Raw genomic sequence first — 42,855 nt, forward strand, 5'->3', positions numbered from 1 at the left:
CGTGGTCGTCCTCGGCGAAGCCGTCCTCGATGCTGCGGATCGGGTAGTCGGCGATCAGCTTCTCGTAGTAGCGGGCGAGTGCGTCGCGGTCGAGATCGGTGCCGGCGACGGTGTAGTGGCCGTCGCCGTGGAAGAAGCCGTTCGCGGCGGGATCCATCGCGATCGCGATGTCACCGGTGCCGGGCTGGTATCCGGCGTCGGTGATCGCTGCGACGAGGAGGTCCAGGGCGTCTTCGGGCCGGTCGATGGGGGGCGCGAAGCCGCCCTCGTCGCCGAGCCCGGAGGTGCCGTAGGCGGTGCGGACGCGGGCGGCGAGGGCGTGATAGATCTCGGCGCCGACCTGCACTGCCTCCTCCTCGGTGCCGGCGGAGACGGGGGCGATCATGAACTCTTGGAAGTCGAGGCCGTTCGCGGCGTGCGCGCCGCCGTTGATGACGTTGAAGTGCGGGACGGGCAGGGAGGCGGTCGCCCCGGTGTGATCGGCGATCCACCGGTGCAGGGGCAGGCCGGTGCGCGCGGCGAAGGCGCGGGCGGCCGCGATGGAGACGGCGACGACGGAGTTCGCTCCGAGGCGGGCGAGGTTCGCGGTTCCATCCAGCGCTCGCAGCGCTTCGTCGATCTCGCGAAGCGAAGTCCAGGAGTGATCGAGCAGGAGGGCGCGGATCTCGCCGTCGACGGCCGCGACAGCGGAGCGGACTCCGCGTCCGCCGAACGCGGGGCCGCCGTCGCGCAGCTCGACCGCTTCGAACGCGCCCGTCGAGGCGCCCGCGGGGGCGGAGGCGTCCAGGACGGTGTCGTCGTCCAGACGCAGGGTGACAGCGACGGTCGGGAAGCCGCGGGAGTCGAGGATCTGCCGTGCGGCGACGTCGGTGATGACCAGCGGGTGTCCGGCGGGGTGGGTGACGTACTCGCCCGTCCCGTGGATGCTGGTGCGGGTGTGGCTGATGTAGGCGTTCATCAGGTTCCTCCTTCGTGGGCGAGCGTGATCGCCGCCCGGTCGGCTCTTGCGGGGTCGAGGTAGCGTCCGCTCCTCGAGATCGGTGTCCCGGACGGCCCGGTGTCGTACAGGTACGGCTGACCCGTCGGGATGTTCAGATCGCGGACCGCGGCATCGCCGAGGTCCTCGAGAAGGGCGCGCAGCGCGCGCAGGGAGTTGCCGTGCCCGACGATGAGCACCGTCTCGCCCTCCTGGAGGGCGGGCAGGATGCGCTCCTCGAGGAGCGGCTGCAGTCGGTGGACGACGTCGCGCAACGACTCCATCTCCGTCATCGCCTCGGCCGGCTGCCCACGGAACGCCGCGGACCTGTGCAGCTGCACGAAGGCGGCGGCGGACAGAGCAGGCGGGCGGACGTCCATCGACCGGCGCCACTCCAGGAAGGCGTCGGCCCCGTACCGGGCTTCGACGGCGCTTGTGGACAGGCCGGTGAGCGCTCCGTAGTTGCGCTCGTTCAGCCGCCACTGGGCCGCGACGATCCGCGGCCGCCCTGGAAGGGAGCCGGCGATGATCCGGGCCGATTCGGTGGAGCGCTGCAGGGTCGACGTGAGGATCAGATCGGGGTCGATCGATGCGTCCCTCAGTAGCGTCGCGGCCTGTCGCGCTTCGTCACGTCCGAGGTCGGTGAGGGGGACGTCGAGGACGCCGCAGAAGAGACCGTCGGCGTTGCCGGTGCTCTCACCGTGGCGCACGAGGACGAGCGGGGGATGCGCGGGCATGGGTCACCTACCTGGTCTCTGATCGAGAAGGTAGGAACCATCAGCCTCGGCGGCAGTTCGAGCTCACGCTCGGGCGGGATCCATCACCACTGCCGTCAGCCTACGCCCGCACCTCGGTCAGGACCAGGGCAGCGGCTCCGAATCATCGACCAGGGCGAGGGGGATCATGAGGGCCGGCCGGTGCTGACGGTGAGCGAGACGGGCGCCGACGGCACCGGAGAAGACCTCCTGCACGGTGCGACGCAGAGACGGCTCCTTCGTGCCGACAATGATCATGACCGCATCGACACGGTCCGCGAGCGTCGCCAGAGCGTGTGCAACGTCACCGGCCATCTGATGCGTCTGCCACGGGACACGGTCACCGACGATCCGGTCAAGCCGCTCGAGGATCGCAGGATCTGGAGCCAGCGGAGTGTCGCGGATGCACTGCGGGCGACACCGGTGCCTTCCTCCCGGGTCTGGTCCCCGCCAGCTGCCCGCGCGTACGCGCGCGGACGCTGCGGCGTACCCGGATCGGCTGCTACTGACGAAGCGCGCCTCGGGAACGAACGGTGGGATCACGCTCGACCCGACGATCGGGGTGTCGTCGAGGATGGCACGCGGTCGAACCGATCACCACGGAGACCACCGCGCGCGAGACGGTGAGAAGCAGCTCAGTCGCAAGGGGGTCTCGGATCGTCGTTGTCGCGGTTCACTCACTGCATGGATGGTCTGCCCTTCGTTGTTCTCGTCGTCATCTTTCTCGCCGCCGCCGCAGTGGTGTGGATCGCCGGCATCCAGTTATCGAAGGCCACGGATGTTCTGGACGCGCGTCTGCACCTGGGGAGTGCGCTGGGCGGTCTGATCGTTCTCGCCGTCGCGACGAACCTGCCGGAGATCGCGATCACCGTGTCCGCCGCGCTCTCCGGGAACCTGGACGTCGCGGTCGGCAACATCCTCGGCGGCATCGCACTACAGACCGTGGTCCTCGTCGTCCTCGACCTGTTCGGCAAGCGCGGAAGAGGTGCGAAGCCGCTCACCTACCGTGCCGCGTCCCTCACACTCGTGCTCGAGGGGCTCGTGGTCGTCGCGGTGCTCGCCGTCGTCATCGCCGGCAGCCAGCTGCCCTCCGGACTGGAAGTGCTGCGCCTGACCCCGGACGTCGTCCTCATCGCCGGCCTCTGGGTCGTCGGGCTGCTGCTCGTGCAACGCTCCGGCAAGCACCTCCCCTGGCACGAGGACGGGCGGGCCCCCGACGCGACAGCATCCCCCTCGAAGAAGAAGACGCACCCGATGAGCACACGCAAGGCGACCATCGTGTTCACGATCTCCGCCGCGGCGACCCTCCTCGCCGGTGTCGTGCTCGAGCGCGCCGGTGATGCAGCATCCTCGCAGCTCGGTCTCTCAGGGGTGCTGTTCGGAGCCACCGTGCTCGCTCTCGCCACCTCCCTCCCCGAGATCTCGACCGGGCTGCAAGCCATCAAGCAGGGCGACGACGACCTCGCCATCAGCGACATCTTCGGCGGCAACGCCTTCCTCCCCGTCCTGTTCCTCGTCGCCACCGTCCTCTCCGGCACCGCAGTCCTCCCGCAGGCGAACTCGTCCGACATCTACCTCACTTCTCTCGCCGCCCTGCTCACCCTCGTCTACATCGTCGGACTGATCTTCCGACCCACCCGCCGCATCGCCGGCATGGGAATCGACTCGTTGATCGTGCTCGCGCTCTACACCGTCGGCATCGCCGGGCTCTTCGCCATCACCGCGACATGACGTCCGCGCCGCCGTGGGCAGATCGACCAGATCGCTGTAGCTCGAGCAGACACGGCCGCGGGCGTGATCGGCGTAGCGACGAGCCGTGCACCGGTCAGCGCAACTCGTGTGCGATCTCCAGGAACGCCGCCGCGGACGACCCGATGCGATCGGACCAGATGGCGCGGAGGGGTCGCACGAGTGCTGGTCCGCGGAGGGGCACTCGTATCAGTGAGCGCGCGGCGAGATCTGTTTCGACGGTGAGGATGCTCATGACTGCGGGCGCGATGCCGGCGCGGGCGTTCGCTCGGATGATCGCCGTCGTCTCCAGGATCGCGGCGGGAGTCGTGAGTGCGAGCCCGGCGTCGTGGAGCCATGCTTCGAGGGTCGTCCGGGTGCCGGAGCCTTCCTCTCGCGTCAGCAGTGCGGTCCCGGCCAACTCCTCGGCGCCGATACTCGCCGCGCGTGCCCAGGGGTGGTCCGGTGCCACGACGACAGCGAGTTCGTCCTCCGCGACCACGTCAGAGGAGAGCGTGGCCGTGGACGCCGGTGTCTCGACGAATCCGAGCTGCGCGGCACCGGATCGCACGAGCTCTGTGACCGTGGCTGAATTGCCGGCGATCAGCTGCACACTCACCTCGGGTGTGCGCTGTCGGAATTCGAGGAGCCAGCGTGGGAGCAGCAGTTCGGCGATGGTCTGCGACGCCGCGAGAACCAGTGAGCCGGTCGGCTGTCGCAGTGCCGCCGCGCCCGCCTCGAGGCGGCGGGACGCCTCGAGGACCGGGCCGGCCAGCTCGAGCACGAGCCGGCCCGCGTCGGTCATCAGGGACCCGATCGGAGAGCGGCGCACGAGCGGCTGCCCGATGGCGCGCTCCGCTACCCGCAGACGCGCCGAGACGGCCTGCTGGGTGACGCCGAGGGCTTCGGCAGCGCGGGAGAGCGAGCCCGCCTCGGCGATGCGTTCGAGCACCTCCAGCGTGTCGAGATCCAGGATCCGGTCCGTCAATCGCCGCGTCGCCACAAGCACTCATTGTGCCCCGCCAACACGATCGCTGTATCGGCTGGTGACGGCGATGCTCAGGCTGGAGTCATGACAACTTTCTCCCCCGCCCGCGCATCTTCCTCGATCGGGCATCCTCCGCGGTCGAGGCGCTTGTTCCGGGAGCTGGAGCATCCGGGACTGATCGTGTCGAACCTGACGCCGAACTGGTTCGCGTCGATCATGGGCACCGGCATCGTCGCGGTCGCCGCCGCGTCCCTGCCACTCCAGTTCCCCGGACTCCGTACCGGGGCCACCGTCGTCTGGGCGATCGCCGCGATGCTGCTCGTCGCGCTGACGGTCGCGACCGGGCTGCACTGGGTCCGCTACCGCGCTACAGCGATGAGGCACCACCTGAATCCGGTCCTCTCGCACTTCTACGGCGCGCCTCCCATGGCGTTCCTCACCGTCGGCGCGGGAACCCTCCTCCTCGGCAAGGACTGGATCGGCCTGCCGGCCGCTGTCACCATCGACTGGGTGCTCTGGACCGCGGGGACTCTCGGCGGGCTGGTGACGGCGGTCCTGGTGCCCTACCTCGCGTTCACCCGGCATGAGAACAAGCCCGATTCGGCGTTCGGCGGCTGGCTGATGCCGATCGTTCCGCCGATGGTGTCCGCTTCCACCGGCGCAGTGCTGCTGCCGTACGCGCCCGCCGGGCAAGCGCGGGAGACGCTCCTGTGGTCCTGCTACGGCTTCTTCGGCCTCAGCCTGGTCGCGTCGCTGGTGGTGATCACCCTGATCTGGAACCGGCTCGCGCAGCACAAGGTAGGAGCGGCGGGGATGGTGCCGACGCTGTGGATCGTCCTCGGTCCGGTCGGACAGTCGATCACCGCTGTGAATCTGCTCGCCTCGAACGCGCCCACCGTCGTGGACGCCGGCATGGCGCGTGCGCTGCTGGTCGTGGCTCTGGTGTACGGCTTCGCGATGCTCGGCTTCGCGCTGCTCTGGACCGTCATCGCCCTCGCGATCACCCTCCGCACCGCGAAGGAGCACCTGCCGTTCAGTCTGTCGTGGTGGTCGTTCACGTTCCCCGTCGGCACCTGCGTCACCGGACTGAACGGCCTCGCCCTGCACTCCGGTCTCACGGTCGTCGCCGGCCTCGCCGTGCTCTACTACGTCGGCCTGGTCGCCGCGTGGATCATCGTCGCCGCCCGCACGTTCCACGGTTCCGTGATCCGCGGCACCCTGCTCGCACCACCGCGGCCGGCCTGACCGGGATCGAGGAGCATCGTGGATGTCCGAACCCTGAACGCCCTCGCCGAGACCTGGCGGAGTACCGCGGACGCGACCGGACGCTTCGTTCCGGGCTTCGATCCCCGCTCCGGCGGCACCGCCAGTCGCGTCCTGGTGCTGATGCAGTCACCCGGCCCTCGGACGATCGCCGCGGGATCCGCTGCCGTCTGCAGCGAAGACAACCTCGGGCCCACCGCCGCCGCGTTCCGGGCGGCCCGCATCGAGTCCGGACTCTCCCGCGACCACTACGTCCGGTGGAACCTCATCCCGTGGGAGATCCCTGGCCGCGTCCGCCCCGCGGACATCGAGCAGGGCCGGCTCGCGCTCGGTGAGCTGCTGGAGCTGCTGCCCGCGCTCGAAGCCGTCGTCACCTACGGGACCGTGGCGCTCGACGGGGTCATGCGCTATCTGACCCTGCACGATGATCCCCGTGTCGTCCCCGTCCTCGCGGCACCGCACCCCTCACCGGCCAACGGGCGTCACCGCGCCGACCAGCACCTCCGCTCCGTGAACGCGCTCCGCCTCGCGAATCGTCTCGGATCCGGTCGGCGAGTCGCAGACTGACGGCACTGAAGGGAGACGTCCGCGTCTCGGTCGTCACCGGTCGCCGTGACCGATGAGGTGTTGATCTCAGACGGCCCCCGTCCTCGAACCGCTGACGGGAACGGCCTGGTCGTCCACGACGTCGACGGTGTACGCCGCGCCGTGCTCGAGCGTGTGGCCGACGGTGCACTGGCGGTCGACCGCCCGGTGGGTGCGCTCGGACAGTGAGGCGATCCGCTCGGGATCGAGCGCCGACAGGTCGGCGCGGATCACGGCGGCGATCGAGTCGTAGCGGTCCTCGCCCTCGGGCTTGGTCGCGGTGATGTCGGTGGTCGCTTCGAAGTCGGCTCCGAGCCGGCTGGCGAGGATGTGGTCCGAGGAGAGCATGCCGCAGGCGGCGAGGGCGAGGTGCAGCAGCTCGCCGGGCGAGAACACGCCGTCGGCGTCCGACCCGCCGATGCGGACCTCGGCTCCTCGCGCGTTGCGGCCGATGAAGCTTCTCGGGCCCTCGCGGGTGATGTGCAGCGGCGTGGTCTCGGTGCTCATGGTCTGCTCCTGTCCGGTGCCCGCGGCACCGCGGGCAGTGTCGGTGTCTCCTGCGGGTGGGCGGTGTCTCAGGTGTCGGTGCGGACGAGGGGTGAGTTCGTGCCGCGGACCCTGATGTCGACGCCGGTGATCTCCGACCGGGCGACGCCCGTGGACGCCGCCAGGTCGACGGCGCGCCGCCCGGCCGCCGTCCAGGTGGCGACGGTGATCGTGCTGCCGTCTGTGCGGGTGATCACGAGTTCGTACTCCGCGTCGGCGGGCGCATCACCACTGTAGGTGCAGCTCCACTCCAGCCGGGTGCCCCACGGCTTCCCCTCGACCTGGATGTCCGCAGCGAGAGCGGGATCGGCCGCGATCGGGTCCATCGGTTCGAGGGTCGCCTCGCTCGCCACGGGAGCGCCCGCGATGCCCGTGCCGAGAGCGACACCTCCGAAGACGGAGGCGGTGACGGCGGCCGCGACGGCGAGGGACGTCACCAGCCGGCGCCGACGTCGGCGCGTCCGGACACGGTGGGCGATGGCGGGCAGCGTCACCATCGACGGCGGCGCCTCCTCGCCGTCGTCCGATGCGCTGATGGCGAGAGCGTCCTCGACGGAGAGGCGGCCGACGATGCCGGGCAGTCCTGCCAGCTCTGCCACGGCCGCGCGGCAGGCCGCGCAGCCGCTGAGGTGCTGCTCGTACTCGAGTCGCTGATCTGCGGGGAGAGCGCCGAGGACGTAGGACGCGTCCCAGTCGCGGTACTCGTCCTCCGTCGCAGAGCTTCCGTGGTGGTCGTTCATCGGGTGACGCCCCTTTCCTGCAGAGCCAGTCGCAGTCCGCGCAGTCCGTAGTGCAATCGAGATTTCGCTGTTCCCTCGGGGATGGAGTGCCGGCGGGCGATCTCGGGGACGGTGTGTCCGAGGAAGTACGCGTCCACCACGATCTGACGATGCTCCACCGACAGCGATGCGAGAGCGTCGGCGACCAGGATGCTGTCCAGGACCGCGTCGGTGCGATCGGGGACGGCGCCGCCGCCGTCCTCGTCCTTCGCCGGCACCTCGCGTCGGCTCCGAGCGGATCGGGCGTCGTCGATGACGAGGTTGCGGGCGACGGTGAACAGCCACGCGCGAGCGGCGTCGGCGTCGCGTTCGAGGACCTGCGGGCGCTGCCAGGCCCGGACCATCGTCTCCTGCACGACGTCCTCCGTCAGCGCCGCGTTCCGAGTGAGGTTCTGCACGAAGCGCCGCAAGGCCGGGCCGTGACTCTCGTACAGCGCCGCCAGGAGCTCATCGACGGGGCGGGGCACAACGCTCACCGCCTCGAAGCGCCACGGTGCGCTCCCTCATCACGGTTGCTGCGATCACTGCCGGTCATCCCTTCCGTCCATGCCTGTCGAGAACCGGCGACCCGGCCCGACGATGCGCTTCGCTGCGCGGGGACGGGTCGCCGTCGCATCAGGACGCCGGGGTGGCGGTGCTCATGGCCGCGGCTTCCTTGTTCATCGTGCCGTCAGGGAGGAGGACGTACCAGGCGTCCTTCACACCCTGCCCGTTGACCTGGCCCGGCGCGGTGTCCTTCGCGAACCGGTAGACCGGCCATCCGTCGACGGTCAGCTGGGTCGTCCCGTCGGTGCGCGTGATCGAGCCGACGTCTCCGGTGATCCCGTCCGCGGCGGTCGTGCTGGACGCCGTCACGGCCGGCCAGGTCGTGGCGCACTCGTCGTAGCAGCTGCTGCTGCCCGAGTTCTGCGTGTCCTTCATGAACGTGTAGACGGTGTAGCCGGCCTCGTCCGTGATGATCTCGCCCAGCGGCGAGGACGCCGTCGTGAGAGCCGCCGTCTCAGCGGAGGCGGTCGCGGTGGCGGAGGCCATCGCGGTGGCGGAGGGGCTGTCGGCCGGCGCTTCCGACGAGGCGGCCGAGCCGGCGGCCGTCGAGCATCCGGCGAGAAGGACGGCGGCGAACGCCGCAGTCGTCACAGTGGTCGCGATTCGCTTGAGCATGATGCCTCCTGTAGTGCGGGGGCCGAGGTGGTCCCACCGAGGACACGACACAGCAGTCGCGGACGTTCAACGACGCGAGAAGATCGCTGGGAGAGCATCCGCGCAGCGGGCGGATTCAGTGAGAGCGACGATCCGTTGCGCGCTCCTTCGCGTGAAGGCCCGAGGCCGCGCGCTGCTCTCCACGGCGGCGTGCGAGCAGTGATCGACCATGTGCGCGACGGCTGCGGCCTGCCCGGCCGCCCGCGCGGCAGCGGTGGCGGCCCGCTCGCCCGCCTGCGTCGCGGCGCGGGCTGCGGCGTGCGCCGTGAAGGCCGCCGTGCGGCACTCGGTCATCGGAGCCTCGCCCCGCCCCCAGGCGAGGAGGACGTCGAGCGCGCGCCGGGGCCGGGGATCGTCCGGGTCCCACTCCTCGAATGCCGGGAGGGCGCGCTCCGCGCACTCCGCCGCCCACCGCGCGAGCGCCCGGTCGACCTCCGGCTCCGGATCCGCCCGGGCCGGCTCCTCCGATCCGCCCACGGGTCTTCCTCCGATTCCGGAGCTCAGCTGGCTCTTCCCAGATGAGGGTGTAGGTCGGCCGGGAGCGTCGGTCCGCAGATAGACGTCGAGGTCTCCCGACGACGGAGGTTCCTACGCCATCCGTCCGAAAGACCTCGACGTGACCGACGCTACCCCGCCGGCCGGCTTCGGCCGCCCTGACCTGACCGCCTTCGCGTCTCATCCCAGTCGACCCTGATCGAGTCTGCTGACCCCCTCGACGAGAACGCAGCGACATCACAGCCACCCAACCCCGACCGTCAGGGAAGCCGGGACACGTCACATGACCTGTGCTGCGGGCGTGTCGAGTGGGTCGTCCAGGGGCGACGCAGGAGCGTCGACGCGACGTGCTGAGAGGTGGTTCCAGTCGAGCGCTAGGACACCGGCTACAGGCATGGCGATAGGTCAGGAACGGCGTCGCTCCCTGCGCAGGAGGGAGCGCAGAGTCTCGGCATTCGCGTAGCCGACCCGTAGCGCGATCTCGGCGGAGGTGAAGTCCGTGGTTGCTGAGAGGTGCCGAGCTCGTTCGATGCGAAGCCGTTGGACGAAGCCGAGCGGAGTGAGGTTGAGCGCCGCACGGACTCGTCGTTCGAGGGTGCGCCGGCTGGTGCCGAGCGACTGCGCGACGAAGGCGACGTTGAACGGTTCGTCCAGGCGGGCGCGCACGAAGCGTTCGAACTCGACGACGATCGGGTCCTCGTGCCGGAGATGTTCGTAGGCGACGAAGGCCGCCTGAGACGGACGCTCGTCGATGATGAGGAGCTTGGCGACATGTTGGGCCAGGTCGGGGCTGATCGATCGCACGAGTGAGAGCGCGAGGTCGATGTGGGCGAACGCGGCGCCGGCGGTGACGAGGTTCCCGTCGACCACGACCATGGTGTCGAGATCGAGGGCGACGGTCGGATAGCGCTTCAGGAACTCCGGCCCCAGGAACCAGCTGGTCGTCGCCCTCCGATGATGCATCCGTCCGGTCTCGGCGACAGCGAACACGCCGGTGCACGCCGCGGCGATCCGGGTGGTCGCCTCGTCGAGGCGCCCGAGCGAGGCGATGACCGAACGAGCATCTCGGCTCTGGAGGACGTCGTTGGTAGCGGCGGCCGTAAGGGTTCCAAGCGCAGGGACGACGACCACGTCGAACTCTCCGGACTCCGACAGCGGGTGGTCCACCGACAGGGTCATCGATGCCGTCGTGGTCACTCGCCGTTTCGGTCCGAGGATGGCGAGTTCGATCGGGTCGATCCGCGGGTCGACATCGCCGCGGGCTCCGTCGGCCACCCGCACGATGTCGATGATCGACGCGATAGCCGAACCGAAGCAGCCGTCGATCGCGATCAGCCCGATACGCATGACGTAAACAATAGCAATACTGCCGTATACGCCACTCCCCACCGGCCCTCGCTCGTCATACGCTGAACTCGTCCCACGAAGAACCCCGACGTCAAGGAGAGTCCCTCATGTCCACACACGCATCACTTCCGTATGCCTTCGTCGCCAAGATCGTCGCGGCCGATGGACAGCACGACGCGGTCGCCGATCTGCTCGCCGGCGCTGTCGCACTCGCCAACGAAGAAGTAGGAACGATTGTCTGGTTCGCGGTCAGGACCCACGCCGACACCTTCTGGATCTTCGATGCATTCCCCGACGAAGCCGCTCGCGACGCCCACGCCAACGGCGCCATCGTCGCAGCCCTGATGGCCAACCAGCACCTCCTCGGCGCAGCACCCGAGATCCTGGCGGCCGACGTCCTCGCGTCCAAGCTCCCGTAGTCCGCCAACGCACGAGACGATCGCGCCCCGCCGAGCCGTCGCCAGGTCGCGACGCAACGCCACGCTGCGTTGCCGAGCGGTGCGAGGCCTATCGGCACACGGACAGGATGCCGGCCGCGAGCGCTCAGCCGGCGAGGGGTCCGTCGCAGAGGAGAGCGACGTCGGTGTCGGGCAGAGCCGTGAGGCCAGCGCATCGCGCGACCACCAGAACGGTTCGCCGGAGCCGCCTGTCGGAATCGAACGGACGACCTCATCACGTCGGCTTTGCGTCTATCGCTTGATGCGCCCACTGGGCGAACGAGCCGCTGACCTGCGCAAACGCCGAGCGTGGAGGACGCCGCCATCCGGTGGTGACCGACGACGACCGACCAGTACCGACCGTTTCACCGGAGCTTGCGGCGGCGTCGAAGCCGAGCAAGCTCCATTCTTTCAGCTCACCGCGCCCTCCTCCTCGCCGGCCCCGTCGTCGGCGAAGACGTTTCAGGGGTCTTCTCAGATGACGGTGTAGGTCGGCCGGGCGCGTCGGTCCGCAGATAGACGTCGAGGTCACCCGACGACGGAGGTTCCTACGCCATCCGTCCGAAAGACCTCGACGTGTCCGACGCTACCCCGCCGGCCGGCTTCGGCCGCCCTGACCTGACCGCCTTCGCTCGACTCGACGGCCTCGGTCTGCACACCGGCGCGGACCTGCTCACCGACAAGCAGAGCGACAGGCTACGCGCGCTGTTCGTTGATGACGCTCACGTCGAGGTCGAGGCGACCTGGGGTGTCTACCAGCGCATGATCGCCGCCTATCGCCACGAGGACCGGCAACGTGGCCGCGAGCTCATGGAGAAGCTGATCACCGACCTCAGCGCCGGCGTCCCCAAGGTGCTCACCGAGCTCACCACCCTGGGCCGGACCCTGAAGAAGCGAGCCGCTGACGTGCTCGCCTACTTCGAACGACCCGGCACCAGCAACGGGCCGACCGAGGCGCTCAACGGAAGGCTCGAACACCTGCGCGGCTCCGCACTCGGGTTCCGCAACCTGACCAACTACATCGCCCGAAGCCTGCTCGAGACCGGCGGCTTCAGACCCCAACTCCTACACCCCCGATTGGGATGAGCCGCTCAGCTCCGGCGCGGCCGCCCCGTGAAGTGCTTCACCCCGTAGACCAGGAGGAGCAGGATGCCGCTCAGCTGCAGGGCGAGCGAGAAGCCGGAGGCGAATTCACCGGCCGGCCACACCAGCCTCAGCACCAGCGCGACGAACATCGCTGTGACCCCGACGACGAACAGGACTCGATTCCGCATCCGTCGAGTCGACCATCCGCACGCGCATCGGGGCCAGCCGGACGGCTCAGCTCAGGCGCTCGGTCAGGTGGACGGTGACGACGTCGCCGAGGTCCTTGCCGATCGTCTTCCGCAGTTTCGCGCTGATCGACAGCATGTGACCGCCGGCGCCGGTCGGCAGCAGGCCCGCGGTCACCGGCTCGCCGTCGACGGTGGCGACCACCTTCACGGACCTCCCTGTGCCGAGCAGCTCGACGGAGCCGGGCACCTCGACGCACGACCAGAGGTCGCCCTTCACGGTGACGCCGATCGGAGCGGTGAAGGCGAGGTCCAGGGGGCCGGCGCTCATGCGCTCTCCTCCGCGGACGCCGCGCTCTCGCCGGAGGAGCCCTGCCCGCTGTACCGGTCGAGGATCTCGTCGTACATCGCGGCGTCGAGCAGACCATCGGACAGGGCCCGGCGGACCTCCTCGAACTCCCCGGGGTCGAGGGTCGTCCAGTCGACGCCGTCGCTCGGCGATCCGGGCCGGTAGCGCCGGCGGCCGAGCTCGTCGACGGCCTGCTCCCGCGTCAGCTCCCCCGCGGCGAAGCGCTGCGCGATCCCGTACGGTATCGCGCTGGAGAAGCCGGAGCGCACGTGCGGCAGCGCGGCGGCGGCCTCGATCCCGTCGGACACCTCGTCGATCGACATGCGGACCCCTCCCGTCCGAGGGTCCACCGACCCTCCCGTCGACCCTACGACGAGACGTCGCATCCCGGTCGGGCCGGGCGACGCGCACTGCCCTCGACAGGCGGCTACCGTTCCTCCATGACCGGACACGCCGCTACGTCCCGGCACGAGTTCCGCGTCGACTCGCGCACGCTCGTCGCCCACGACTTCCCCGGCACTCGAGCCCCCAGCGCTGCAGTCGTCTGGTGCGGAGGGACACCGCACACCGGCGCACTCCTCGCTCCCCACGTCGACGCCGCTGCGGCGCGCGGCATCCGGCTCGTCTCCGTCGCCCGTCCCGGCTTCGGCGGCTCGATGCGCGCTCCCGGACGGAGCATCGCGGATGCGGCCGCCGATGTGCTCCGCGTCGCCGACCTGCTCGGGATGGAGCGCTTCGTGGTGACGGGCTACTCCGGCGGCGGCCCGCACGCGCTGGCCGTCGGGGCTCTCGGAGGTGATCGCGTCCGGGGCGTCGCGACGTTCGGCAGCCCGGCGCCCTTCAGTGACGACGGAGCGTGGTTCGACGGCATGCAGGATCCGGGCGCTCTCCGCAGCGCGCGCAACGGCCGGGCTGCGCGCGAGGAGTGGGAGGAGACGGCCCGCTTCGATTCGGAGCAGTTCACCGGTGACGACTACTCGGCCCTCGACGGCCCGCTGACGGCGCTCGGCGCAGAGGCCGGCCGCGCCTCGGAGCTCGAACAGGGCGGGAGCGTCGACGACGACCTCGCCCTCGTCATGCCCTGGGGCGTCGACCTCTCGCGCCTCACCGCGCCGGTCCTCCTCCACCACGGCGCGGCCGACAGGGTGGTCCCGGTCGCCCACGCGGAGCGGATCCGCCGCCTCCACCCGGCTGCGGAGCTCACGATCCGGCCCGGTCGAGGCCACATCGGCGTCCTGCTCGACTGGCCGGACGTCCTCGACCGCCTCCTCGCGGACGGGTTCCCCGGGGACCGCCCCGGCAGCGGAGGCTGAGCGTCTCATCGCGGCCGGCAGCGGATCCGACGCGCAAGGTGGGCCTGGAAGGGCCACGCTTCGGGAGGGCTCCCTCCGCGAGGATCACGGCATGGCCCCCCACACGGATCCCCGCCGATGACTCTGCAGGACCTCGCCGACGAGCTCGCCCAGGCTCTCGACCGCCCGGTGACGATCGAGGACGCCTCGAGCCGGGTGCTGGCCGCGACGCGCGCGCGCGAGGAGGCGCCTCACGACGGCGTGTTCCCTGTCCAGGATCCGCGGGGCCGGCTCGCGACCCTCCTCCTCCCCCGGGAGCGGCCCGCGCCGCTCACTCCGGCCGAGTACTCGCTCATCGATGCGGCCGTCGGAGCGATCCGCCGCCTCCTCGGCCCCTCGACGCGGGCGGGCGGCAGCTCCCGGCGCGCAGACGTCCTCGCGGCGCTCCTGGCGGCCGACGGCGGCACCCGGCGCGCCTCCTTCGCCGAGGCGGTGGAGCGCCGCTGGCTGCGCCGTGACGCCCAGACCGTGGTCCGCGCGGTGCGGCTGACCGGCTCGACCGGCTCCCTGCAGCGGACGGCGCTGGCGCGGCGGATCGACGCGAGCGCCGCCTCCGGCCTGACGTTCCTCGGCGACCAGGAGGGTGTGCTGTTCTTCGTGAGCGTGGAGGCGCCCGAGGCCGCCGCGGAGGCGGACGACGTCCTGCGGGCGGAGGCGCGCGGCCGCGGCACGGCCGTCGACGCGATCGGCTCGGCGCACTTCGACGTCCGCGACGACGACCTCCTGCCGACCGCCGAGCGGGCCGCTCTCGCGGCGACCATCGTCGGCTCCCTGCCCGACGGCCGTAGCCGGGCCGACATCGCCGAGCTCGGGGCCTGGGTGCTCCTCGCCTCGATCGGGGCGGACAGCTCGCAGCTCGCCATGCTCTCGCCGGCCGCGGCGACGCTGCTCGAGCGGGGCGACGAGGTGCAGCGGCGGACCGTGGAGGCCTACCTCGACGTGCGCGGCAGCGTGCGGGAGGCGTGCGGGCTCCTCCACATCCACCGCACCACGCTCTACTACCGCCTCGACAACCTGCCCGAGGCGGTCCGGGAGGCGCTCGACGACGGCCTCGCCCGCAGCACGCTGCACCTCTGCCTCAAGCTGATGAAGTTCCGCGACGGGCTCGAGCGGCGGCGGGCCTCGTGACCGTGGCCGGGGACCTCCCGCAGGTCCGCCTCTACGGGCGGCGCGAGAGCCGCGACGCGTGGGAGATCCGCGACCTCCTCTCGCGCAGCGTCGTCTCGTTCTCGTGGACGCCGATCGACACGGACGAGCAGTGCCTCGCCGTCGCCGGGCACCCGCTCGCCACCGCGTCGCTCCCCCTCGTGGTGTTCCCGGACGGCAGCCGCGCCTCCGATCCGACGCTCGCCGAGGTCGCGGCCCGGCTCGGCTGGGTCGGCTCGCCGCGGCTCGCGGAGTACGACCTGTCCATCTACGGAGCCGGTCCGGCCGGGCTCTCGGCCGCCGTGTACGCCGCCTCGGAGGGGCTGAAGGTCGTGGTCCTCGAGCGCTCGGCGATCGGCGGGCAGGCCGGCTCCAGCAGCCTGATCGAGAACTACCTCGGCTTCCCGCACGGGATCGCGGGAGCCGATCTGGCCGAGCGCGCGCGGCAGCAGGCCGTCTCGTTCGGCGCCGAGCTGCTGCGGATGCGCGAGGGGATCCGCGGGCGCTTCGCCGACGACCGGATCCACGCGCTGCTCGCCGACGGGACGACCGTCGTCGCCCGCACCAACATCTGCGCCACGGGCATCCAGTGGCGCCGGCTCGGCCTCGAGCGCGAGGACGAGCTGCTCGGCGTCGGCCTCTACTACGGCGCCGGCACGAGCGAGGCGCCGCTCTGCGAGGGCGAGGACATCGTGGTCGTCGGAGGCGGCAACTCGGCCGGGCAGGCCGTGATGAACCTCTCGGCGCACGCGCGGCACGTGACCATGCTGGTCCGCGGCCCGGATCTGGCCGACAGCCTCTCCTCCTACCTCGCGGAGCGCGTCGTCCGGCAGCCGAACGTGACGATCCTGCTCGACTCGCGCGTCACCCGCCTGCACGGCGCCGACGCCCTCGAGTCGATCGAGGTCGAGAACTCGGCGACCGGCGCGCACGGGGCGCTGGCCACCTCCCACCTCTTCGTCTGCATCGGGGGCGAGCCGGACACGACGTGGGCGGCGGAGACCGCGATCGTCCGCGACTCCGGCGGCTACCTCGTGACCGGACCTGACCTCGCCGGCGAGCACGCGGCTCGCGACTGGCCGCTCGAGCGGGCGCCGTTCTACCTCGAGACCAGCGTCCCCGGCTCCTTCGCCGCGGGGGACGTGCGCCGCAGCTCGGTCAAGCGCGTCGCCTCCGCCGTCGGCGAGGGCGCGATGGCCGTCACCTTCGCCCACCGCCACCTGCAGGAGACCTCGTGAGCCGCCGACTGCCGACGGTGCGCCACGGCGTCGGCTTCTGGATCGTCGCCGCGACCTTCCTGCTCGTGATGGCCTACTCGACGGTGCCGACTCCGCTCTACCCGCTCTACCAGCAGCTCGACGGCTTCCCGCCGTTCGTGATCACCGTCGTCTTCGCCGCCTACGCGGTCGGAGTGATCGTGAGCCTGTACCTCGCCGGTCACGTCAGCGACTGGCTCGGCCGCCGCCGAGTGCTGCTGATCGCGGTGCTCGTCTCGGCGGTCTCGGCCGTGCTCTTCTCGCTGACGACGGAGGTGCCGGGGCTGATCGTCGCCCGCTTCGTCAACGGCGTCAGCATCGGGATGCTCACCGCCACGGCGACCGCCCACCTCGGCGAGCTGCGCGCCCGCGCCCGGCCCGACGAGAACACGATGGTCGCCGCGTCGATCTCGGGCGCGGTGAACCTCGGCGGACTCTCGCTGGGCCCGCTGCTCGGAGGGGTCTTCGCCGAGTTCCTGCCCGATCCGCTCCTCCTGCCGCACCAGGTGTTCCTGGTCGCGCTGCTCGTGGCGGGCCTGGCGCTGCTCCTCGTGCCCGAGACGGTCGACGTGCCGGAGACGGCGCCCGCCTACCGGCCGCAGCGGCTCTCGGTGCCGGCGGACGCGCGCCGGGCGTTCCTGCTCGCGGCGTTCGGAGCGTTCTCGGCCTTCTCCGTCCTCGGCCTCTTCACCTCGCTCGCACCGACGTTCCTGGTGCAGACCTTCCAAGTGCGCGACCACCTGCTCGCCGGCGCGACGTCCTTCGCCGTGTTCGCCTCCGCGGCCCTCGGCCAGCTGCTGCTCGTGAAGGTGGGGACGCGCCTGCAGCTCTCGATCGCGGTGGCGGGCTGCGCGGTCGGGCTCGCGGCGGTCGCGGCCGGAGCGATCGCTCCGCAGCTGGGAGTGTTCCTCGCCGGCGCCGTCGTCTCGGGCTTCGGGGTGGGGCTGCTCTTCAAGGGCTCGATCGGCACGGCGGTCGCCCTCGCGGATCCCGCCCGCCGGGGCGAGACCCTGGCGGTGGTGTTCCTGGTCGCGTACACGGGGCTCGCGGTGCCCGCACTGGCAGCGGGAGCGGCGCTGAACCTCGTCGCCGCGACGACCGTGCTGACCGTGTTCGCTGCGCTGGTGCTGGCGGCGACCGCGACGGCCGGCGTGCTGCTGCGCGCCCGCAGCGCGGCGGCCGGGCGATGAGCGGCGGAGCGGGGCGGCGCTGCGGGGTGCGGGCCGGCGGCCGTCCGGGTGCCGGCCGCGTGCACCCCGGACGGCCGCCCGCCGCATCAGAAGTCCTCGCGCCGCTCCTGCTCGGCCTCGGCGGCCGGCTCGAGCGCGGCGAGATCCCCGAGCGCGAGTCGCAGCTGGCGCAGCAGCCACTCCTCGGTCAGCGCATCCGCGTCGAGCGCGTCCAGCCGGCGGAGGCGCTCGGCCGCCGAGCCGGTGAGGTCGGCGGGCGTCCCCGCGCTCATGCTCCGTACCCCGCTCCGCGGAGCAGGCGGCGCAGGTCGACGAGCTGCTGCTCGTCCAGGTCCTTGTGGTGCGGCCGGTGGAGCGTCTCGGTCGTCGAGCCGACCGTCACCGAGAAGGCGCCGTCGTGCTTCTCGTGGACGGTGCCGACGGCCTCGAGCAGCGTCAGCACGTCCGCCCAGAGGACGTTGTGGCTCGGCGAGTCCTCGAGCAGCCGCTCGAGGGTGTCTCGCTGGTTCGAGTGGAGGTGGCGGGTGTCGGTCATGAACGGCCCTTCGGTGTCTGCGCACGCGCCCCGGTGGCGGTGCTCGGCGTCGCGTCCGACGGTAGGCGCGCGGGTGGAGCCGGTGCGCGAGTCGGATGACTCGAAGAGCGGACGCCGCGGGGCGGCCCCGCGAGAGGTGCGGTCCCCGCGAAAGGCGCGGCCGTGAATCCGGAGCCGGGCGACCGCCTCGACGAGGAGGAGCATCCCCGCACGCCCGCGCTGTCCGAGGCCGCCGTCTCCGCCGCGTCGCTCCCGGACCGGCCGGCCGCGTTCCTCAACGCCCTGCTGACCGAGCACTTCGTGCTGGAGTCGGCGCGCGGCATCACCGTGACGGAGTCGAGCAGCCGCGCCTCGCTCTACCTGACGATGCTCTCCAGCTCGCTCGTGGCCTTCGGCTTCCTCGCCCCGACCCGGTACGCGATGGGGTTCCTCGCGGTGATCATCCCGGTCGTCGTGCTGCTGGGGGTGTTCACCTACGAGCGGCTGGTGCAGACCTCGATGGAGGACATCGCCGCGCTGACGGCCATCCAGCGCATCCGTCGCTACTACGGGACCCTGCTGCCGGGCGCGGGCGCCTACTTCGCGGTGCCGCGCGGCCGACACGCGCCGAACGAGCTGCTCGAGATCGGCCGGCGGCAGAGCTGGCGGGGCATCTTCTTCACGATGTCCTCGGCGATCGCGGTGGTCAACTCGATCGTGGCGGGCGCCGGAGTCGCGCTCGCGCTGACGCAGAGCGGCGCGGACGAGGTCCCCGCGATCGCGTGCGGGATGGCGGCCGCGGTCGTTCTCGCGGTGCTGCACGGGGTGTACCAGTTCCACCGCTACCGGCAGATGCGGCTGCGGATCGCCGAGGCGGAGGCGCTGGACGGGGTCGACAGGGGGTGACGGGGCGGGGCCCGGCCGGCGGGGTACGGAGCTGACGGGCGCCGTTCAGACGCGGCGTCGGCCGCCGGCTGGTCAGCTGGCTCCGACCTGCTCCCGCGACTGCTCCCGTGACTGATCAAGAGTTGTCGCACTCGACGCCCAGTGCGACGACTCCTGGACTCTCGTGGCGATCGCTCCTCGGCGGGCCGCCGCGACCATCCAGAAGTCGCCGTAGTCGGTCGCGAGTACGGCGACTCCTGGCTACTCGCCGGCTGTGGACAAGCGTTGGGCGTCGGCGGCTCCGACGGCCGCGACTGCTCGAGAGTTGTCGCAGTCGACGCCCAGTGCGACAACTCCTGGACTCTCGTGGCGATCGCTCCTGGGCGGGCCGCCGCGACCATCCAGAAGTCGCCGTTGTCGGTCGCGAGCACGGCGACTTCTGTCTGCACGCCGCCTGCGGACGTGCGCAGGGAGCCGGCGGCCGGCGACTGTCCAGGAGTTGTCGCAGTCGATGCCGAGTGCGACAACTCCTGGACTCTCGCGAAAGTCCTGCGCTCTCGCGGAGGCGCGGCGCTCAGCCGCGCTCGGCCCGCTCGGCGAGGAGGTACTGCCAGTCGCGCGGCACGCGGTCCTTCGGCCCCGGGGTGGTCTGGCTCGCCGGGTGGCTCTGCGGGTCGGCCAGGGCGGGGCCGTCGGCGTAGTCGTCGGTCCGGTAGTCCCAGAACCAGTCCTCGCCGGGCTCGAAGCTGCGGATGACCGCGTGGCCGGTCGAGTGGTAGTGGGCCGTCGCGTGGCGGTTCAGCGAGTCGTCGCAGCAGCCGATGTGCCCGCAGAGCGCGCAGCGGCGCAGGTGCAGCCACCACGAGCCGGACTGCTCGCACTCGACGCAGCCGGGGCCGCTCGGCGGGACGGAGGGGTCGATCATCTGCTGCGACGTCATGCGCTCAGCATGCGCCTCCCGCGGCGGCAGGCACCAGGTTGGATGACTCGATCCTGCGGCTCCGTCACGCGCTCCGGGCGTCCTCGAGGCTGAGGAGCGCGTCGCGGAGCCCGGCCCGCGAGGTCACCCCGAGCTTGGGGAAGATCCGGTACAGGTGCCCGCTGACGGTGCGGGGCGAGACGAAGAGCTGCTGGGCGATCTGCTTGTTCGAGAGCCCCGCGGCGGCCAGCGAGACCACGCGCCGCTCCTGCTCGCTGAGGTCGGCGGCGACCGGCGCCTCCCCCGCTCCGCCCGCCGCCCGCAGCTCGTGCTGGGCGCGGGCGAACCAGAGCTCGGCCCCCACCGCGGCGAATCCCGCGGCGGCCTGGCGGAACCGGGTGCGCGCCTCCAGCGGGCGCATCCGGCGGCGCAGCCACTCGCCATGGCAGAGCTGGACGCGCGCCCGCTCGAACGGCCACTCCTCGGAGGCCGGGTCGAGGGAGCGCTCGAAGAGGGCGCCCGCGCCGCCGGTCTGATCGAGGACCGCGGTCGCCGCGAGGGCGAGCATCCGCCCGCGGGGAGCGAGGGGCCGCGCGGCGAGGTCCGCCGCGGCCGCCGCCAGCTCGGCGCAGTGCTCGGGCAGGCGGAGGCGCGAGGCGGCCTCGGCTGCGTCGAGGAGCTCCAGCGGATCGCCGCCGGCGCGGGAGGAGGAGCGGGCGTGCGCCTCCTCGAAACGGCCGCCGCCGAGGTCGAGCGAGCACAGGGCGTGATCGGCGGCGCGCGCGACCGACGCCGCTCCGTGCCGCAGCGCCCAGGCCGTCGCGCGCTCGGCGCACTCGAGGGTGCGTGCGCGGTCGCCCTGCACGGCGTGGACCCGGGCTCGAGTCGCGTCGATCAGCGCGCGCACGGCGGGCAGGTCGTCGGCGCGGGCGGCGGCGCGGTCGAGGTCGGCCGAGGCGTCGTCGAGGCGACCGCCGTCGAGTGCGGTGGTGCCGCGGCGGAGGAAGGCGAGGGCGCCGCGTAGGCCGTCCGCCTCCTCCCCGCCGTCGAGGAGCCCGGCGAGGCGGTCGCGGCGCTCGTCCGAGACCTCGAGCAGCGACCAGGCGAGATGCAGCGCGACCGTCTTCCACGGGTCGCCCGTGACCGCGGAGTCCTCGGCGAGCCGCAGGCGGCGCTCCCACTCCTCGTCCGGGACCGGCCGCACGCAGGCCTCCACGAGGCGCAGGACGGGATCGAGGGGGTGCTCCTCGCCGACGGCGAGCGCCTCCTGCCACCACGCGGGATCGCCGCGGAGCATGCAGGCGAGGTGGAGGACGGTCGCCAGCAGGTCGGCGGCGGCGTCGTGAGGGGCGACGCGGTCGGCGGAGAAGCTGCTGGCGTCGTCGCGGGAGGCGTCGGTCGCGGCGGGAGCGACACCGCCGACAGGAGAGGCACCACCGACAGGAGAGACACCACCGACAGACGAGGCACCACCGACTCCCGCGCCCCCGCGCCCCACCCGAGCGCCGAGCCCCCGGAGGGCCGCGCGGCGGACCCCGCCCACGTCCCCCGTGCGGAGCAGCGCATCGGCCAGCCGCGCCGCCTCGACGCCGGTCCCGGGAACCCCGCCGTCCTCCCGCGAGCGCTCGACCACCCGATCGAGGGCCGCCGCGTCGCCGGTGAAGGCTGCGACGGCAGCCGCGCGCGTCTCGAGCTCCTCCCGCAGAGCACCACCGCGCGCACTCGAGCGCGCCTCGGCGAGGAGGAGCAGCGCCTCCTGCGGCCGACCCGCGCGGAGTCGCTCCTCCGCCGCGTCCCTCAGCAGCCGCGCCCGCTCCTCCGGCCCGGCCGCGTCGTCCGCCGCGAGCAGCAGGCGGAGGTGCAGGGCCGACTCCGGGCGCTCGGCGAGCCGCCTCCGTGCCGCCCGCAGCGCTCGGGGCGACGCCGTCGAGAGCACCACCGCGCGGACCACCGGGTCGCGGAACGCACGGCCGCCCGCCGTCAGGATCCCCGCCTGCACCAGGGCGCGGTCCCCGTCTCCGGGGGCCGACCCGATGCTCTCCGGGAACTCGGCGCCCGCCACCGCGGCGACCAGGAGCGCCTCCCGGCACTCCTCCGACAGCGGAGCCAGCAGGTCGAGCACCCGGGTCTCGGCCTGCTCGAGCCGCGGGTAGACCGGGAAGGGCGAGGGAGCGTCCTCGTCGGCCCAGGCCCGCCCGAGGACGTCGAGGAGCAGCGGATTCCCCTCCGCGACCCGCAGCAGGCGCGCCTCGACGGCGAGCGGCCGCCGGCCGCCGTGGGCGCGCAGGAAGCCGCAGGCCGCCTCCGCGTCGAGGGGCTCCGTGCGACGGTGCCGGAGGCCCTCCCAGCCGTCGAGGACGCGACGGTCGCCGGTGGCGAGGAGGCAGGCGGCACCGACCTCGTCGACCAGCCGGGTCACCAGGGCCTGGAGGGTCTCGCGGGCGGCGACGTCGAACCGCTCCCAGTCGTCGACGACGATCAGGAAGCCGGGGTCGCAGGGCGAGGCGGAGGAGTCGCGCACCCGCTGCAGACGGCCGATCAGCGTGGCGAACAGCGCGAGCGAGGACGCGCCGATCACGGCGTCGCCCCGGTCCGGCCGCACCTCCACGACTTCGCAGCCGGCGGCGCGAGCGGTGGCCGCGGCGGAGCGCAGCATGTGCGTCCGGCCCGAGCCGATCCCGCCCTCGACCACCAGGAGCCGCTCCCGCGCGGGCGACGCCGAGCTCAGCATCCGGACCACCACGTCCTCGGGGGCGCTCGGGTGCGCGGGCGGCGAGGAGAGTGCACTGATCGTCATCGCGACTCCTGAGGGACGGGTTCCGAGGACCCCATGCTGACCGCCGGGCGCGGGCGCGCTCTCCTCCCTCTGTCGGAACCCTCCGGAGCGCTCCCTCTGTCGAACCCTCCCTAGCGCCCGTCTCCCGGTCGGCGCCGGGCAGGAGGCGCAGCAGGGCAGTGGGCCCCGCGAGCGCCCGACGGTACTCTGTGTCCCACCGGACGACCGGTACGGCCCCACCCCCGCACGACCGCCGCTCGACCCGGCGGGTGATCCGATGGAGTCGCACGATGAGCTCTCGCAGCCCCCTCGCGGAGTTCCTCCGCGCTCGCCGGGCGGCGCTGCGGCCGGAGCAGGTCGGCGTGCCGACCGCGGGCACCCGGCGGCGGGTGCCGGGCCTGCGCCGCGAGGAGGTCGCCGACCGCGCCCGGATCAGCCGCGACTACTACCTCCGCGTCGAGCAGGGGCACGCGGTCGCCCCGTCCGACCAGGTGCTGAACGCCCTGGCCGAGGCGCTCGCCTTCGACGAGTTCGAGCGCGCCTACCTCTTCCGGCTGGCCCGGCTGCGCCCCGGCCCCCGCGATCCCGACTCCCCTCCGCCGGGCCAGGGCGTGGAGTCGCTGCTCGCCCACTGGCCGAGGACCCCGGCGTACGAGTTCGACCGCAACCTCGACGTCCTCGGCGCGAACGACCTGATGAGCCGTCTCGCCCCCGACAAGGGCGTGCCCGGCGCCAACATGCTGCTCTCCACGTCCCGCGGCTACGCGCGCGCCGTGGCGGACGGCGACCCGCCGGACCAGCTGCAGGCGTGGGGCCAGGTCTTCCGCGAGCTGATCGCCGCGCTGCGGTTCTACAGCGACCCCGACGATCCGCGGCTGCACGAGATCGTCGGCGAGTGCTCGGTCGAGAATCCGCTGTTCCGGTCGATCTGGGCCGAGTACCAGGTCCGCCCCTTCACCCACCGGTGGATCCGCGTCCACGTCGAGCCGTTCGGCTGGCTCGACCTCGAGATGCAGACCCTGGAGGTCGCCGGCGCTCCGGGCCGGTACGTCGTGACCTACCTCGCGGCAGCGGGGACTCCGGCAGCCGCGGCCGTCGACGTCCTCGCCTCGCTGCGGCCCGCTCCGGAGGCGGGCACCGCGCTGGCCGCCCCGGCCGGCGCCTGATCAGCGGCGGTGAGCCGGGCGAGATCCTCGCGACCCGCCGCGTCACCCGCCTCGAACAGGAGCAGGAGGCGCGCGCCGTCCCGGACCAGCCGGTAGTCCATCGGAACGGAGCCGACCGCGGTGTCGAGGAACACGACCGACCCGCGTGCGTCGGCCTCCGCCCCGGCCGCCCACGAGTCCGCGAACCGGGGGCTCCTCGCCGAGAGCTCCCCGACGACCGTCAGGAACTCCCGGTCCCCCCGGTGCCGCTCGAGCGAGTCGCGGAGCATCGCCGCGACCTGGTCGGCGGCGGACCCCCAGCAGGGCAGGTCCTCGACCTCGGACGAGTCCAGGAAGGTGAAGCGGGCGATGCTCACTCCCGGGGCGAAGACGGGCGAGAGCGCCCGCGCGAGCGGAGTCGCGGCCAACACGCGCAGGTGCCGATCCAGCAGCACCGCCGCCCTCCCCGCCCACGGCAGGAGCGCCGCCTCGTGATCCTCCGCCATGTCCCCGTCCCCTCCGCGCGTCCCTCCCTCAGCGCAGCGGAGTGATCCCCTGCGTCCCGAGCGGGAAGGTCGCCAGCACCTCCTCCGGGATGTTCAGGTGCTGCGCGACCAGCGACGGCGGCAGGTGGCTCAGCCACTGGGCGAGCGACACCTCCTCGTAGCGGGAGCTCTTGAAGGTCTCGATGTAGACCAGCGTGTCGTCGCCGGTGTTCTCCACGTAATGGCCGAAGTTGCGGCGCACGACGCCCACGTCTCCGGCGTGGAAGTCGGTCGTGTTGGCGTGCGGGCCGGTGTTGAAGACGGTCATCCGAGCGGATCCGCGGAGGTAGTACTGCCACTCGTCGGCGTTGGGGTGCCAGTGCAGCTCGCGCATCGAGCCGGGCTCGACGGTCGTCAGCGCGGCCGAGACCGTGCGCGAGGCCGGGAAGTTCGTGCTGTCGGCGATCTGGATCCGGCCGCCGCTGTTCTGGTACGCGGGCTCCGAGCGGGAGAGCCGGAAGATCACCGCCTCGTCACCGTCCTGCACCCCGGCCGCCGCCCGGTCGGCCTGGAGGTCGCCGGGCACGTCGCCCGGGAAGATCCAGAGGTCGTGCAGCGGGATGTCGCGGAAGACCTCCTGCGCGACGCCGAAGTTCTTCGCCAGCACGTCCGGCGGCGTGTGCGCGAACCAGTCGGTGAGCAGGAGCGTGTTGCTCTCGGACTGCTCGCCGTCGTCGAACGCGAGCACGAACTCCGCCCCATCCGGGCCGAGGCCCTGCAGGGAGTGCGGCAGGCCGGGCGGGAAGTACCAGAGGTCCCCCTCCTGCACGTCGTCGACGCTGGGCCGGCCGGTGCGGCTGAGCGTGGTGATGCGGCAGTTCCCCTTGGTCATCAGCGCCCACTCGGCGCTCTGGTGCCAGTGCAGCTCGCGGATCCCGCCGGCCTCGAGGTACATGTTCACGCCGGCGATCTCGTTCGAGATCGCGAAATCGGCCTGCGTGAGCTCGCGCGCCCAGCCGCCCCGCTGCACCCGCCGCGGCGAGATGTTGAAGGAGGACCAGAAGAACGGCTGCGTGCTGATGTCCGTCGCGGGCGCGGCGATCTGGTTCGGGAACAGTCCCTCCAGGACGCGGTTCTGCGGGCCGGTCATCGTGTTCGCCGAGGGATCGCCCTCGGTGTTCACGATCCCCTCCTGGGGGAGGTCCGGGTCTCCGAAACCGGGGGTCTCGTGGTGCGGAGCGGTGCTGTCGTCGGGTTCCACGGCGTTCTCCCTGCTGATCGTCCTGCGCGCCTGCGCTGCTCCGATCCCACCGCTCCGGCCCGGGCCGCACCACGGTCATCCGACTCGATCCGCGCCCCGACGACCGGCCCGGGTCAGCCGCCCAGGCCCTCGAGCACGTCCCGCGAGGGCACGAAGTAGACCCCGCCGGTCGTCGCGGTCGAGAAGTCGAGGAGGCGGTCGTGCCGGCCCGCGGGCACGCCGACGAACATCCGCGTCAGCATCGTCTCGATCACCGACAGGTCGGCGGCCAGGCCGAGGAAGTACGTGCCGAACTCGCCCTTGCCGGGCCGGCCGAAGGGCATGTTGTCGCGGAGGATGTCGTGCTCGGTCCCGCCGGCGTCGACCACGGTCGCGAGCCCCTTGTGCGAGAGCTGCGCCGGATCGTCCTCGCGCTCGACGTTGTCGGCCTTGCTCCGGCCGATGACCCGCTCCTGCTGCTCGGTGGTGAGCGCGTGCCAGGCCGTCAGGTCGTGCAGGTACTTCTGCACGACCAGGTAGCTGCCGCCCGCGAACGCCGCGTCCTCCGCGCCGATCAGCGCGACGCGGGGCAGCGCCTCCCCGGTCGGGTTCTCGGTGCCGTCGACGAAGCCCAGCAGGTCGCGGTTGTCGAAGTAGCGGAAGCCGACCACCTCGTCGCGGACGACGACGTCCTCGCCGAGCGCGTCGAGCAGGAGGCGCTCGAATTCGAAGCAGGCGTCGTCCCGCTCCGCCCGGATGTGGAACAGGAGGTCGGTCTGCGTCGAGACGGCCGTGTGCGCCGCGCCGACCACCTCCCGGAACGGGTGCAGCTGCGCGGGGCGCCCCTCCCCGCCGAAGCGGTCCCACGCGTCGCTCCCGATCCCGACCAGGCAGGAGAGGCGCAGGCCCAGGTCGCGGAAGCCGACCGCGCGGAGGATCCCGCCCACGTCGGCGACGACGTCCCGCACGCGGTCCGCGGCATCCTGCCCGCCGACGATGTCGAGCGAGAGGAAGACGGCGGACCGGCTGAGCGGAGCGACGACCGCCTGCGGCTCGATCGGGACGCGGTCCTCGACGGTCACCGGAGCACCGCCGGCCGGGGCGTCGTCGTCCTGGGCGTCGGCAGGGCCGTCGTCGTGGGCGTCGTCGTGGGCATCGCGACCTCCGATCCGCGCGCCGCGGGAGGGCGCGTCCGCCGCGATCCTGTCAGCGTCCGCGGTGCCGGTCACGAGTCATCCGACCCCACTCGGCGAGCGCGACCGGCGGCCCCGGCACCGCCCGGGCGACCAGGTCTGGACGATCGTCGGAACATCTCCCCGCGCTCTTCAGGGAGCGCTCCCACGCCCCTATCGTGGAGCCGCTCCCCACCCTCATCCGGGGAGGCACCACCTTGGACACGACCCGGGCCGGGCTCGGGATCGACACGAGCACGGAGGTTCGAAGATGCCGTTTGTGACCACGGACGACGACGTCGAGATCTACTACAAGGACTGGGGCAGCACCGACGCGCAGCCCATCGTCTTCCACCACGGCTGGCCGCTGTCGTCCGACGACTGGGACGCGCAGATGCTGTTCTTCCACGCGCACGGCTACCGCGTCATCGCGACCGACCGCCGCGGGCACGGACGCTCGACCCAGGTCGGCACCGGACACGACATGGACCATTACGCCAGCGACGTGAACGCGGTCGTCGAGCACCTCGACCTGCGGAACGCGATCCACATCGGCCACTCCACCGGAGGCGGTCAGGTCGCGCGCTACGTCGCGAAGTACGGCGAGCCCCAGGGTCGCGTGGCCAAGGCCGTCCTCGTCTCGTCGGTCCCGCCGCTGATGGTGCAGACCGAGGCGAACCCCGAGGGCACGCCGATCTCGGTGTTCGACGGCTTCCGCGACGCTCTCGCGGCGAACCGCGCCGAGTTCTACCAGGCCGTGGCCTCCGGGCCCTTCTACGGCTTCAACCGCGAGGGCGTCGAGCTCTCGCAGCCCGTGGTCGACAACTGGTGGCGTCAGGGCATGACCGGATCCGCGCTCGCGCACTACGAGGGCATCAAGGCCTTCTCGGAGACGGACCAGACCGAGGACCTGAAGGCGATCACCGTCCCCGTCCTCGTCACCCAGGGCGACGACGACCAGGTCGTCCCCTACAAGGACGCCGCGCTGAAGCAGCACGAGCTGCTGCAGAACTCGACGCTCAAGATCTACGAGGGCTACCCGCACGGCATGCTGACCGTCCACGCCGACGTCATCAACCCCGACCTGCTGGCCTTCATCCAGGAGTAGCGCGGCACGCTCGCAGGCGCGTCCCGGCCGTTCCGGGGCGCGCCTGCGCGTCTGCGCTCGAACGGGGGCCGGGCGCCCCTGCGAGCGGAGTCCCGCCTCAGACGTCGGCGCCCGCGTCCCTCCCGAGCACCGCGGCGAGCTCGCCCCGCCCGCCGATCCCGAGCTTGCGGTACGCCGCGTACAGGTGCGCGCCGACCGTGCGCGGCGAGAGGAACAGGTTCTGCGCGATCGCGCGGTTCGACAGCCCCGTGCTCGCGAGAGCGCAGATGCGCAGCTCCTGCGGGGTCAGCGTGGCAGCGGCCGGCGACGGCGCGTCGGCGATCCTCCCTCCGGCGGCCCGGAGCGCGTCACGGGCCCGATCGGCCCAGGCGTGGATCGGCAGCTCCTCGAGCATCGCCAGCGACTCGCGGAGGAGGGGCCGCGCCTCCGCCGCCCGACCGGCCCGGCGCAGCCCGTCGCCCACGAGCAGCAGCGCCCGCGCCCGCACGTACGGGAGCGGCGGCGGAGTCCGGCGGAGCAGCCCGGCCGCGGCGTCCGGCGCTCCGTCGGCGAGCGCCACGGCGATCTGCGCGTACCGGAGGGCCGCCTCGATCATCGGCTGGTGCCAGCGCTCGAAGAGCGATTCCAGCCTCGCGGCGTGCAGGCGCACGACTCCGACGTCCCCGATCGCGAGAGCCGCGTCGACGAGATCGGGCGTGGTCAGGATCGCGAAGCCGGGGTTCAGGGAGTCGTCGTCCGTGTCGAGGAGGGGCAGGAGCTCCGGCACGGCGTCGCCCGGTCGCGACTCGAGGACCGCCACCGCCGCTCGCGATCCGCGGAGCGTCGCCCGCATCACGCTCGAGCAGAGGACGGCCGCGCCGATCGCGCTGCCCGCGCTGATCGCCTCGGGATCGGGCGCGACGCCCTCCATCGCGTCGAACCAGGCCAGGCAGGCCCGGGACGCGGTCTCGAAGCCGACGTCCCCCAGGTCGCTCCCGAGGACGAGCGCCTCCTCGGCGAAGGAGCGGGCGCGCGAGAAGCGGCCGGCGAGCGACGTGGTCATCGAGGCCGCGAGGAGCGCCTGCGGGAGGATCCGGATGTCGCCGCGCGCGCGCAGCCCGGTGATCGCCTCCTCCAGGAGCTCCCGGGCGACCTCGACCTCGCCCGCCGTGTTCAGCGCGTAGCCGAGCCACCACGCCTCCTCCGGACCGCTCGCCCCGCCGGCCGCCGCGAGCGCCCGGCGGACGACCTCGTCGCCGCGGGCGATCGGCTCGGTGACCGCCGCGAGCAGGACGGCGCGCGGGTCGGAGTCGTCGAGGGCGAGCGCGCGCACCGCCTGGATCATCGGCTCCCCGGGCGACGCCTCGCGGTTGTGGTCCCAGGCGATGGCGGCGAGGTGCAGGAGCGCGGCGGTCGCGGCGTCGACGGCTCCGTGGCTCTGCAGCGCCGTCACTGCGGCGAGCGCGGGCGAGAGGTCTCCCCGCGAGAGGGCCGTGCGCCCGGTCGGCAGCGTCTCGCGCGTCCAGGCGGCGCGGGCGGTGAGCACCGGATCGACGGTCTCGCCCGCCGCGCGGTGCACGAGCAGCGCCGCCTCCGCGGTCCGGCCGGCGAGCCCGGAGTACTCGGCCGCGTCGATCAGGCGCGAGACGCGCAGCGGCCCCGCGGGGGTCAGCTCCGCCGCCCGCTCCATCGCCTGAGCCGCCAGGACGACGTCGCCCGTCGCGAGGCCTGACGCCGCGAGACCGGCGAGCTCCTCGCCGACCGGCCCGTCAGAGCCGGTCGCGAGCTCCGACCGCCACCAGAGCGTCCGGCTCGGGTCGTCGCGGTGCTCCTGGACGAGCGTGCGGAGCACGGCCGCGCGCTCGGAGGGGCGGCTCACGCTCGTCACCGCGGACTGCACGAGAGGGTGCCGGAAGCGGAGTCCGCTCCCCGGCGTCCAGCTGAGCAGCGACGCGGCGACGGCCCGGTCGATCCAGGAGGGGTCGGGGTGGCGGCCGATCGCCAGGTTCGCCAGCCGGCTCGCCTCCTCCGCCGTCGCGACGTCGCCCAGCGCCACGGCCAGCACGGCGAGCCGCGAGGGCTGGTCGAGCTCGGCGAAGCGCTCGGCGAAGGCCGATTCGAGGCGTCCGGTCACCGCGCGGTCCTCCGCCTCGTCGGCGGACGGGTCGCGTCCGGTCAGCTCCACCAGGGCGAGCGGATTCCCGCGGGCGAGGTCGAGCAGAGCGCGCCGGGCGGCGCCGCGAGGAGGATGCGGGAGTGTGTCGAGGAGAGCGGCCGAGTCGGCGGCCGACAGCGGCCCGAGGTGGAGGTGCTCGAGGCCGGAGTCCTCCTCGGGCCGGTCCCTCGTGGTCATCACGACGACGACGCGGTCCTCGCCGATGCGCCGGGCGAGCATCCGCAGCGCCCACGCCGACTCCGGGTCGATCCGGTGCAGGTCCTCCACGACGACCAGCAGGGGCCGATCGGCGGCGGCGTCGCTCAGGAGGGTCAGGGCCGAGAGGCCGGCCAGGAGCGGCGTCGGCTGCACTCCGTCCGCCAGGTGGAAGGCCACGCGGAGCGCGTCCTGCTGCGGCAGGGGCAGGCCGTCGAGGCCCGGGCGGAGCGGGTGCAGGAGGAGCTGCAGCGCCGCGTACTGGTCGCCCGACTCCGCTGCGGAGCCCGCGGTCCGCAGCACCCGCACGTCGCGTGCGCGGGCGTGGGCGACGACCTCCTCGACCAGGGTGGTCTTGCCGACCCCGGCGTCCCCGTCGATGACGAGCGCCGACCCGTGGGCGGCGATGCCGTCGACCATCAGCCGGAGCCGCGCGAGCTCCGATCCCCGACCGACGACGAGCGCGTCCCGCTTCACGCGTCGAGTATCGCACCCTCGCGCAGACACTCCTCGACCCGGTGACGGGCCCGGATGAAATCGATCGCGGCGGCCGCGGCGCTGCCGGGGGCGCCGAAGAAGGAGGTCAGGAAGTGGTCGCCTCCGTGCACCTCCAGGGTCTGCCAGCGGAAGGCGATGAAGCCGAAGGGGTCGACGCGCACCGGGGACGAGCCCTCGCGGAGCGGATACGCCTCCTGGCTCGCCCAGACGCGGCGGAACACCCGCGAGCGGCCGCCGAGCGAGGCGACCAGGACCCGCAGACGCGGGTCCATCGGGTCGGAGTGGAAGCGGAGGGCGGCGGTCATCACGGCGATCGTGCGGTCCCAGTCCTCGTGCCGCTCGGCGTCGGTCTCGAGCGCCGCGGCGTCGACGACGGCCTCGATCATGTTGGTCCCCTGCTCGCAGGCCAGGGGGAGGAACAGGCGGCCGAGCTCGTTCACGGCGACGAGGTCCTGGTAGCGGTCGACCACGTAGGCGGGCGTCGTGGTCCAGGACGAGACCATGCTCGTCAGGCTGCCGACCTGCGCCGGGGTCGGCCCGGCCTGCGCCCAGCCCGGCGAGCGGCGCGGCGCGGCGTGCCCGCCGAGCCGGAAGAGGTAGTCGCGCCCGTCCGCGTCGAGACGGAACGCGCGGGCCAGAGCGTCCAGGACCTGCGCCGAGGGGCGGCGGTCCTTGCCCTGCTCGAGCCGCAGGTAGTAGTCCGGGCTGATCCCCGCGAGCACGGCGACCTCCTGGCGGCGCAGCCCGCTGACGCGGCGCCTGCCGTCGGCGCCCAGGCCGACCTCGTCGGGGCGCAGCCGGTCGCGGTGCCCCCGGAGGTAGGCGCCGAGCCGCGCGGTGTCCGTGTCCACGATCCCGCCCTTCTCTCCCTTCGAGGCTAGGGAGGAGGCGGGCCCGACTCCACGCGACGCCGACCTAGATCCGCGGCGGGAGTACCTAGATCGGCGGGGCGTGCTTCCGGGTGGGGGCGGTGCGCGGCGGGGTGCGGAGGAGCGCACCGGCACTCGGCGCACCCCTCCGCGGTCAGGCGACTCCGCGGTCAGCTCAGCTCCGCCGCGGCGTCGGCGATGACCCGCGCGACCTCCTCCGGGTGCGAGCGCATCACCAGGTGCGGCGCGTCGAGCTCGACGACCGAGCGCACGCCCGCCCGCCGGTAGCCGAACCGCTCGACGTCCGGATTGATCGTCCGGTCCGCGGCGGCGACGACGCCCCAGCTCGGCCGGGTCCGCCAGGCGGCGACGGGAGCGGCCTCGCCGAAGGCCAGAGCGGCGAGCGGGCGCTGGCCGACCGCGAGCACGGCCGCCTCGGCCGGGTCGATCCCGGCCGCGAACACCTCCGGGAACGCCGACACCGCGACCGACACGTCCGTGCCCGGCTCCGCCCCGTCGATCGGGAACGGGGTATAGACGAGGTTCGCCGGGAGGTCGGAGTCGGGGAAGGCGCCCTGCAGCTGCCCGAGGCTCTCCCCCTCCTCGAGCGCGTAGGCCGCGAGGTAGACGAGGCCGACCACGTTCTCGGCGGCGCCCGCCACCGTGATCACGGCGCCGCCGTAGGAGTGGCCCGCCAGCAGGACCGGCCCGTCGAGCTGCTCCACGAAAGAGCGGACGTACTCCGCGTCGCCCAGCAGGCTGCGGTTCGGCACGGCCGGGACGCGCACGGCGTGGCCGGCGTCGAGCAGGATCCGCGTGACCGGGGCGAAGCTCGCGGCGTCGGCGAACGCTCCGTGGACGAGGACGATGGTGGGTGCGGGCATGGGGTGTCCTTCCGGTCGGGCTGCGGTCCGGCAGCCGGCTGCGCAGCCGATCCGGACCCGGGCCGAACCTAGGACGGCGGACGGCGCGCGTCGTGACCCCGCGACTCCCCTGCCGACCGGGCGGCCGCCTGTCGCCCGCCCGAGGACACGCTCCAGCGCTCGTCCCGCCCGCTCACGGCGGGCCCGGCCCGCTGCAGCGTCCGCGTCCTGGTCCCGGCGGGGTCACCCTTCGACGGCTGGACCGCCCGGGATCGCGGCGCGGTCGGCCAGCGGCCTCTCCGGCCGGATCGCCGGCGACAGCGGCGGATCGGCTCGCGGACTCCTGCGGCTCGAGATCCGGGCCGCGGCGCGTCAGCTCGCGAACTCCTCCGGCCAGCCCAGCGCGGCCAGCGACCGGCGCACGCGCTCGATGTCCTCCTCCGAGGGCAGCTCCGAGGTCACTCCGGCGATCGCGGTGCCGACGTCCGCGCGGGAGGCGGGCGCGTCGGCGGCGAGACCGGCGGCCACCTCGGCCACCTCCTCGTCGCTCAGACGGCGGCGGAGGAGCGCCAGCAGCGGCACGAAGTCCTGCTCGGGCAGCCCGGCCGGATAGCCGGCGCGCAGCCAGCGGACGATGCGCGCGACCAGGCCCTCGCGGGTGTCCGGCTCGGCCAGCGACTCCGGGCCCGCCAGCGGCCAGCCCGCGCTCGCGAGCCGCGAGGAGACGCGGGCGACGTCCTCGGGCATCGCCGGTCCGAGCAGCAGCTGCTCGATCCGCTCGCGGACCACGGCCCGTGAGACGACCGTCTCGGCCCGCTCCGACTCCGACAGGAGCCGCGCGACGACCTGCTCGACCTCGTCCGTCGTGAGGCTGCGGCGCAGCAGGCCCAGCAGCGGCAGGTAGTCCTGCTCCGGCACGCCGGACGGGTAGCCCGCGCGCAGCCAGCCGACCACGCGGGCGACGATCCCCTCCCGCGCCGCGATCGGATCGGTCGAGGCCATGCTCAGCCCTTGGGCACGAAGGTCGGGATCACGTGCTCGAAGCTCACCGACTGGCCGAGGCCCGTCGCGATGATGACGCTCAGGCCGATCACGACGGAGCCGACGACGAGGGCGAAGCAGAGCACGCCGATCCCGCGCAGCACCGGGGCGGGCAGACCGCTCCGGACCGCGGGGGCGTCCGACCCGCCCGAGGCGGGAGCACCGGCGGCGACGGCGAAGGAGCGGACGCCGACGGCGAAGAGCACGGGCAGGCCTGCTCCGAGGAGCACGGCGACGAGGGCCACCTGGCCGGCGGCGGAGAGGAAGAGGGAGAGCACGGTGCGGATCCTTTCGCTCAGACGCCGGCGGTCTCGGGCGCGGGGCGTGCCGCCGCGTCCTGCCACTCGTCGTTGACGTTGTGCGCGCCGATGCTGTCGCGGCGCGAGCGGATGTAGATGAGGGAGGCGACGGCGACGAGGATCGCGGCCATCAGGAGGCCGCCGGCCGCGCCTCCGACGAGGTGGCCGATCCACCACATCACGGCGCCGACGAGGGCGGCGGCCGGGAGCGTGATGACCCAGGCGATCACCATGCGCAGCGCCACGCGCCAGCGCACCTGCGCTCCGGGGCGGCCGACTCCGGAGCCGAGGATCGAGCCGGTCGCGACGTGGGTGGTCGAGAGGGCGAAGCCGAGGTGGCTGGAGGCGAGGATGACCGCGGCGGAGGCGCTCTCGGCGGCCATGCCCTGCGGGGTGTCGATCTCGACGAGGCCCTTGCCGACGGTGCGGATGATCCGCCAGCCGCCGATGTAGGTGCCGAGCGAGATGGCCAGCGCGCAGCTGAGCTTGACCCAGAAGGGGACCGACTCGGTGTCGCTCCAGCCGCCGGCCGCGATCAGCGCGAGCGTGATCACTCCCATGGTCTTCTGCGCGTCGTTGGTGCCGTGCGCGAGCGAGACGAGGGAGGCGCTGCCGATCTGGCCGAAGCGGAAGCCGCGGTGGAGGCTCTTCTCGGCGAGGTTGCCGATCACGCGGAAGACGAGCCAGGTGCCGATCGCCGCGACCGCGCCGGCGAGCACGGGCGACATCAGCGCCGGGAGGATCACCTTGCCGACGACGCCGTCGAGCTTCGTGCCGTCGCCGGCCCAGTTCACGCCGTTGAGGCCGAGGCCCGCGAGAGCGGAGCCGATCAGGCCGCCGAAGAGGGCGTGCGACGAGCTCGAGGGAAGGCCGAGCAGCCAGGTCAGCAGGTTCCAGACGATGCCGCCGATGAGGCCGGCCAGCACGATCAGCAGCAGAGCGGATCCGCCGTCCTCGAGCAGCGCCGGATCGGGTGCGCCCGAGGAGTCCTGGATCTTCACGACCGCGTTGGTGACGGTCAGCGCCACCTCGATGCTGAGGAACGCACCGACGAGGTTCAGCGACGCCGAGAGGGCGACGGCGGTGCGGGGCTTCAGGGCACCGGTCGCGATGGACGTGGCCATCGCGTTCGCCGTGTCATGGAAGCCGTTGGTGAAGTCGAAGGCGAGGGCCGTGACGACGACGAGCGCGAGCAGGATGAAGGGATCCACGCAGACATGATGCTCCCGCGGCGGGAGGCGTTTCGGCGTGGTCGCGAGGCTTCACCTGCTGTTCACCTCGCGGGGCACGCCAGCCCGAGTACCCTGTGCGGATTCTCAGGCGGGCGGCGCATCGGCGGGTGCGATTCTCCTGAGCCCGCACCGGCATGCGGCGCTCAGACGGGTGCGCTCAGGAGGCCGAGCGCGGCATCGGCGGGGTGAGGTCCGGGGTGTGCGCGGGGTCGGAGTCGGGGGCCGGCTCCTGCTGGGCGGCGGACCCGGCCGCGGCACCGGCGTCCTCGGCGGACTCCTGATCCTCGGCGGGCTCCTGCGAGCCGGGAAGCGGCGGGGTGAGGTCGAGGGCGCCGACCGCCGGCTCGGCGGCGTGCTTCGGCGTGGTCGGGCGGTTCTCGGCCGCGGCCGCCTTCTTCGCCGCCTTCTCCTGGGTCCGCTTGAGCTTCTCGGTCTGCTCGGCCAGCTTGCGGGCCTTCTTGCGCAGCTTCTTGCTGGAGTCGCGGACCGCCTCGTGCGCCGCGCGCACCGACTTCTCGGCCTTCTTCAGCGCCTTCTTCGCGCGCTTCTGCGCCGCCTTGTCGCGTGCGTCCTTGTCCTTGCCGGTCCCGGCCATGTCCGCTCCTCCGCTCGTCGACCGCTCCGGCCGACTCCCCCACGCTACCGAGCGGCACCCGCCCCGCGAACCCGCTGGCGAGCGCGCCCGGGCCGCGCTAGGCGCGCGGGCGGCGGCCGTTCTGCGCCCGTGCCGTCCCGCCTCCCCTTCCCCCTGGTCGCCGCCTCTCCTCCTTTCTCCTCGGCTCTCGCTTCAGCCCTGCGGTGCCGTTCGCGGCTGGGAGTCGCGGGCGAGTGACCCCGCGACGGGCGCGGGTTCGGCAGGCTGGGGGCATGGTCTTCCAGCACGATCCCGGCGGCTACCAGGGCCGCGCCGGCCTCCGGCGTCCCGTGCGCGGGCCCAGGCGCGACAAGTGGATGTGGTGGCGCCTGGGCTCCGGAGTCGCGGCGACGGTCGCCGGCGTGATCGCCCTGCTCGTCTTCACCGCCGACCGCTGAGCACGCCCGCCGGCGACCCGGCGCACCCCCGCCACCCCGGATCGAGAGCCGATCGATGCGCTCAACCGCTTGACTCCGGAGGTTTCTCTCAGGTCGGATCCGGCGGAACGCGGGTAGTTTGGAGGGTCGCATCGGCTCAGCCGTGCGATCAGCCCCACTGCCCCACCCGGCGCTCGCCTCCCCCCTCGAGCGTCGGCAGACCTGGAACCTCCTCTGCATGCACCGTTCGTCACGCACCTCGACTCCCACCCCCGCAGGAGCCGAGACCGGCAGTCCGTCCGCCCTCCCGACCCGTCGCTCGCTCCGTGAGCAGGAGTCCCGCAGCCGCCGCCCCTCGCGCGGCCCGTCGCGCCCCCGCGTCTCCGCCGTCGCCGCGATGACCCTCGTGGCCGGCATCGCGATCACCTCGACGATGCCCGCGTTCGCCGTGGGCGGCACCGCCGACTCCGAGCTGATCCGCGACACGGCCACCGCCGTCGCCGCGGCCCGCCCGCAGAGCTTCGTGGCGGCCGGAGTCGTGCAGCAGAGCGTCACCCGCGACGCCTTCGCCGCCGAGGCCAAGCCCGAGGTCCTCGTCCCCACCGCGTCCCTCGACGCGATCACCGCCACCTCCGGCGAGTCGACCGCGGCCGCCGCGGGAGCGTCCGGAGCGTGGGTCGTCCCGATCTCCGGCCACATCAGCAGCAGCTACGGCCCCCGCCCCGACGCGCCGGTCGCCGGCGTGAACCTGTTCCACAAGGGCACCGATCTCGCCGGCGCCTGCGGCACTCCCGTCCTCGCGGCCTCCAGCGGCACCGTCGAGGAGGCGTCGTACCAGGGCAGCTACGGCAACTGGATCCTGCTCGACAACGGCGGCGGCATCGAGACCGGCTACGCCCACAACAGCGAGCTGATGGTGTCGGTCGGCGAGACCGTCACCGTCGGCCAGGTCATCGCGCTGCGCGGCTCGACCGGCGCCTCGACCGGCTGCCACCTGCACTTCGAGACGCGGGTCGACGGCGAGGCGGTCGACGCCGTGCCGTTCATGGCCGAGCTCGGCGTCCCGATCGGCTGACGCCCCGGGCGACTCGAGAACCCGGACGTCGCGGTGGCCGCTCTCGACCACCGCGACTTCTCTGTTCTCGTGAGCGCGCAGGCCGGCGTCAGGGCCCGGGGACCGTCCGCGCCCCGGTCGAAACGGCGGCCGACCAGTGCGCGTCGTCCGGCACCGTCGTCACCCTGATCTCGGCGTCCTGCTCGACGGCGATCTGCATGGTGCCCGTGTTGCCGCCTCCCGTGCCGGTGCGGGTCGTGCTCGGGCTGTAGACGCACGACGATCCGCTCGTCATCAGGCCGACGACCTCGATCGTCACCTCGGCGTCCGCGGTGTCGCAGGCGACCGAGACGGTGATGTGCAGCGGATCGCCGCTGAGGTACACGGTCTGCGGATCGACGGGGCCGACCTGGTCGGTCCACCGCACGGCGGCGGTCGCGCCCTCGGGCAGCGTCACGGGCCCGAGCGGAGCCTCGGTGGGCGTCGCGGTCGGAGCGGCGGTCGTCGGAGCAGCGGTGCCGGGAACGGCGGGTGTCGCCTCCTCCGCCTGGTCGGCGCCGCTCGTGCAGCCGCTCAGAGCGAGCGCCGCGAGCAGTGCCGAGGCGCCCAGCACGGTCGCGCGCCGTCCGGCCCGGAGCCCCGTCGCCCGGCGCGGAGCGGTCGTTCTCGTGGTGTCCATGGTGGTTCCCCCTGTCCACTGGCGTCCCTCCGGTCTACCCGAGCCCGCGCGGCCGCGGACGGCACTCTGCGGCGGTTGCCAGGGTCGGGAGCCGTGCTGCGGAGCGATGTGGAGCTCCTCCTTACCGGCGCGGCGGCCCGTCGATCCGCTCGGGTGCCGCGGATGATCGGCACCGGGCGGATCCGACGCCCGCCGCACCCGGCGCACCCCGCCGAGCCGCCCCTCTGCACCCGGAAGGCACCGCCATGATCGCCTCGAACACCTACCCCTTCGCCGGACGCACCGTCCTGGTCACCGGAGCCGGCTCCGGCATCGGCCGCTCCATCGCACGCGCCTTCCTCGAGCAGGGCGCGAGCGTCGCGGTCGCCGGGCGCACCCCCGCCACGCTCGAGGAGACCGTCGCCGGCTTCCCGGCCGGGCGCGTCCTGGTCGTGCCCACCGACGTCTCGGTCCGAGCCGAGGTCGACGCGCTCGTCGAGGGCACCGTCGCGAGGTTCGGCGGGATCGACGTCCTCGTGAACAACGCGGCCGGCCACCTCGGCGGCCCGATCGAGGAGGTCGAGGACGACGCCTGGCGCTCGCTCTTCGCCACGAACGTCGACGCCCTCTTCTACGCGGTGAAGGCGGCGCTCCCGCACCTCAAGGCGAGCCGCGGCAACATCGTCGTCGTCTCCTCCGTGTCGGGCATCCGCGGCGACTGGGGCCAGGCCGCCTACAACGCGACCAAGGGCGCGATCACGACCTTCGTGCAGTCGCTGGCCCTCGACTTCGGCGCGCACGGTGTGCGGGTCAACGCCGTCGCGCCCGCCTTCACGCAGACGCCGCTGACCGAGTCGATGGCCTCGACCCCCGAGGAGCTCGCGCCCTTCATCGACCGCATCGCCCTCGGACGCCCCGGGCAGCCGGACGACATCGCCCCGCCGGTGCTGTTCCTCGCCAGCGCGGACGCGGCGTACATCACCGGCGCGATCCTCGCCGTGGACGGCGGGACGAGCGCCTCGACGGGGCAGCCGCACCTGTAGGCGGGCGTGCGGCGGATCGGGGTCGGGGGGGGGCGGGGGCTCTGCCCAGAACCCGAGTGCTCGCATCGGATCCTGCGGCGCCGCTCGCGAGGGTCCACGGGCTCGACTGCGGGCGCCCACGGCCCGGATCGCTCCATCCCTGATCGCGCACTCAGACTCAACCGACACCTGTGGCGTATCGTGGAGTCAATTGCATGCAGACGCATGGATACGGACTCGCCGACCGCACGGCCTCCGAGCCCATCCCTCTTCGAGCAGGAGTCGTCATGACCACCACCAGCACCCGCTTCACCGACCGCGTCGTCCTCATCACCGGAGGCGGATCCGGCCTGGGCCGCGCCGCCGCCGTCCGCCTCGCCCAGGAGGGCGCGAAGCTCGCCCTCGTCGACATCTCCGAGCAGGGCCTCGCCGCCACGGTCGACGTCCTGCCCGAGGGCACCGAGTCGATCACCGTCCTCGCCGACGTGTCGAAGGAGGCGGACGTCGACGCCTACGTCGCGCGCACCCTCGAGGCCTTCGGCCGCATCGACGGCTTCTTCAACAACGCCGGCATCGAGGGCCGCCAGAACCTCACCGAGGACTTCACGGCCGACGAGTTCGACAAGGTCGTCGCGATCAACCTCCGGGGCGTGTTCCTCGGCCTCGAGAAGGTGCTGAAGGTGATGCGCGAGCAGGGCTCGGGCATGGTCGTCAACACCGCGAGCGTCGGCGGCATCACCGCGATCGGCAATCAGTCCGGCTACGCGGCCGCCAAGCACGGCGTCGTCGGCCTCACCCGCAACTCCGCGATCGAGTACGGCGAGTTCGGCATCCGCATCAACGCGATCGCGCCCGGGGCCATCTGGACCCCGATGGTCGAGAACTCGATGAAGCAGCTCGACCCGCAGAACCCGCGCAAGGCGGCCGAGGAGTTCATCCAGGTCAACCCGACCAAGCGCTACGGCGAGGCCGACGAGATCGCCTCGGTCGTCGCCTTCCTCCTCTCGGACGACGCCTCCTACGTGAACGCGACCGTCCTCCCGATCGACGGCGGTCAGTCCATCAAGTACTGAGGTCCCGCGGAGGGAGCGGAGGGAGCGGAGGGAGCGCCTGCTGCGGCGGCGAGCCCTCCGCTCCCCCCGCTGACGCCGTGTCGTTCGTGGGACGGACTCGGCCGCTCCTCCACAGGTGCCTCCTCCGACGCGCGTTCCCACCCGGCCTCCGTCGCGCAGCACCCGGCTCCGCGGCGGGAGCAGAATGGGGTCGGTCCCGCCAGCGTCCGGACCTCGACCGCTACGGAGACATGCATGAACCCCACCGGGAGCTTCCGCGCCGCCCGCGACACCCTCCTGCAGCACCGCACCGATGCGGTCGCCGCGAACGAGAACTTCCAGTGGCCGGACGTCGGGCCCCGCTTCAACTGGGCGGTGGACTGGTTCGACGCGATCGCCATCGGCAACGAGCGCCCCGCCCTCTGGATCGTGGAGGAGGACGGCTCCGAGGAGACGTACTCCTTCGACCGGATGCGCTGGCGCTCCGACGAGGTCGCCGCCTGGCTCCACTCGGTCGGCGTCGAGCAGGGCGATCACGTGATGCTCATGCTCGGCAACCGCCTCGAGCTGTGGGAGTCGATGCTCGCGATCATGAAGCTCGGCGCGGTCATCCTCCCCACGACGACCCTGCTCTCACCCGCCGATCTGGCCGATCGCCTCGAGCGCGGCGAGGTCGCGCACGTCATCGCGGACGCCTCCGAGACCGCCAAGTTCGACGAGATGGAGGGCGGCTTCGGCCGCATCGCGGTCGGCGGCGCCGTCGAGGGCTGGCTCGACTACGCCGACTCGCTCGAGCCCTTCGGCATCAGCCCGACCGTGGTCGTCCAGAGCTCCGATCCGTGCCTGATCTACTTCACCTCCGGCACCACCTCGAAGCCCAAGATGGTCGTGCACACGCACGAGTCGTACCCCGTGGGGCACCTCAGCACGATGTACTGGCTCGGCGTGCAGCCGGGCGACGTGCACATGGCGATCAGCTCGCCGGGCTGGGGCAAGCACGCGTGGAGCTGCTTCTTCGCGCCGTGGAACGCCGAGGCGACGGTGTTCGTCTACAACTACAGCCGCTTCTCCCCCACCACTCTGCACCAGCAGCTCGACCGGGCCGAGGTCACCACGTTCTGCGCGCCGCCGACCGTGTGGCGGATGCTGATCCAGTCGGCGCTCGGAGCGAAGCCGCGCGCGCTGACCGAGATCCTCTCGGCGGGCGAGCCGCTCAACCCCGAGGTCATCGCGACCGTCGAGCGGGAGTGGGGCCTCACGATCCGTGACGGCTACGGCCAGACCGAGACCACCGCGATCATCGCGAACCCGCCCGGCGCCCCCGTGGTCCCCGGAGCGATGGGCCGCGCGCTGCCCGGCGTCGCGATCGCCCTCGTCGATCCGCTGACCGGCGAGCCCGCCTCCACCGGCGAGATCTGCCTCGACCTGTCCGTCGAACCCGTCAACCTGATGTCCGGCTACCTCGGCGACGAGGACCGCACCGAGCGCGCCCGCGCCGACGGCTACTTCCACACCGGCGACGTGGCGGCCCGCGCGGTCGACGGCACGATCACCTTCGTGGGCCGCACCGACGACATCTTCAAGTCCTCCGACTTCAAGATCTCGCCGTTCGAGGTCGAGAGCGTGCTGCTGCAGCACCCCGCCGTCGCCGAGTCCGCGGTGGTGCCGGCTCCGGACGAGGTGCGCCACAGCGTGGTGAAGGCGTACGTCGCCCTCGCCGAGGGCTGGGAGCCGACCGCCGAGACGGCGAGCGCGATCTTCGCCCATACCCGCGAGCTGCTCTCCTCCTTCGAGCGGGTGCGGCGCCTCGAGTTCCACCCCCTGCCCAAGACGATCTCGGGCAAGATCCGCCGCGTCGAGCTGCGCGAGCGCGAGGAGGAGGCGTTCCGCCGCGGCGAGGAGATCCCCACGGAGTGGCGCGCCGACCGCCTCTAGCCGCGGGGGCCCTCGTTCGCCGGGACACCGCCGAAGCACCGCCGAGACGGCGGCGTCTCGGCGAGGCGGTGGTGTCTCGGCGGGATGCGGTGGGCCGGGACGACGGCCGCCGGTGACCAGCGGAAGCGGGTGCCGTCAGCGCGGAACCAGCGCGGCGTCGGCGGCGTCCGGATCACAGGCAGGCGATCAGCTCGGCGTCAGCGTGGGCGGACGGCGATCAGCTCGCCGTGGTCGCGGACGCCGGGGCGCTGCGGCGGAGGGAGTGGGTCACCTCGAGGCCGGCCTGCTCGGCGAGCACGCGCATCTCGGCGAGCGGGTGAAACCACGCCGGTGCGACGGCGTGCGCGAACGCCTCCGTGCGCGGCCCTTCGAAGAAGCCGATCAGCAGGCTTCCGCCCGGTCGGAGGTGCGCGGCGAGCGCCGCGACCGCGCCGGGCAGCTCCGCCGGCGGCAGGTGGATGAGCGAGTACCACGCGAGAACGCCCCCGAGGCCGTCGACGTCGAGCTCGAGCGCCGAGCCGAGCCGGAACGGGACGTCCGGGAACCGCGCTCGAGCCAGAGCGACGAACTCAGGCACCGGATCGACGCCGATCGCGGCGGCTCCGCGGCGCTGGAGGAACTCCGTCCAGTGCCCGGGCCCGCAGCCCACGTCGGCGACCGTGCCCTCCAGCCCGTCGGCCCACGACCCGATCAGCTCGCGGTCGGCCGCGGGCCCCGCGTCGACCGATCCGAGCAGCGCCGCGTACTCCTCCGCCCGCGCGCCGTACGCGTCCCGCACCTCGTCCATCCGGTGAGCGTAGGCCGTCACCAAACGGGGCGCAGCGGGCACTCGGAGGCGCGTGGCACGTTCCGCGGTGCCGTTGGCGCAGCTCGGCGGCACGGTCCACTGGCGCGTTCTGACGTTCTGGCGCGCCTGCCTCGTGAGCGTTCGCGCCCGGCCTCCCGAGGCGCTCCGCGAGGACGGATCATCGAGGTGCCGCGCGCCCCGTCCCCGCCCCGAAGGAGACCCGATGACCCCTGCCGACGCCGACGAGCAGGGGGAAGACGAGGGCGGCGGCGGGCAG

General features: G+C 72.9%; 45 protein-coding genes, 1 pseudogene and 1 riboswitch (1 of these 47 cut by a window edge). Of the genes and pseudogenes, 17 read left to right on the top strand and 29 right to left on the bottom strand.

Going from position 1 to position 42,855, the window contains the following annotated elements:
* From eno to C5D36_RS05885, 3 genes are all read right to left on the bottom strand, one after another.
* Positions 1-958, bottom strand: the 5' portion of a protein-coding gene (eno, locus tag C5D36_RS05875; protein WP_104234121.1) for a phosphopyruvate hydratase. 383 nt of this gene lie to the left of the window's left edge; the window shows 958 of its 1,341 coding nt (coding positions 1-958); it begins with the start codon at positions 956-958; its stop codon lies off the left edge, out of view.
* Positions 958-1,713, bottom strand: coding sequence for a 2,3-diphosphoglycerate-dependent phosphoglycerate mutase (locus C5D36_RS05880; RefSeq protein WP_104295403.1), 756 nt, complete (start codon positions 1,711-1,713; stop codon positions 958-960). The genes eno and C5D36_RS05880 overlap by 1 nt, the downstream gene beginning before the upstream one ends.
* Before the next feature lie 24 nt (positions 1,714-1,737).
* A riboswitch (Fluoride riboswitch) is annotated at positions 1,738-1,810 on the bottom strand.
* 20 nt (positions 1,811-1,830) lie between these two features.
* Positions 1,831-1,989, bottom strand: coding sequence for a hypothetical protein (locus C5D36_RS05885; RefSeq protein ID WP_181072786.1), 159 nt, complete (start codon positions 1,987-1,989; stop codon positions 1,831-1,833).
* A gap of 426 nt (positions 1,990-2,415) precedes the next feature.
* Here C5D36_RS05885 and C5D36_RS05890 point away from each other — a divergent pair, with 426 nt between their 5' ends.
* Positions 2,416-3,462 (top strand): sodium:calcium antiporter, encoded by a 1,047-nt coding sequence (locus C5D36_RS05890; RefSeq protein ID WP_104295405.1) that lies wholly within the window; start codon positions 2,416-2,418, stop codon positions 3,460-3,462.
* A gap of 94 nt (positions 3,463-3,556) precedes the next feature.
* Here the strand turns inward: C5D36_RS05890 and C5D36_RS05895 are convergent, their stop codons facing one another.
* Complete coding sequence (locus tag C5D36_RS05895) at positions 3,557-4,462, bottom strand: LysR family transcriptional regulator (protein WP_104224793.1); 906 nt, start codon at positions 4,460-4,462, stop codon at positions 3,557-3,559.
* Between the two features lie 165 nt (positions 4,463-4,627).
* Here C5D36_RS05895 and C5D36_RS05900 point away from each other — a divergent pair, with 165 nt between their 5' ends.
* Together C5D36_RS05900 and C5D36_RS05905 are read left to right on the top strand one after the other, a co-directional pair.
* The gene (locus C5D36_RS05900; RefSeq protein WP_258062874.1) at positions 4,628-5,692 is read left to right on the top strand and encodes a TDT family transporter; all 1,065 of its coding nucleotides are present in this window, start codon (positions 4,628-4,630) and stop codon (positions 5,690-5,692) included.
* A gap of 18 nt (positions 5,693-5,710) precedes the next feature.
* On the top strand, positions 5,711-6,277 hold the full coding sequence (locus tag C5D36_RS05905) for a uracil-DNA glycosylase family protein (RefSeq protein WP_258062371.1): 567 nt from the start codon (positions 5,711-5,713) through the stop codon (positions 6,275-6,277).
* A 66-nt stretch (positions 6,278-6,343) separates the two neighbouring features.
* On the opposite strand, the gene C5D36_RS05910 is transcribed toward C5D36_RS05905, so the two are convergent.
* The 6 genes from C5D36_RS05910 to C5D36_RS05935 all read right to left on the bottom strand — a co-directional run bounded on the left by C5D36_RS05910 (position 6,344) and on the right by C5D36_RS05935 (position 10,662).
* Positions 6,344-6,802, bottom strand: coding sequence for an OsmC family protein (locus C5D36_RS05910; protein WP_104263392.1), 459 nt, complete (start codon positions 6,800-6,802; stop codon positions 6,344-6,346).
* A gap of 68 nt (positions 6,803-6,870) precedes the next feature.
* Complete coding sequence (locus C5D36_RS05915; RefSeq protein WP_104257433.1) at positions 6,871-7,581, bottom strand: anti-sigma factor; 711 nt, start codon at positions 7,579-7,581, stop codon at positions 6,871-6,873.
* Positions 7,578-8,087, bottom strand: a complete 510-nt coding sequence (locus C5D36_RS05920) for a sigma-70 family RNA polymerase sigma factor (RefSeq protein WP_056865923.1) — start codon at positions 8,085-8,087, stop codon at positions 7,578-7,580. The genes C5D36_RS05915 and C5D36_RS05920 overlap by 4 nt, the downstream gene beginning before the upstream one ends.
* 148 nt (positions 8,088-8,235) lie before the next feature.
* Positions 8,236-8,781, bottom strand: coding sequence for a hypothetical protein (locus C5D36_RS05925; protein WP_104295407.1), 546 nt, complete (start codon positions 8,779-8,781; stop codon positions 8,236-8,238).
* Positions 8,782-8,847: 66 nt separating this feature from the next.
* Positions 8,848-9,297 (bottom strand): putative immunity protein, encoded by a 450-nt coding sequence (locus C5D36_RS17335; protein ID WP_374953770.1) that lies wholly within the window; start codon positions 9,295-9,297, stop codon positions 8,848-8,850.
* 423 nt (positions 9,298-9,720) lie between these two features.
* Complete coding sequence (locus C5D36_RS05935) at positions 9,721-10,662, bottom strand: GlxA family transcriptional regulator (protein WP_053548963.1); 942 nt, start codon at positions 10,660-10,662, stop codon at positions 9,721-9,723.
* A gap of 107 nt (positions 10,663-10,769) precedes the next feature.
* Here C5D36_RS05935 and C5D36_RS05940 point away from each other — a divergent pair, with 107 nt between their 5' ends.
* Positions 10,770-11,081, top strand: a complete 312-nt coding sequence (locus tag C5D36_RS05940) for a putative quinol monooxygenase (RefSeq protein WP_104295409.1) — start codon at positions 10,770-10,772, stop codon at positions 11,079-11,081.
* A gap of 669 nt (positions 11,082-11,750) precedes the next feature.
* Positions 11,751-12,185: pseudogene (locus C5D36_RS05945) on the top strand (transposase); the annotation flags it as partial.
* A gap of 5 nt (positions 12,186-12,190) precedes the next feature.
* Here C5D36_RS05945 and C5D36_RS05950 read toward each other — a convergent pair.
* From C5D36_RS05950 to C5D36_RS05960, 3 genes are read right to left on the bottom strand one after another with little or no spacing between them, the layout of a single operon-like run.
* Complete coding sequence (locus C5D36_RS05950; protein ID WP_104224784.1) at positions 12,191-12,373, bottom strand: hypothetical protein; 183 nt, start codon at positions 12,371-12,373, stop codon at positions 12,191-12,193.
* 46 nt (positions 12,374-12,419) lie between these two features.
* Complete coding sequence (locus C5D36_RS05955) at positions 12,420-12,701, bottom strand: DUF1905 domain-containing protein (RefSeq protein ID WP_104292322.1); 282 nt, start codon at positions 12,699-12,701, stop codon at positions 12,420-12,422.
* Entirely contained in the window at positions 12,698-13,042 is a 345-nt protein-coding gene (locus C5D36_RS05960; protein ID WP_104295410.1) for a hypothetical protein, read from the bottom strand. The genes C5D36_RS05955 and C5D36_RS05960 overlap by 4 nt, the downstream gene beginning before the upstream one ends.
* 117 nt (positions 13,043-13,159) lie before the next feature.
* Between C5D36_RS05960 and C5D36_RS05965 the strand changes: the two genes are divergently transcribed.
* From C5D36_RS05965 to C5D36_RS05980, 4 genes are all read left to right on the top strand, one after another.
* Positions 13,160-14,032 carry an alpha/beta fold hydrolase gene (locus tag C5D36_RS05965; protein ID WP_104295411.1) on the top strand — a complete coding sequence of 291 codons (873 nt, stop codon included), beginning with the start codon at positions 13,160-13,162 and terminating at the stop codon, positions 14,030-14,032.
* 117 nt (positions 14,033-14,149) lie between these two features.
* The gene (locus C5D36_RS05970) at positions 14,150-15,199 is read left to right on the top strand and encodes a helix-turn-helix domain-containing protein (protein ID WP_104295412.1); all 1,050 of its coding nucleotides are present in this window, start codon (positions 14,150-14,152) and stop codon (positions 15,197-15,199) included.
* Entirely contained in the window at positions 15,196-16,455 is a 1,260-nt protein-coding gene (locus C5D36_RS05975; RefSeq protein ID WP_181072788.1) for an NAD(P)/FAD-dependent oxidoreductase, read from the top strand. Before C5D36_RS05970 ends, C5D36_RS05975 begins: the two co-directional genes overlap by 4 nt.
* Positions 16,452-17,663, top strand: a complete 1,212-nt coding sequence (locus tag C5D36_RS05980) for an MFS transporter (RefSeq protein WP_258062875.1) — start codon at positions 16,452-16,454, stop codon at positions 17,661-17,663. Before C5D36_RS05975 ends, C5D36_RS05980 begins: the two co-directional genes overlap by 4 nt.
* 86 nt (positions 17,664-17,749) lie before the next feature.
* Here the strand turns inward: C5D36_RS05980 and C5D36_RS05985 are convergent, their stop codons facing one another.
* Positions 17,750-17,935, bottom strand: a complete 186-nt coding sequence (locus C5D36_RS05985) for a hypothetical protein (RefSeq protein WP_104295413.1) — start codon at positions 17,933-17,935, stop codon at positions 17,750-17,752.
* Positions 17,932-18,198, bottom strand: a complete 267-nt coding sequence (locus C5D36_RS16580; protein ID WP_146083717.1) for a hypothetical protein — start codon at positions 18,196-18,198, stop codon at positions 17,932-17,934. Before C5D36_RS16580 ends, C5D36_RS05985 begins: the two co-directional genes overlap by 4 nt.
* A 162-nt stretch (positions 18,199-18,360) precedes the next feature.
* Here C5D36_RS16580 and C5D36_RS05995 point away from each other — a divergent pair, with 162 nt between their 5' ends.
* Positions 18,361-19,083 (top strand): hypothetical protein, encoded by a 723-nt coding sequence (locus C5D36_RS05995; protein ID WP_104295415.1) that lies wholly within the window; start codon positions 18,361-18,363, stop codon positions 19,081-19,083.
* 553 nt (positions 19,084-19,636) lie between these two features.
* Here the strand turns inward: C5D36_RS05995 and C5D36_RS06000 are convergent.
* Together C5D36_RS06000 and C5D36_RS06005 are read right to left on the bottom strand one after the other, a co-directional pair.
* Positions 19,637-20,002: a UBP-type zinc finger domain-containing protein gene (locus C5D36_RS06000; protein WP_104227372.1), complete on the bottom strand. Its 366-nt coding sequence runs from the start codon at positions 20,000-20,002 to the stop codon at positions 19,637-19,639.
* Between the two features lie 64 nt (positions 20,003-20,066).
* A complete protein-coding gene (locus C5D36_RS06005) occupies positions 20,067-22,778 on the bottom strand; it encodes a LuxR C-terminal-related transcriptional regulator (protein WP_104295416.1) in 2,712 nt (903 codons plus the stop codon).
* Positions 22,779-23,047: 269 nt separating this feature from the next.
* Between C5D36_RS06005 and C5D36_RS06010 the strand changes: the two genes are divergently transcribed.
* Complete coding sequence (locus C5D36_RS06010) at positions 23,048-23,923, top strand: helix-turn-helix transcriptional regulator (protein WP_104295417.1); 876 nt, start codon at positions 23,048-23,050, stop codon at positions 23,921-23,923.
* Here the strand turns inward: C5D36_RS06010 and C5D36_RS16585 are convergent.
* From C5D36_RS16585 to C5D36_RS06025, 3 genes are all read right to left on the bottom strand, one after another.
* Positions 23,815-24,408, bottom strand: coding sequence for a hypothetical protein (locus C5D36_RS16585; RefSeq protein WP_146083718.1), 594 nt, complete (start codon positions 24,406-24,408; stop codon positions 23,815-23,817). The genes C5D36_RS06010 and C5D36_RS16585 overlap by 109 nt on opposite strands.
* Before the next feature lie 28 nt (positions 24,409-24,436).
* Positions 24,437-25,648, bottom strand: coding sequence for a cupin domain-containing protein (locus C5D36_RS06020; protein ID WP_258062876.1), 1,212 nt, complete (start codon positions 25,646-25,648; stop codon positions 24,437-24,439).
* Between the two features lie 113 nt (positions 25,649-25,761).
* Entirely contained in the window at positions 25,762-26,856 is a 1,095-nt protein-coding gene (locus C5D36_RS06025; protein ID WP_308471294.1) for a Dyp-type peroxidase, read from the bottom strand.
* A 214-nt stretch (positions 26,857-27,070) separates the two neighbouring features.
* Here C5D36_RS06025 and C5D36_RS06030 point away from each other — a divergent pair, with 214 nt between their 5' ends.
* Positions 27,071-27,907 (top strand): alpha/beta fold hydrolase, encoded by an 837-nt coding sequence (locus tag C5D36_RS06030; RefSeq protein WP_104224006.1) that lies wholly within the window; start codon positions 27,071-27,073, stop codon positions 27,905-27,907.
* A gap of 97 nt (positions 27,908-28,004) precedes the next feature.
* Here C5D36_RS06030 and C5D36_RS06035 read toward each other — a convergent pair whose 3' ends face one another.
* The 7 genes from C5D36_RS06035 to C5D36_RS06065 form a co-directional block, all read right to left on the bottom strand.
* Positions 28,005-30,734, bottom strand: a complete 2,730-nt coding sequence (locus C5D36_RS06035; RefSeq protein WP_104295419.1) for an AAA family ATPase — start codon at positions 30,732-30,734, stop codon at positions 28,005-28,007.
* Positions 30,731-31,606, bottom strand: a complete 876-nt coding sequence (locus tag C5D36_RS06040; RefSeq protein ID WP_181072790.1) for a helix-turn-helix domain-containing protein — start codon at positions 31,604-31,606, stop codon at positions 30,731-30,733. The genes C5D36_RS06035 and C5D36_RS06040 overlap by 4 nt, the downstream gene beginning before the upstream one ends.
* 188 nt (positions 31,607-31,794) lie before the next feature.
* Entirely contained in the window at positions 31,795-32,508 is a 714-nt protein-coding gene (locus C5D36_RS06045; RefSeq protein WP_104295421.1) for an alpha/beta fold hydrolase, read from the bottom strand.
* A 351-nt stretch (positions 32,509-32,859) separates the two neighbouring features.
* Complete coding sequence (locus C5D36_RS06050) at positions 32,860-33,489, bottom strand: DUF3349 domain-containing protein (protein WP_104224010.1); 630 nt, start codon at positions 33,487-33,489, stop codon at positions 32,860-32,862.
* Between the two features lie 2 nt (positions 33,490-33,491).
* Positions 33,492-33,806, bottom strand: a complete 315-nt coding sequence (locus tag C5D36_RS06055) for a hypothetical protein (RefSeq protein WP_104227380.1) — start codon at positions 33,804-33,806, stop codon at positions 33,492-33,494.
* Positions 33,807-33,823: 17 nt separating this feature from the next.
* Positions 33,824-35,038, bottom strand: a complete 1,215-nt coding sequence (locus C5D36_RS06060) for an inorganic phosphate transporter (RefSeq protein ID WP_104224012.1) — start codon at positions 35,036-35,038, stop codon at positions 33,824-33,826.
* A 178-nt stretch (positions 35,039-35,216) separates the two neighbouring features.
* The gene (locus C5D36_RS06065; protein WP_104250455.1) at positions 35,217-35,654 is read right to left on the bottom strand and encodes a hypothetical protein; all 438 of its coding nucleotides are present in this window, start codon (positions 35,652-35,654) and stop codon (positions 35,217-35,219) included.
* Positions 35,655-35,926: 272 nt separating this feature from the next.
* Here C5D36_RS06065 and C5D36_RS16775 point away from each other — a divergent pair, with 272 nt between their 5' ends.
* Positions 35,927-36,091 carry a hypothetical protein gene (locus C5D36_RS16775; protein WP_159940529.1) on the top strand — a complete coding sequence of 55 codons (165 nt, stop codon included), beginning with the start codon at positions 35,927-35,929 and terminating at the stop codon, positions 36,089-36,091.
* A 217-nt stretch (positions 36,092-36,308) separates the two neighbouring features.
* The gene (locus C5D36_RS06070; RefSeq protein WP_104295422.1) at positions 36,309-37,145 is read left to right on the top strand and encodes a M23 family metallopeptidase; all 837 of its coding nucleotides are present in this window, start codon (positions 36,309-36,311) and stop codon (positions 37,143-37,145) included.
* Between the two features lie 88 nt (positions 37,146-37,233).
* Here the strand turns inward: C5D36_RS06070 and C5D36_RS06075 are convergent, their stop codons facing one another.
* The gene (locus tag C5D36_RS06075; RefSeq protein WP_104250457.1) at positions 37,234-37,803 is read right to left on the bottom strand and encodes a hypothetical protein; all 570 of its coding nucleotides are present in this window, start codon (positions 37,801-37,803) and stop codon (positions 37,234-37,236) included.
* 245 nt (positions 37,804-38,048) lie between these two features.
* On the opposite strand from C5D36_RS06075, the gene C5D36_RS06080 reads away from it, so the two are divergent.
* From C5D36_RS06080 to C5D36_RS06090, 3 genes are all read left to right on the top strand, one after another.
* Complete coding sequence (locus C5D36_RS06080) at positions 38,049-38,825, top strand: SDR family NAD(P)-dependent oxidoreductase (RefSeq protein WP_258062877.1); 777 nt, start codon at positions 38,049-38,051, stop codon at positions 38,823-38,825.
* A 266-nt stretch (positions 38,826-39,091) separates the two neighbouring features.
* Positions 39,092-39,877, top strand: a complete 786-nt coding sequence (locus tag C5D36_RS06085) for a glucose 1-dehydrogenase (RefSeq protein WP_167299040.1) — start codon at positions 39,092-39,094, stop codon at positions 39,875-39,877.
* Between the two features lie 234 nt (positions 39,878-40,111).
* Positions 40,112-41,791, top strand: coding sequence for an AMP-binding protein (locus C5D36_RS06090; RefSeq protein WP_104295423.1), 1,680 nt, complete (start codon positions 40,112-40,114; stop codon positions 41,789-41,791).
* A 217-nt stretch (positions 41,792-42,008) separates the two neighbouring features.
* Here C5D36_RS06090 and C5D36_RS06095 read toward each other — a convergent pair whose 3' ends face one another.
* The gene (locus tag C5D36_RS06095; protein ID WP_258062878.1) at positions 42,009-42,578 is read right to left on the bottom strand and encodes a trans-aconitate 2-methyltransferase; all 570 of its coding nucleotides are present in this window, start codon (positions 42,576-42,578) and stop codon (positions 42,009-42,011) included.
* Between the last annotated feature and the right edge of the window lie 277 nt (positions 42,579-42,855).

The organism is Rathayibacter sp. AY1C6 (assembly GCF_002931535.1).
GTDB lineage: Bacteria > Actinomycetota > Actinomycetes > Actinomycetales > Microbacteriaceae > Rathayibacter.

Excerpts from the sequence above, each read along its gene's own strand:
- C5D36_RS05925 (WP_104295407.1), bottom strand. The coding sequence starts at position 8,781 with ATGCTCAAGCGAATCGCGACCACTGTGACGACTGCGGCGTTCGCCGCC.
- C5D36_RS16585 (WP_146083718.1), bottom strand. The coding sequence starts at position 24,408 with ATGGCGGAGGATCACGAGGCGGCGCTCCTGCCGTGGGCGGGGAGGGCG.
- C5D36_RS06045 (WP_104295421.1), bottom strand. The coding sequence starts at position 32,508 with ATGCCCGCACCCACCATCGTCCTCGTCCACGGAGCGTTCGCCGACGCC.
- C5D36_RS06000 (WP_104227372.1), bottom strand. The coding sequence starts at position 20,002 with ATGACGTCGCAGCAGATGATCGACCCCTCCGTCCCGCCGAGCGGCCCC.
- C5D36_RS06065 (WP_104250455.1), bottom strand. The coding sequence starts at position 35,654 with ATGGCCGGGACCGGCAAGGACAAGGACGCACGCGACAAGGCGGCGCAG.
- C5D36_RS05960 (WP_104295410.1), bottom strand. The coding sequence starts at position 13,042 with ATGTCGATCGACGAGGTGTCCGACGGGATCGAGGCCGCCGCCGCGCTG.
- C5D36_RS05965 (WP_104295411.1), top strand. The coding sequence starts at position 13,160 with ATGACCGGACACGCCGCTACGTCCCGGCACGAGTTCCGCGTCGACTCG.
- C5D36_RS05935 (WP_053548963.1), bottom strand. The coding sequence starts at position 10,662 with ATGCGTATCGGGCTGATCGCGATCGACGGCTGCTTCGGTTCGGCTATC.
- C5D36_RS16775 (WP_159940529.1), top strand. The coding sequence starts at position 35,927 with ATGGTCTTCCAGCACGATCCCGGCGGCTACCAGGGCCGCGCCGGCCTC.
- C5D36_RS06085 (WP_167299040.1), top strand. The coding sequence starts at position 39,092 with ATGACCACCACCAGCACCCGCTTCACCGACCGCGTCGTCCTCATCACC.
- C5D36_RS06030 (WP_104224006.1), top strand. The coding sequence starts at position 27,071 with ATGCCGTTTGTGACCACGGACGACGACGTCGAGATCTACTACAAGGAC.
- C5D36_RS05950 (WP_104224784.1), bottom strand. The coding sequence starts at position 12,373 with ATGCGGAATCGAGTCCTGTTCGTCGTCGGGGTCACAGCGATGTTCGTC.
- C5D36_RS16580 (WP_146083717.1), bottom strand. The coding sequence starts at position 18,198 with ATGACCGACACCCGCCACCTCCACTCGAACCAGCGAGACACCCTCGAG.
- C5D36_RS06090 (WP_104295423.1), top strand. The coding sequence starts at position 40,112 with ATGAACCCCACCGGGAGCTTCCGCGCCGCCCGCGACACCCTCCTGCAG.
- C5D36_RS05880 (WP_104295403.1), bottom strand. The coding sequence starts at position 1,713 with ATGCCCGCGCATCCCCCGCTCGTCCTCGTGCGCCACGGTGAGAGCACC.
- C5D36_RS05915 (WP_104257433.1), bottom strand. The coding sequence starts at position 7,581 with ATGAACGACCACCACGGAAGCTCTGCGACGGAGGACGAGTACCGCGAC.
- C5D36_RS05940 (WP_104295409.1), top strand. The coding sequence starts at position 10,770 with ATGTCCACACACGCATCACTTCCGTATGCCTTCGTCGCCAAGATCGTC.
- C5D36_RS05985 (WP_104295413.1), bottom strand. The coding sequence starts at position 17,935 with ATGAGCGCGGGGACGCCCGCCGACCTCACCGGCTCGGCGGCCGAGCGC.
- C5D36_RS06080 (WP_258062877.1), top strand. The coding sequence starts at position 38,049 with ATGATCGCCTCGAACACCTACCCCTTCGCCGGACGCACCGTCCTGGTC.
- C5D36_RS06010 (WP_104295417.1), top strand. The coding sequence starts at position 23,048 with ATGAGCTCTCGCAGCCCCCTCGCGGAGTTCCTCCGCGCTCGCCGGGCG.
- C5D36_RS05910 (WP_104263392.1), bottom strand. The coding sequence starts at position 6,802 with ATGAGCACCGAGACCACGCCGCTGCACATCACCCGCGAGGGCCCGAGA.
- C5D36_RS05970 (WP_104295412.1), top strand. The coding sequence starts at position 14,150 with ATGACTCTGCAGGACCTCGCCGACGAGCTCGCCCAGGCTCTCGACCGC.
- C5D36_RS06095 (WP_258062878.1), bottom strand. The coding sequence starts at position 42,578 with ATGGACGAGGTGCGGGACGCGTACGGCGCGCGGGCGGAGGAGTACGCG.
- C5D36_RS05890 (WP_104295405.1), top strand. The coding sequence starts at position 2,416 with ATGGATGGTCTGCCCTTCGTTGTTCTCGTCGTCATCTTTCTCGCCGCC.
- C5D36_RS05955 (WP_104292322.1), bottom strand. The coding sequence starts at position 12,701 with ATGAGCGCCGGCCCCCTGGACCTCGCCTTCACCGCTCCGATCGGCGTC.
- C5D36_RS06005 (WP_104295416.1), bottom strand. The coding sequence starts at position 22,778 with ATGACGATCAGTGCACTCTCCTCGCCGCCCGCGCACCCGAGCGCCCCC.
- C5D36_RS06070 (WP_104295422.1), top strand. The coding sequence starts at position 36,309 with ATGCACCGTTCGTCACGCACCTCGACTCCCACCCCCGCAGGAGCCGAG.
- C5D36_RS06050 (WP_104224010.1), bottom strand. The coding sequence starts at position 33,489 with ATGGCCTCGACCGATCCGATCGCGGCGCGGGAGGGGATCGTCGCCCGC.
- C5D36_RS05885 (WP_181072786.1), bottom strand. The coding sequence starts at position 1,989 with ATGATCATTGTCGGCACGAAGGAGCCGTCTCTGCGTCGCACCGTGCAG.
- C5D36_RS06075 (WP_104250457.1), bottom strand. The coding sequence starts at position 37,803 with ATGGACACCACGAGAACGACCGCTCCGCGCCGGGCGACGGGGCTCCGG.